Raw genomic sequence first — 55,921 nt, 5'->3', positions numbered from 1 at the left:
GTTTTTTCCATTGGCGTTATGCCTGCGAATATTCGTATCAGTAAATAGGGTATTACGTCCGCAATTTTTACAATATTTTTCGATTGTGTTTTGCTGATTTTCATATAAACTCCAAGAAAGTTGTACTTTCTGCATTTTCCTTCACCTCTTATAGTAGTGGTAAAGGAACGTAATACAGCTATTTGGATGTCTTGTAGTATGAAGACATGAGAAGTAGACAAAAATAAAAGGAGGTTCCCCAAAGAGGAACCTCCGTAAACATCATACTACAGATGCGTTACGTTCCTTTGTAATGGGAATGGGCAGACTACTCCCTTGAAAAAGCACGGTGCTTTTTTGAGAGTAATGCTATCCAATTGCTGGTCCATTACAAAGTAAATGTTGGCATACGTAGATAACGTCCTTTCTATCCAAATAGATTTGTACATAAGTATACCACGAGAGATTGAAAATTCAAAATAATTACAGTGAAAAAACACCAGCTAAAATAGCTGGTGTTTGAGATAAGTTATATAAGTTCAAATAAAAATGAGCGTAATTCTTCTGCAATTTCTTCAGTCATAGAAAATGCGTGCTCTAAGTAGCCTGGTTCGTTTAAATCGTCAGGACCGATGATTGCAAATTTATTGCTCTGCATATCAAGGACAATTGTTTTACCGTAATGACGATCGGAGTATAAAAGCGCTAAATCATGACGCTCATTTTCTCCCATAAAGCTAACGAAACGAGTTTTTGTAGCGACAGTATCGTCGTACAGAAAGAAACGTTCTTCCATACACATGGCTCCTTTATTAAATATCTAAGTTTAAGTGTGGTTTATGATCTAAATGGTGATGCGTTTTAATGAAACGTACTGTTCTTGTTTTGTAACGCATAACGATAGAATATGTTTCAGCTAAATCTCCGCCTAGGAATTTCACGCCGTCTAATAACTCACCAGCAGAAACACCTGTTGCTGAGAAGATTGCATCATCACCAGATACTAAGTCATCTAACATAAGAAGTTGACGAGGATCTTCTAATCCCATTTCACGACAACGAGCTTCTTCTTCTTCGTTCATTGGAACTAAGCGAGCTTGCATTTCACCTTCAAGGCATTTTAATGCTGCTGCAGAAATAACGCCTTCTGGAGCTCCGCCAACACCTACGAATAAGTCGATACCTGTTCCAGGTAGTGCTGTTGCGATTGATGCACCAACATCGCCATCACCAAATAATTTCACGCGAGCCCCTTTTGCACGAACACGGTCAATAATATCTTGATGACGTTCACGTTCTTGAATGATAACTGTTAGATCACGAATCTTTTTATTGTTAGCTTCTGCTACAATTTCAATTGTTTTTTCAATTGGATCATCTAAGCTAATTTTACCAGCTGCTTTTGGACCAACCGCGATTTTTTCCATGTACATATCAGGAGCGTGAAGAAGGTTTCCTTTATCTGCGATTGCGATAACTGCCATTGCATTTGCAAGACCTTTTGCAACGATGTTTGTACCTTCTAATGGATCAACGGCTATATCTACTTCTGGACCGTTACCTGTTCCTAGTTCTTCACCAATATATAACATCGGTGCTTCATCAAGTTCTCCTTCACCAATTACAACTGTACCTGCCATGTTTACTGAATCGAACATATCACGCATAGCTGTAGTTGCTGCATCATCTGCTTCATTTTTCTTTCCGCGGCCCATCCACTGTGCGGATGCTAATGCTGCTGCTTCTGTTACACGGACAATTTCTAGTGCGAGTTCACGTTCCAAGATTTCATTCCTCCAATTTCAAAAATCATACAAATATAACTATAACAAATAACGGAGAAAAGGTGAATTCGAAAAATTGTCGATTTTTTCAGAAGAAAGCGTTACAATTAAAATGTAAATGCTTTAATTTCCAGGTAGGTGACATGAATGTACTTCGTAGACAGAAAAAAAATAGAACAAATGCTAGTATGTTTAGAACGAGCAACAAATACATTTCAAGAGAAGAAGATATATGAAACCGAGTTTGAATTTTATGCATTAGAGCGCATAGCCCATCTTATGATTGATACTGTATTAGATGTAGGGAATGCGATGATTGATGGATTTATTATGCGCGATCCAGGAAGCTATGAAGATATTATCGATATTTTAATGGATGAGCGAGTGATAAGTGCAGAAGAAGGACAAGGAATGAAAGAAGTTATCCTTCTTCGAAAAATGCTTACGCAAGATTATATTCAAATGAATCATGATGAATTATATAAGACGATTCAAAAACATATTGCAGTGGTAGAGAACTACCCAGCAAATATTCGCAGTTATTTAGAGAAGGAATTAGGGCCTGTATCTGCATTTGTACCAGAATAATTATGCTTATGAGATCCCCGGGAATACCTTTTGGGGATCTTATATTGTATGTGAGAAAGAAAAGGGAAAAGGGAGAAGGGTAAAGCATGGGGGAAGCACGCACTACGAAAGACGAGATTGTCCAATTGTTGAAAGTAAAGGGAGAGCATACGGTAGCAGAATTAGCTGACGTTTTAGAGATTACAGAAATGGCGATCCGAAGACATTTAAGTAATCTTGAGAAAGATGGGTTCATTTATTCTAAGATGGTCAGGCAACATGTCGGAAGACCAACTTATTTGTACGGGTTAAGTGAAAAGGGAGAAGATACATTCCCGAAAGAATATAAGCAATTTGCGATTGATATGCTAGAAGATTTAGCTCGAATGGGCGATGAAAAAATACTTCGTTACGTTTTGAAAGAAAGAACGAAGCGAATGGAAGAAAAATTGCAAAAGAGAATCAGTAATCAAAAGAACTTAGCATATAAAGTGCAAGAGGTAGCAGCAATGCAAGAGAAAAATGGTTATATGGTTCAAATAAAGAGAGATGGAGAGAACTCTTTCGTAATTGAAAAGCAAAACTGTCCGTTAAAGGAAATTGCAGAGAGATTCCCGCAAGTATGTGCAGATGAAAAAGAGATGTATAAGCGTTTATTTGCGAATGCAGATGTAAATACGCTAGCAAACATGTGCGAGGGTGATTGTAGTTGTTCTTACCAAGTAAAAGAGAAAAAATGAACGTTCTGGGGCGCTTTAAGGTAAAGCGTTTTTTTCTTTTGGAAAAGGGGGTAATATAAGAGTGGTATGATAGATGAGAACTCTAGCATAGAAGGAGAGACATAATAGATGTATAAAGGTTATCTAATTGACTTAGACGGTACGATGTATCGTGGTGAAGAACAAATTGAAGAAGCAAGCGACTTCGTGAAAGCATTAGGAGAGCGTGGCATTCCGTATTTATTCGTTACGAATAACTCAACTCGTAAACCAGAACAAGTTGCAGAAAAACTTGTTCGTTTCGATATTCCAGCGAAAGCAGAGCAAGTATTCACAACGAGTATGGCGACAGCGAATTTCATTTATGAACGTAAACAAGATGCAACTGTATACATGATTGGTGAAGAAGGCTTACATGATGCTCTTGTGGAAAAAGGATTTGAACTTGTGGATGAAAACCCTGATTTCGTTGTTGTTGGTTTAGATCGCGACATCACATATGAAAAATTAGCAAAAGCATGTCTTGCTGTACGTAATGGTGCAACGTTTATTTCTACAAATGGAGATATTGCTATTCCAACTGAGCGTGGATTATTACCAGGTAACGGTTCATTAACATCAGTTGTTACAGTATCAACAGGTGTGGAGCCAATCTTTATCGGAAAACCAGAATCAATCATTATGGAACAAGCGTTAAAAGTGCTTGGCATAGGAAAAGATGAGGCATTAATGGTTGGGGATAACTACGATACGGACATTTTAGCGGGAGTAAATGCTGGTATGCATACCCTTCTTGTCCACACTGGAGTCACAACTGTGGAGAAGTTAACAGAATACGAAGTTCAACCGACGCAAGTTGTGCATAACTTGACGGAGTGGATTGAGAAGATGTAATGAAATGCAGGTAACCGGAAGAGGTTACCTGTTTTTTTATGCATAATTGCATATGTACTATAAGTATATAAAATGTAAAATTTAAATGTAATGATGTAAGGGGGAGAGAATAAGAATGTACTGGATGTCATGTATTATGTTTGTTTTTACATTATGTGTTTTGTTTTTTATTCTATGGAAGATATATAAAATAAATGAAATGAAAAAAAGCGCGGGAAAGCTTATTGCAGCATATCCTCGGGTGAAACGACGTTGGATTGCCTTACTTGGACCAGCGTACTTTATCGGACAATGTATGTATATATATGCTCAATACGTAAGTGGTGATATTGGCACACTTGAACAGTTTCTCATTCAGTCAGGTAGTTATGCTGTAGCAAGTTGTTTTATGACTTTAATAGCGACCCATCTTATTAAAAGTGTAAAAATATATGAAAAAGGTGTAGTAGACGGATTAAACTTTTATTCATACGAAGAATTGAAAGGCTATAAAACATCAACATGGGAAAATCCAAAAGAAAATATATTTTTATATCGCGGGCGAGAAAAAATGAATGACAATGTGAATTTACTTATTAGACAGGAAGATATGAATGAATTAGAAAGCATTCTTCAAAGGTATATTCCGAAATTAATGATGAAATGAAAAACTCCGGTTGTTAAAGCCGGAGTTTTTTTTATTAAAATGCACGATTCACAACATCTTTAACCTCTTCAAGATATTGTTTACGCACACTGTCATCCACAGAAGGAACACTTGTATAGAATGTATGCTCAAGTGTTTCAATGCCTGTAAATTCAAAAATACCAACATCTGCTGTTTTTTTCATTGCATCAAACATACCGCCTGCTGTGTATACTTCTTCCGAATTTCCCATCGTAGATAATAACAATCCTTTTTTACTGCTTAATAACTTTTCAATACCATTTTCACCGTAAGCATAAGCGAAGCCGTGGCTAAATACACGGTCAACGTATCCTTTTAAAATAGCAGGAAGACCTGCCCACCAAACTGGGTAAATGAATGTAATACTATCAGCCCAAGTGATATGCTTTTGTTCTTCTTTAATATCTTCTGGTGTGTTTCCTTGGGAAAATGAGATGAAATCGGAAGCACCTAATACTGGATTGAAGTTTAATTCGTATAAATCACGAACGTGTACTTCATGGCCTTTTCCTTCTAATTCACCTTTTACAGTTTCTAAAATTGCATGGTTAAAGCTTTCTGTATTCGGGTGTGCATAAACGATTACATGTTTCATTGTTCTTCCTCCTACTTGTGGATATGTGAATAGTTTTTATATATTCGTGTAACTATTATGGTTACTTTCGTTGCGAGAATCAACTTTTCTGACGTGAGAAATAGAGTGAAATTTTAATCGGTGGGGGCTATCCATCCCGCACTGATTATTTGCTTACACTAATCGGGCACTTAATGCCGGTTAATATAAATGTTAGTATGTGACAAAAAAATACAAAATAGTAGGGATTTTGCATTTTTGAATAGAATATATAGATTGGTAAATAGAGAGAGAAGGGGATATCGGGATGAATATTATTGAAATTGAAGGGTTAGAAAAATCGTTTGATATTGGAGATAGTAAAGTAAAGATCTTAAAAGATATTAATCTTCAAATTCAAAAAGGAGATTTTGTTTGTATTATGGGGGCAAGTGGATCGGGGAAAACGACCTTACTTCAGCTGTTAGGTGGATTAGATATTCCGTCAGTAGGTAGTATTCGAGTTGATGGTACGGAGATTTCAACATTAAAAGAAAAAGAGCTCGCTTTATTTAGAAGGCATAAAATCGGTTTTATTTTTCAACAGTTTAATTTAATTCCAGTGTTTAATGCGGAGGAAAATGTAGGGTTGCCTTTATTATTAGATAATGTTTCGCAAAAGAAGGCAACGGTGACAGCAAATCGTTTATTAGAGCTCGTTGGATTGAAAGGAAAAGAAAAGCATTTACCAGCACAGTTATCAGGTGGGCAACAGCAAAGGGTTGCGATAGCAAGAGCCTTTGCAAATGAGCCGGCTATTATATTAGCAGATGAACCAACAGGGGCATTAGATTCAGAAAACAGCAAAAATATTATTGCGGCACTTCGCAATGCATGTGATGAATTAGGGCAAACAGCTGTCATTGTAACGCACGATCCGTTCGTAGCGGCCCATGCTGATAAAGTCGTTTTCTTATTAGATGGTGAGGTGATTCATGAGCATGCTGAAAGTAAAGGATGGAAATTTCGAAATATCCCGCAACAAGTTATCCACATTCAAGAGATTATGAATCGTCACTTTAAAGTAGGAGGTAAAGGTGATGCGATGGGTAATTAAGTATGCGGTAAAATCGATGAAACAAAATTGGTTGCGAAATATATTGATTGCCCTCGGTGCAGCTTTAGGTGTTATGTTAGCGACGATGTTATTGCTAGGCAATCAATCAGTAGAGCAAAGTGTGAAGGAACAAGTAGTAAGTCGGTATGGAGATTATAATTTACAATTTGGCTATATAAAAAATGATATGTATTTAAATAATGAAAGTTTAAAAGGAATAGATGGCTTAGAAAATGCTGAAAAAATATCAAAAGTACTTATACCATATCCTTTCCCACACTATAAAGAGTTATCGGGGAAACCGTCCTATTGGGGTGTTGAGCAAGATTCTCCAGAAATACATTCTTATAAAATATTTGAAGGTCGATATCCGAAAGAAGGGGCTGAAGTAGCACTAACAAAAGGGTATACAGACCGTGAAAATATACGGGTGGGAGATACAATTAAACTGCCATTCCCACAGCATGGAGAAAAGACTGTGAAAGTCGTCGGTATTTTAAATCCACCGTTAATGGCGGCAATGGGGCATGGGGCTTATTTTCCCATCCATTGGCTTCAAAAAGAATTAAATCTACTAAATCAGTTCAATCTCGTTCAAGTGAAAACAGCCGATGTAAATGTGAAGAGAGCGATTGCTCTTGATGTAAATAAGAAGATAGAAAATATAAAGGTGGACCAACGTACTTATGTAGATAAGGCATTTGAACGACTAAATGTAATGAAGCCATTAATTTTTAGTTTAGGTGGTATTGCCTTATTTGTTGTAGCTCTTTTAATAATGGGAAGTTTCTTCTTATCTGTCAGAAGTCGATTTAAGCAATGGGCATTATTACGTGCACTCGGTAGTAATCCAAATCAAATTATATTAGTCGTCTTATTAGAGGCTTTATGTATTGGGGCAATCGGATCGCTAGCAGGAGTTATTCTTGGAGCAGGTACGCAAACAATCGCTGCATCATTTATTAATAAATGGGTGAATATTGAGGGGGCAGGGAAAGAATCATTCTCGATTTCAGGCGAGATTTTACTCATTACGTTTTTACTAGGAATTGTTATGTCTATTATAGGGGCTATTATACCAGCCTTTATGGTTAGAAAGATTCCACCAGTTCAAGCGCTTAGGCCAGGTCTTCCTAGTAATGAGAAAAAAGAAAAAAGGTGGAGTGCTTTTAGTGGTAGCATTTTAATTATTGGTACTGTTATTGGACTAACGGGTAACGTATTAGAGCGGTATATCGGTTTTAATCCAAGTGCGATAGGTGCGCTGTTATTTGCGGTCGGTTTGTTATTTGCGATTCCGTTATTTATTCGGATGATAGCACCAGTGATTGCAAAACCACTTCAAATGATATTACGAATTGAAACGACGATTAGTAGCCGAAATGTCATTCGTTATCGAAATAAGGCGGCTGTGTCCGTTGCTATATTAGCATTTGGTTTTATGTTAGCACTTGTTGGAACGATGTATGTAAATTCTATGTATGAAGGTATGAAAAAAGGATTACAAAAACATTTACCAGCGGACTTAGTAGTAAGAATTCCGGTAGAGTCGCAAGGAATAGAAACATTACCGTTTAGTTGGATGGAGAAGGTTAGAAAAATTGACGGTGTAGAGGCGAGTGTTGGGAATGCTACAGACTTTACAGCAAAGCTTGTGAATTATGACTTTAAAAAAGCGAATCAAGAGTGGTATGAACATGCGAGGAAAAATGATTTTGAACCTGACTTGATGGAAGTTGTGGGAAATGATATTGTCGCGTATCAAAAAGTAACGAGAGCGAAGGTGATTGAAGGAAAAGATTTAAATAAGCCATTACAAGATGGTGAGGGAGTCATTACGAAGGAAACGGCTAAAAAATTAGGGCTTCAGTTGCATGATACGTTTGAAGTACAAGGAAAGGGAAAAGAAAAACAAACGATTAAAGTCGTTTCGATTATTGAGCAAGGATTAAGGTTAAGAGGATCAGATGTTTTCGTAAATGAACAATGGGCTCGCGATAAGTTTCACGTACAAGGATATGAAGCAATTCAAATTATGACTAATTCTAATCAATCATTTGAAGCGATTAAGAAGCAAGTAAAAGAAATTACAAAGAATAAAGAGAATGTAGAAGTTATAAACAGTTATGATTTATTGAAAGAACAAGAGCAGTTATTATCGCAAATGATGATGTTAATTCGCTTGTTAGTTGTAATTGTTTTCATTATTTCTGGTATAGGGTTAATGAATGCGATTGTCTCAAGTTTACATGAAAGACGTGCTGAAATTAGTATGATTCGTGCGGTAGGAGCTATTCCGAAGCAAATGAGACGGATCGTTTTATTAGAGGGAACTTTACTTGGAGCGATAGCTGGTTGTATCGGCATTTTTGGTGGGATTTTGTTTAGCTATATCGTGTTATCAAGCTTAGAGTTAACGGTTATTATTATTCCGTATAATCAAGTTTGCATATTAGCTTTTGCTAGTGTGGTGCTTGGAGCAGGGGCAGCGATGATTGCTTCATTACAATTAAGAAAGTTCAAATTAAGTGATACTTTAAAGGAATTATCGGCATAAAAGATTGCTATACCCCGCTCATACAAAGAACAAAGAAGACAAATAAAATGATGACAATACCAATACCGAAGTTAAATACGAGAGTACTATCCATATATGTAACCTCCTTGTTTTAAAGTGAAAAGCACTCTAGTCAGAGTGCTTTTTATTTTGAATCTCCCGTAACGTACTTCACAACTTTTAGAAAGGGATTCATGCGTGTAAAGAGTTACATTATTTTATGCGTTTATTTTGGGGAATGAGTAAGTCCTTATGAAATATAGAAAAAAGACACTCTTTCGAGTGTCTTTTATGATGACAAAATGTGTCAATTGCTTGAGTTCGATAAGACGCTAATTTCCGTTTTAACGCCTTTTCTTTAATCAAGAAGTGTAGCAACAGCGATTCAAATAAATTGTACCATTTGTGTAATGTTTGTGTGCATGCAATTCTGCATATTTCAATTAGAGGGAAATAAGGTGCGGAGAATGAATGAGTATATAGAACAATTGATAAGGAGAGAGAAGGATGGATATACATAAGTTAACGGTAGAAGAAGCAAATGAGATAAATACGTGGACGTACGAGGAACCATATAATTTATATAGTTTTTCAGGCGAGAAAGAAGTGATAGAAGAGCTATTAGATGGAACGTATTATGGCTGTTGTGACGATCAAGGAGAGTTCATCGGCTATTTTTGTTTTGGGGAAAATGCACAAGTACCAGGGGGAAGAGATGCTAATTTATATGGTGGAGAAAATCTGATTGATATCGGACTTGGTATGAAGCCGGCGTTAACAGGGAAAGGAATGGGGAAAGAATTTTTCAAAGCTGGAATAGCGTTTGCCACGAAAGAGTTTAATGCAAAAATGTTTCGATTAAGTGTAGCAACATTTAATACAAGAGCAATTACGCTATATAAAAATATAGGTTTTCAGCAAGGACCTATCTTTTTGAGCCGCGGAAGAGAATTTATGCTCATGGAATATGAAAGACCGTCAGCATAAAACTGACGGTCTAGAAAGCATTATTATTATTCCGAGTGATCAGCTCGGTGCGCTAAACGGCTTGAAGCAGCGGCAGCGATTCCGCCAACGATATCATCAAGGAATGTATGCACTTTGCCAGTTGATTTATCATTTAAGTATTCTAAAATACCAGGTTTTAATTTATCGATATATCCAAAGTTCGTGAAACCGATAGAGCCGTACACGTTAACGATAGAAAGTGCGATAACTTCATCAATTCCGTATAAGCCTTCATCACGTTTTACGATATCTTGTAACGGCGCACTTAACATTCCTTTTTCAGCAAGGACATCGAGTTCGATACCAGTAATTAGTGCGTTTTGTACTTCACGTTTTGATAATACACGCTCAACGTTATAACGGCATTCTGACATCTCTAAATTTGGATGATATTTTTTTTGAAGAAAATGAACAAGTTCAGCAATATCGTCAATTGTTACACCGCGTTCTTGTAATAGTTGTAATGCTCTTTCTTGTAGTTGATTTGATTCTTTCATGTTTATCACCTTTTTTTCTTTTTAGTATTTGTATACGTTTCGTTGCTTTATCATGTGCATAGGAATGAAAGGCGAGCACAAGCTCATATATATAAAGAAAAACCATAGGTGGCGACTGCGATGATTCAGCATATTTATGAGCATTATCACATGCATGTTAAAGAATTAATCCCCCTTGGCCCCTATAAAAGCTTTTGGATTCGCAACAAAATTTATGTACTTGTTCCAATTGGAGAAATGGAGGAAGAAGTACTTGTAGAGATGAAAAAGCTCAGTGACTATATGAACCAGCAAGGGGATATGACTGTAGCGACTTTCGTTCCGACTATACACGGCTACTATGTAAGTGAGATAGAAGAACAAAATTACTGCTTATTAAAAGGTATGCGCACGTTAGAACGACATGCTATGTCATTAGGAAGTGAGCTTTCTATATTCCATAAACGAGGTGCATTCTTTCCAGAAGAAATTGAGCAATTAAGCCGCATTGGTGAATGGAAAGCGTTATGGGAAAAAAGGCTCGATCAATTAGAGAAATTTTGGCAATCACAAGTGATGAACCACCCTACAGACGTATTCGATCAATTGTTTATCGAATCCTTCCCGTATTATTTAGGAGTTGCGGAAAATGCAATTCAGTATGTTGTCGATACAGAGATGGATGATACGCCACAAATGACCGATGCGGCAACAATTTGCCAGGAGCGATTTACACCTTTATTATGGCATCAAACGAAGCGTCTAAAACTTCCTTTTGAGTGGGTGTATGATCATCCCACTCGAGATATAGCAGAATTGATTCGCTATATGATGATTGAAAAGAAGAAAGACTGGGAGCAAACAATCGTTCAATTTGTTACAGATTATGAACGCAATTATTCGCTATCCTCATTTGGTTGGCGCTTATTATTTGCAAGGCTCCTGTTCCCGCTCCACTATTTTGAAACGGTCGAACGATATTATCAAACTGGGAACGAAGAACAAAAAAGTATATATAGAGATCGCTTAGAAGCTATTTTACATGATGTGAACCGCTCTGAGCAATTTATGAGGAATTTTTATGGATCACTTCGTTTGCCAATTGATAAGTTAGGGATTAGAAAATTAGATTGGCTATCTTAAAAGTATAAAAAAGAGACCGATTGAGGTCTCTTTTTTATACCGCAATTGTATGTAATACATTATGCTCCTACTTGTTGATCTGCACATATATTTAAAATGAATTGATTTCTTTCGATTTTTTCATTTACTTTACTCAATAATTCTTGCTGGATTTCTTTAAATAAAAATTGATAGCTTGTATTCCATGTTGGTATAACGGACGAAAGGCCTAATAAATATTCTTTTTTCTCTTCTAGTTCTTGAATTGTTAAAAAAGTGTTCCCCATTTTTGGCATGTGTCGTCCCCCTATGTTTTTTACTTCATCCCACTATTTGTGGGAATCGGGCTGCCCGTAAACACCCACTGATTATAGTTTCACTTTATATGTGTGAACGATTCACTATATAGTATTAATTATCTCATTTTTTGAGAAGGATTTCCAATTTTGTTTTATGATGTTAAAGGAGAAGTGTTATTTGAATAAAAAAAGAGACCCATTGGGGTCTCTTTCTAGGAAGCGATTCTGAACGAGCCACTTCCGTTTTTAATTAATATCTAGCTCCAGCGGCTAAAATGTTCGGTGGCTTCGCTTCTTCCGCCGAGGCAAAAAGCGCCTCTATGTCAGAAGCTCCATCCTCCTCACATTCTGAACGAGCCGCTTCCGCTTTTAATTAAAATACTTGCTCTACTTCAATAACGCCTGGTACTTCTTCAAGTAACGCGCGCTCGATACCAGCTTTTAGTGTGATTGTAGAACTTGGGCAGCTTCCGCATGCACCCATAAGGCGTAATTTTACGATACCTTCTTCAATGTCTACTAATTCAACGTCTCCGCCATCGCGAAGTAAGAACGGACGTAATTTATCTAGTACTTCTAGTACTTGTTCTTGCATATGTGGGTTTTCCATTTTTATCGACTCCTTTCATCAGTTTTATTATAATCAAGATAGAGGGGAAAATCTATTTTTTCTGTTCTTGTTTTATTGTCGAAATATTTTATCATGTGTACAACGTGTTTTTTCAGTATAGGGGTATGGAATAAGTTTGTAAAATGATGTGCTTATGTACTAAGACATCTGAATATACTGTTAGAACAAGAAGTGGGGGAGAAGAAATGGTTAATGTGCAAGTGTATGGGACGAAAGTAATTTGTGCGAGCTGCGTCGGAATGCCATCTTCAACAGAAACGTTTGAGTGGTTACAAGCGGCGATTGGTCGTAAATATGAAGGACAAGAAAATAAATTTAATTTCGAGTATATTGATTTTCAACAAGAACAAGAAGATGAAGATAAAAAAGCATTCGCAGAGCGCGTAGTAGAAGAAGATTTATTTTATCCAGTCGTTCTTGTGAATGGAGAGATTGTTGGAGAAGGAAATCCTCGTTTGAAGGATGTTTACGAGGAAATCGAGAAATATTTATAAAGCAGGAAGCCTTTGCGAATTTGCGAAGGCTTTTTTTAATGGAGGGATAGATGTGGAGAATGGAATAAAACAAGCTTTACCAGCAGAAGTAAAGCAGTTAATGGAGCAGTACATAGTAGGGTTAAAAGAAATTTTTTTAGATGGAAAAATAGTCGGGGTATATGTTTACGGCTCTATCGCGCTAGGTGCATTTCATATAGAAACGAGCGATGTTGATTTTGTTGCAGTACTAAATGATTCCGTGAATGAAGCTGAAAAACAACAACTTGTAGAGCTGCATAAGAAAATGAGTGAAAGTACGCTAGGTAAAAGAATGGACGGTATGTATATTCCGCTTGCTGACTTAGGGAAATACAATCATGAAATAAATGAGTACGTGTATTGTGCAGATGGTAAGGCTGATATAGGTCATTGGGATATTAATGCGGTCACATGGTGGACATTAAAAAATCAAGGCATTACAGTTATCGGGAAAGAAGTAGAAGACCTTCCATTTCAAATAAAGTGGGATGATGTAGTAAATACAATGAAATATAACGTAGAACATTACTGGAGTGAAAAAGCGAAGCGTCCTTATTTGTTTTTCATAGAAGAATGGGTAGAATCAGCTGTCGTTACGATGGGGCGTATTTTATATACGTTAGATCATAAAACAATTGTTTCAAAAGATAGAGGATTGCAATACTTGTTAGAACGCTCAGCGAAAGAATGGGAGCCTTTATTAAAAGAAGTAGAGCGAATGAGGTATGATCCAAAGGAGAAGAAGAAACTTTCTATTTGGAGAAGGGCTGATATGATGAAGAGATATTTGCTTAGTTTAATTGAGGAGTGTAGGGGGAAATGGTAGAGAAAATAGTAAAAGCATCCTTTGTATGAAGGATGCCTTTACTATTGTTATATAATGAAAAAATACTTTACACGGAATGAGAATTCGAAAGATAATATAAAAAAATATGTAGGCGAGGAAAGCAGATGAGTAAATATAAATTACATATAAATAAAGAACAACTATGGAAAGGTTGTATCTTAAAGTCGATTGCAGATGCAATTTTTGTAGCACATGCTCCTGATTTCTCGCATGAAAGTTCATGGGATGGGTTTAACTATAATATGCAAGATAGTCAAGGCGGAAGAGGGACAATTACGTTTCATCCGGATTATGCGATCGTATGTCTGCAAGATGTGAATAGCGAGAGAATTGAAGAGTGGATTGATGCGGCAAATTATTTTGAAGGGGCACCTTTGGAAGTAATAGACATTGCGAAAGAGGAAGCACTTCAATACGTATTAGAAGAAGTAGAAGGCGAAACAGTTCCTTTTATTACAACTGCATTTTGGATTGAGGATAGCGGTGCGTATTCAATTGATCCATTTGAAGAGATGGAAGAGCACGGTGGATTTTTATTAGAAATTCCATTACTTGATACGGAATTAGCAATTGAAAGACTGGAAGAAGAGTATGAACTGACAGCGGAACAAATAGAACTTTTACAATTCGTGTATGAGAGAAAAATCCAAAATCCAAACGAGAAAATTAAGTTGTCTAAAGAGGAAGTAGCAATGATTGGGACGGATGATAGTGAAAGGTTAGAAGTGAGTAAAGCGTCATTTGAAGAAATGAATATTACTTGGTAGTTGTAGGAGGAAATATAAAAAGTTTGATAAAGGACTAGTAGAAAGCACAATGTACATTTACATTGTGCTTTCTACTAGTTTTTTCATATACATATCAACTTCATGAAAGAGTACTTTTTCTTTTTCCTCGTTATTAAGATGCACAGAGCAATGTAAATATTGCTGTAAGTAGCGATTAGCTTGTTTGTACTGTTTTAGTTTGTAGAAAGAAGAACAGGTAAGAAGCAGAAACGCTTTTTCTTATAATATTGGAACGACGGCTAGTAACGGAGTAATGGAATGTATATTTATTTTTGTTAAATTTTCATAAGAAGCCCACGTTTGAAACCAGTCGAAAATGGTAGAAAGGTAATCCGGAATGTCGATAGTTTCATGTGAAACATTATGCAATATGGAACGTAGTGAAGTTTTGTGAAAAAACATCTTCTGTCCAAACTATGCACTTCATATTTAATCACCTGAAATAGTAGTTTTATGAACTTTATTTTATATATTATAGTATGACTAAAGCTAGATTATTTTAAGAGAGAATGGAGAAGATATCATGATTAACCATAATAAAATTAAACAACTTTTAGAATATGTAGATCGTGCTGAGGATAATGAAATTGAGCTAGAGTATGAATCTGAACCTATGACGATAGAATTGTTTAATAGTGAAGAAATAGAAGAAGGACAACTTAGTTATAGCTTTGATGAAGAAGGGCAAAGCTTAACCGGGAATGAAGAAGGAGATTGGAAAGAGGGATGGATTGTAATTGGAATAGATTCGTATCTCGGTGATCCAATCTTTGTAGATAGTAATGATGAAAAATGTCCGGTTTATACAGCTTTGCACGGTGAGGGTGATTGGGAGATAGAATGTATAGCGGAACGTATAGAAGATGTTATTGAGAAAGTGAAGGGTAGTGTAGAATAAATAAAAATAGTATTTCAATATAATCAAGAAGGGGAGGAGTATGAAAAATTTTTAAATTGAACTACATAAACTGCCGACAGAAAATACTGGAGAAATAATACTTAGTATAGATGAGAGTATTGTATTTCAAGAAAAAACAGACATAATAGACCCGATTTGTCAGTTTTTTGACGCTTGGGTCGAGTTTTTTAAATATGATGATGCTACAATTTTCTTAGATGAATATGAAAAAAAGGTGGAATTTAAGAATAATGAAACTGCCTAAAAATATAGTTGAAGTAGATTTTATTGTATCAATTGAGGAAATTAATGATAGATTATTTATTAGTTGTGTAAGTGGAAATATGTTTTAAATAGTAGAAAGTTAATTTGTGAAGTCTTTTAAGTCGAGATTTTAGGTTAGACCATACCATAATAGTAATTTATATAATAGGAGTAGGATGTGTCCAAATGATTTTGGGGCATCTTTTTTTGTGAACATACAAAACATTTAACTTGGTGTATTAAACGTATAATTCATAAGTATTTTAATATATTTTAAAGTAAAATGAAATAATAAACGGATAATTGTCGGAATATATTCGATTTCCGTTCATTTTTATGAAATATATGTACTTTTTGTTAGATTCCTTCTTTTTGTACATATACAATACCTGTATATAGAAATAAGAAAAGGATGATGTACGTGAAAGACACTGTTTTACAAGAAACAATTTCTCCACAAGAGTTACATAAGATTGTTCAAAAGAATACGGCGTATTATGACTTTAAATGGGGAAAAGTAGAAAATCCAGCACAAGGGAATACGTGGAATTGGGTAGCCTTTTTCTTCCCAACTTTTTGGTTAGCTTATCGTAAAATGTATAAGTTGTTTATTATACTTACGTTATTGGCGGTACCTAGTATCGTTGTAACTCCTTTTATAGATATTCCAGATGGGATTTATTTAACAGTTAGTTTAGTTCTTCAATTAGGAATGATGATATTTACTGGATGGCAAGGAAACCGTTTATATTATAAGCATGCTATTCGAGTTTTACATAAGGAAGAAGATATGTCGGATCACAAGAAGGCGTATTACTTACAATCAAAGGGCGGCGCTAGTGCTGCTGGTATGATTGGTTTACAAGTTATAGTGGGGATAATGTTTGGTGGAGCTATGTTCGGACTTTCTCTTTTACCAACTGAGCCGAATATTAAAAATGTTGTTCGTTCAAGTGATGAAGGATTTACTTTAGAGGTTATGACTGATAATCCAACTTGGAAGTTCGTGAAGAAAGAAAAAGAGTATGACGTAGTAGAGTTTACTGGTTATGACTATACAGAGAAGAAAAACGTAAAAATTAAATTCGCTGTTTATTTCAGTGAAGGTTACTTTGAATGGCAAGAAGTATATGAGAATAATAAGAAGTTAAGTGAAGAAGAGTTAGAAGAGTATCAATTTTATATTGAAGAGAATGGTTGGGGGTTCTAGTGAGAACTCATTCATTTTGAAAAGAAGAATCTTGTGAAGGTTCTTCTTTTTTATTGTAAACACCATACGAATTGAAATTTTGTAAAATACAATAAAAAATGAGAATTTGAGGTAGGCTTGTCAATAACGTAAGACTATGGCACTATAAAGAAATGCTATACAAATTTTATTTATCGACATGTAAACATCAAATTTGATTTTTACGTATAAATAATGAACGGAGGAAATGAATTTATGGCTACTTTACCAAATTGTCCAAAATGTAATTCAGAATATACGTATGAGGATGGCGTTCTTTTCGTATGTCCAGAATGTGCTCATGAGTGGGGCAAAGAAGCAGAAGCTGAAAATAATGATGGTGCAAAAGTTGTAAAAGATGCAAACGGAAACGTTCTTCAAGATGGTGATGCTGTTACTGTAATTAAAGATTTAAAAGTAAAGGGTACTTCTTCAGTTGTGAAGATTGGTACGAAAGTAAAGAGTATTCGTCTAGTTGATGGAGATCATGATATTGATTGTAAAATCGACGGTTTCGGAGCTATGAAGTTAAAATCACAGTTCGTTAAGAAGGCGTAAGACAAATAAAAAGAGGAGGCTATTCGCCTCCTCTTTTTATTATGTCACTTTTTGTCGGTAAATCGATATTTCGTACAAAATCGTTGATATATTGTGAGTTATGATAGATATATTTGAAAAATCGTTGATATATTGTAAGTTATGATAGATATATTGAAAAAATCGTTAATATAATTTCATTCGCCGTGAACTACGCACGATTCACCTCGCATCATAGTCAATTTCTTTCAACTGACAGCGCTTATTAAAGAATGTTTTATATCCAAGCTGTAAGAAGATAATGACAGCGAAAGCAGTACTCCCTGAAATACCGAGTATGATAGCAATTTGATATTGAATTGCTGTAAACGGTGATACACCGGATAATATTTGACCGGTCATCATACCGGGTAAGCTTATAATTCCCATACCGACCATGGAATTGATTGTTGGTAAAATAGCAGAATCAAAAGCGTCTCTTATGAGGGGAGCAGTTGCTTCTTTCGGTGTTGCGCCGAGCATAAGGGCACCTTCAATATGATCTCTTTGAGATTTCATATTGTTTAAAAAGGTGTTTGCCCCGAGGCAAATACCGGTCATAGCATTACCGATTAACATGCCGGCAATAGGAACGATATATTGCGGTGCATACCACGGATTATGCCCGATAATAACAAAGATAAATAGTAGTAATGGTCCGATTGATCCCGCAACCATGGAAAGAGCGGCTACACGTTTTAATTCTTTGGACATCGGAATATTAACTCGTTTATAAATATTAAAAATAGCAAATGTAGTAATAGAAGTAATGAGAGCAATTGTATAAAATGGATTACTGTTTTCAAATATGTATGTAAGGACATATGCAACAAGTACGAGCTGAATGGTCATACGGAATGTTGCGATCGCAATTTGTTTCTCGCGAGGTATCCCTTTTAATCTTACAAGTCCGATTAAAATAAGAATGAAAATATAGGCAGCAGCAAGTTGCCAAATTTGGAGTTCAATAACGCCCTTCAACTGAGAGCACTCCCTTTCTAGTTGCACCGTTTGTTTTACTAATTTCAATAATATCGTCTGCAATTTCTTCTGGAAGTTGTTGCGAGTGCGTGATGAAGATAACGGTTTTTTTCTTTTCTCTTGCGAGTATAGTGAATTGCTTCATAACGCGGCGTTCTGTATCACTATCTAATGCCGAAGTTGGTTCATCTAATAAATAGACAGGCGGATCCATAAGTATGATGCGAGCAAAAGCAAGCCGTTGTTTTTCCCCGCCTGATAATGAAGCGGCGTTGTCTTCTAAATTTTTATTTAAGCTAACAGTCGTTAATGCATTCTGCAAAGTATCATCACTTGGAGATGGTTTTTCAGAAAGACGAAGTCCCATTAATAGATTGTCTTTAACTGTTCCGTCAAAAATAGGTGGGGTTTGTCCGAGCATAACTACGTCACGGCGTAATTGAATAGGGGGATAATCAGAAATTGGTTTTCCGTTATATTCGATTGTACCGGATGTTGGAGATTGTAAATCATTTAACATGCGAAGTAATGTACTCTTTCCGCTCCCACTTTCACCGATAATACAAGTGATTGTCTCTTTTTGAATCTGTAAATAAGGAATGTGTAGTATATCTTTATATGTAACGTCTTTTAATATAAACATAAATTGCTCCTTTCTGATTCTAGTTATATCGTATCAAAAAAGAGAGAGAAATAGAAAAATAAGGTTATAAAGAGCAACGTTTTTTCTTCGTCTTGAGTTTTATTAATAAGTTAAGTAAACAATCTAATTCTTGACTGAAAGAAATTACTTTATCATGAGTGAATCCGTACATTTCAACGAGATAGATCAATTCTTTCTTCTTCGCTTCTATTCGATCGTATAGTTTCGTCAAGTTCATAAGTGAAATGTAATGCCTCCTATAAAAGTATTTATCACATAAAAAATAAGACCGAATGAATTCGGTCTTAAAGGAAATAATAAAAACAACTTACAAATAGCATACACTTTTCATCAATAGTTTTTAATATAAAAATAGAAAATTTTGTGAATAAATATTGAGAAAAATATTTCTGATAATTTCTGTTTATGAAAAAAATTTTTTCAACTGATGAAAAGAGGCTGCCTACATAGTAGACAGCTCGTAAAGTATTAACCGTTATGATATTTATACATCCAAAGAAGACCGGATTTTAATAATCTCGGTACACGTCCCATTAATGGTTGGTTTGCTAGTAAACCAAATCCGTGTTTTTTGCCGAGGGAACCGAGAACACCTTTTAATTTAATAACAGGTAGTTCATCAGGAAGTGGTTCATTATTCCAACGTTTTAATAATATTTGGACAATTTGTTCTCCTTGACCTTCAGCAAGTTGAGCAGATGGTGCGTGTGGAAGTGCTGCACAATCTCCTACAACGTAAACGTGCTCGTCATTTGGAATATTGTGATATTTTGTTAAAACAACCCGTCCGCTACCATCTTGTTCAACCGGAAGGTTTCGAACAACTTCATTTGCTTGAATACCAGCTGTCCAGACGATTGCATCACATGCAAGAGGTTCATCGTGGTTGTACACAATATTTGGTTCGACTTTGGTAATGTTAGAGTTTCGTATAATGGTAACGTTATGTTTTATAAACCATTCTTCTACATATCTACTTAATTTCTCTGGATATGGGAATAAAATTCTATCTTTTCTATCAAATAAATAGATTTTTAAATCAGAACGGCTCTCACGAAGTTCACTTGCTACTTCAACGCCACTTAAGCCAGCACCAACGACAGCAACTGTAGCATTCGGTTCTAGGCCATTTAATTGTTCATATGTCTTACGTGTTTGTTCAATTGATTGTAGGCTGTGTGTATATTCCTTTGCCCCAGGAACGTTATGATATTTATCTTCACAGCCAAGTCCGATAATTAAATCATCATATTGGATTGCTTCACCGCCATCAAGATGAACAGCTTTTTCTTCGAGATCAATATTTGTTATTGTGCCGTATTGAATATTGAGGCGTGGGTGCTCAGGAAACGGTATGCGAATATGCGTTTCTGAAATTGTACCCGCTACTAATGCATAATATTCAGTTTTGAAACAATGGTATGGTACTTTGTCGATTAATGTCACCTGTACATCATCTGGAAGTTGGTTGCTTGGAAGTAGCCGTTGCAGAATTCTCATTCCACCGTAGCCACCACCTAGTATTACGAGGTGTTTCATGATGGATTACCCCTTTTCTGTTGAAATGTCCCCTAATCCTAAAATTTTATATTAATAAAATATTTCGACTTTACTCAATCAAATTATATCGAATTTGTGAACAAATAACAATGCATGAATGAATACTCTGTTGTACAATAAGAAGAAAAGTAAAGTAAACTGTTTTCCTTTTCTAGTTACTATTTCATTATGAAGGCCGAAAAGCAGTGTTGTGAATATATTTATATAGAAAAGAATATTTGCTTTGAAGTGAAACAGTGAAGGAATTGAATAGTTTAGTAAGTGTAATGAAAACAACAAGAAACAGCTTAGTTTTCTTCTTATAGATGAAGTCAGAAGGTAATTTGTTTTGTAGTACAGGGGGGAGAATTTTGATTAAACCGTTAATTGAATTTTGTGTAGGTAACCTCGCGAGTGGTTCACAAGCAGCTTTAGAGAAATTAGAAAAAGATCCGAATTTAGATGTAATGGAGTATGGATGTTTAGGATATTGTGGTATTTGTTTTGAAGGCCCATTTGCCCTTGTGAATGGTGAAGTAGTACAAGGATCGACAGTAGAAGAGCTTGTTAATAATGTATATGAGTATTTGGATGAAAATCCAATGTTTTAAGGTGTTGCGAATGGGCAGCACCTTTTTCCATTAGATAAAATATTATTTCGCAGGGTAGGATAATACGGAATATAAATAAAAAAAGGCCCTTTTAGAAGGGCTTTTTTCCTACACAATTTGTGCAAGAATGGCTCATCGCCAAATGTTGTCAAATATGAGAAACGGGGGACATTCATATTGTGTTCTAAAAGCATGCATTCTATACTTAAAATAACAAATTATTTTTGGAGTGAATACAAATGAGCCAATTTTCTTTTACAAAAATGCATGGTCTTGGCAATAGTTATATATATGTAAATATGTTTGAGGAACAAATTCTTGAAGAAGATTTAGCTCTTGTGGCGGAAAAAGTTTCAAATATTAATACTGGTATTGGGGCAGATGGAATGATTTTAATTTGTCCTTCTGACGTAGCCCCGGTGAAAATGCGCATGTTTAATAACGATGGTTCAGAAGGGAAGAGCTGCGGCAACGGTTTACGCTGCGTAGCGAAATATGCGTATGAGCATAAACTAGTAGAAGAAACAGTTTTCACAATTGAAACGTTAGCCGGAATTGTAACGGCTGAAGTAACGGTAGAAGATGGTGTAGTTACATTAGCAAAAATCGATATGGGAGCACCACGTTTAACACGTGCAGAAATCCCGATGCTTGGTGAAGGTGAAACACCGTTTATTCGTGAAAACTTCTTATACAATAATCATCGTTATGCATTTACAGCTGTTTCAATGGGGAATCCGCATGCGGTTATTTTTGTTGATGATGTAGAAAAAGCGCCACTTACAACACTTGGACCAGTCCTTGAGACACATGAAATGTTCCCAGAGCGAGTAAATGTTGAATTTATCGAAATTTTGAATGATGACGAGATGAACTTCCGTGTTTGGGAACGTGGATCTGGTGTAACACAAGCTTGCGGGACAGGAGCATGTGCTGCAGTTGTAGCTGCTATTTTAAATGGAAAGCTGGAACATGGTAAAGAGATTACAGTTCATTTAGCTGGCGGCGATTTAATGATTGCATGGACAGAAGAAGGAAATGTGTTAATGAAAGGACCTGCGGAAGTAATTTGCCGCGGAGTGTATGAGTACAAGATAGAAGCGTAAAGATGTATAATAGAATGAGAACAGAAAGGATGGTGTATTTCATGATTGAAGTAACAGAACAAGCAGCTTTTCAAATTAAAGATATGTTAAAAGATGCTGAAGATGGAGAGAAGTACGTGCGCCTTGCTGTACACGGCGGCGGATGTAGTGGTCTTTCTTACGGCTTAGGATTTGAAGTAGAACCAAAAGAAGACGACACAGTTCTTGAATTTTTTGGTGTTGAATTTGTTATCGATAAAGAAAGTGCTCCAATTGTTAAAGGAGTAAAAGTTGATTATAAACAATCGATGCTTGGCGGCGGATTCACAATTGATAATCCAAACGCAATCGCATCATGCGGATGTGGATCATCTTTCCGTACAGCATCGAATGCTGGTAAGCCGGAAGAGTGCTAAGTTTTTGGCAGAAATAGAGAAAGACCTTTTTAGCGATGGAATACAATCGTTAAGGAGGTCTTTTCTTTTGCCGTGAAAAATCAAAAAGCCACCTTCTAAATTTAGAAATCAGCCTCAAGATATGTTGTGCAACGAGTTTTAAAGTCTTAATCTAATTTATCTTTGCATAGATGCAGGTATCAGTTAGTTGTTTGCCGTCAGCTGAAACATCTTCATTGCGTAATATCCCTTCAAGCTCAAAGCCTAGTTTTTCAGGAATCGCACGACTTTTCGTGTTATTAGATTCACATCGGATTTCAATTCTTCTAAATTTGAATAACTGAAATCCAAGGTTTGTTAACGCGCTTACTGTTTCTGTCATATATCCACTGCCACTAAATTGCGTGTTAATCCAGTATCCAATTTCACATTTAGAAATCTTCCAATTAATTGCGTGAAGGCTAGCAGTTCCAATAAAATCATTCGTCTCCTTATGGTAGATAAGATAGCGAAAGCTTTCTCTTTTCAAAAAATCTATATGCGCATTTCTCAAGAGAATTTCCGTTTCTTCAACAGTAGGAATTGACTGGAATAAAAACAACCACTGCTTTAATTCACTAATTGAATCTTTAATAGCTTCGTGTACTACATTCCCTTCACCTGCTTGCAGTGGTGCTCGAAGAATGAGTCTGTCTGTTTCTATTTGTAACGGAACATCTAATAAAATAGGATTCATATTATTTCTCCTCTCGAAAATTTAAAATTAGGAAATAATGAAATTTATGTAATAGAAAAACTTTCAGCTAAAAGTTAGAAAATAATAAATATATATTCAATTCATCGTTTACAAATCCCTTTTCACATATTGAAAACGAAATCGCTAGTTGGTTGAGTAAGGAATTATTATTTTTTACCTATTTTCTTACGATTTTTGTCTTTTGCATAATTAGAAGTTGGCTGATGTGTATGAAGAAGTTTAATGAAGTAGTAGCAACTGATCCGAAGGTAGAATCTGTCCTCGTTCCAATTGGTGTTGGAATGACTATTTCTAAAGTGAAGAAATAATTATTATCTTACAAAAGTGTAATGTTCATGTCATGTTTTTGAATTTCTTCTTTAAAGCCTGAGCTTTAAGATAAGAATATAAGAAAAAACATTTGAGGTGAAGGAAAATGAAAAGATACATTGCACTGTTTAGTATTTTAGTTGTATTTGCAAGTTTATTAGTTGGTTGTGATTTAAACCGTATGGGTAAAGATGAGTATTACGTTCAAGTTACGACTGATGGAATTGAGAAGAAGGAAAAAGCTGATAACGGTGAGATACACAAATCATTCGAGTATAAGCTACCTGCATTTGATAAAGAAGGTAAAGAAAAAGAATTGGAATTCACAGCTCCAAAAAATCTTCGCAAAGAAGCATTCTTACGCGTATACAATTCAGATAAAAAAGGTGTAACAGCTTGGGAAGAAGTGAAAAAAGACGAGCTTCCAGCGAAAGTTAAAGAAAAATTAGGTGCAAAATAAGAAAGAAAAAAGGAATTGACGAACAGGCTCAATTCCTTTTTATATTCTCAAAATCCTCTTCTGAAATGACTGTAAATCCATGTCTTTTGAATAAAGCAGTTGTTACCCCGTAACCGGTTTGTTTATTCCCGTTAAATTCTCCAGTGTAAATTGTAGAACTACCACAAGATGGACTACGTTCTTTTAAAATAATATATTCTGGGTGTAAGTCTTTAAGTTGTTCTAATGCTTTATAAGCACCATTTACGAAAGCTTCTGTGACATCTTCTCCATCTTTTGTCATCACTTTCGCTTTTCCGTCCAAAACGTCATCGCCATTCCCACCAATAATTTCAGCGGAAGGACGAGGCGTCGGTAGTCCTCCTAATACTTCAGGACAAATGAGGACTGTATCTTCTTTTTGCAGAAGTTCCTCTATTTTTGAAATGAGATTGTCATTCCCATCATAACGACAAGCGATACCACCTAAACAAGCGCTAATTACAATCATATTTTCATCTCCAATAAAGAAATATTAACTATCACGCCAATTTCTCTTCCTGCTTCTTACTTATAAATGAGGTGATAAGAATGGGAAGCTTATATAATTTAATGAAACCATATAGTGAATTTCAAAGTAAAGAGGAGTTTAATATATATCAAAAACAAGTTTTGAAATATTATCGATTTCAATTAAATAAAACGGATGCTACCATTATTCATTTTTTAGGAAAGTATGCGGTGAATGAGAAACAGAAAACAGTAGGAGTTGCTTGTCCGTTAATGGAGACGATTGCGACGAATGTTGGAAAGAGTATTCGTACAGTACGCCGCTCCATTGCAAAGTTAGAGGAACTAGGAATTATAAAGCGTGTTGCGACAAAAGAAAGACATAAGCGCGGCGGGTATAGTGCGAACTTATATATTTTTCTTATATCTGCAATTGACCGCATGGATGACCGTATGAAAATGTCCGCATGTGAAAGTGAGGATTATGCAGCTGGCTGTAGTAAAAATGAGCAAAAATATGAGGGGGAAACAATTCTTTTTAAAAACATTCCACAAATAAAAGAGAAAAGAAAAATAACGTATGAGCTTGATGAAACGTATTGCCGTCACGATATACCGAAGTCTTTTATATACGCACTGGTGCCGATGACAAGTAATCCGAAGAAGATTAATATATTTTGGAGTAAGGTGGAACTTGCGTATAAAAAGAGTGGCTTACTAGAGCAAGGTGTTTTATTAGAGCAAATATTAGCTGATGAAGAAGTGAACGGAAATTTCATTTGGCGCGTGAAAAGTGTTGTGAGGGCACATAAATATGGGGAAATTCGTAAAGATATTGGGGCACTTTTTTACAGTACAGTGCGAGATTTATTTTTTGAGGTTGGATTAGAGTGGGGAGCAGCATTAAGGAGGAGAAAGGGACTACATCTATTTGATCCGTTTAAAAAAGAGCCATGCTTATAATACATGACTCTTGCTTGTTAATCGAATTTCCTTACAACTGGAACACGAATCGCTACAAATAGTACGAAGACGATAACGGCGATTGCACCGCTTTTCATAACGGTTACGATTGGAATTCCTATTGCAAGTGCAATGGATGTGAATGCATAAGAGAGCGGGATAAAGCCCATTGATGATAGCATAAGTAAACTCATTACACGCCCCATCATCTCTTCTTTTACAGTTGCTTGAATCATTGCCATAAGTGGAACGATCGCCATTGCGATTGTAATACCGTAAAACATGCCAGCTAATAATGCCTGCCAAAGTACCGTACTAAAGTTAATGGATAAGAAGAATATACCAGACAGTAGCATCATGATAATGCAAAATAGGCCGCGTCTACGATTAATATTCTTTAAACCGACAATGACAGCGCCTATCGCCATTCCACCACCAACAGCAGCTTCTAAGTAACTGAACTGAAGTGAATCACCGTGCAGGACATTTTTAACGAAGAGCGGGAAACCGACTTGCATCGGACCGATTAAAAATAAGTTTAGAAAGGCGCTACAAATAAGGAAAGTTGAAAGGAATGGTGATTCCTTTACATATAAGATTCCTTCTTTAATAGAAGTAAACATGCCTTTGTCGGTATCTTTTTGCTCTGACATCGTAAATTGTATTTTTTGGACGAGTATGGCCGCAACGATCAGTAGTAAAATCGTAATCGAAAAGATTGTTTCATAGTTCGTAAATTTGATGAGAATTCCACCAAGTACAGGGCCCAAGATGACCGACGCTTGATTCGTCATTTGTGTAAGTGAATTTGCCTGCGTTAAGCGGCTTTTTTCTACAAGTTCGGGCAGAATAGATCCATCTGCGGACCAGAAAAAAGCATCAGCAAGTCCAAAGAATAAAGCGAATAAAGCAAATGTATATAGTGTTACATCACCGACGATGAACCATGTGAGAATGGTTGCGACAAGAATCGCTCGAATAATATTGGAGTAAAACATAATATTTTTTTTCGGGAATTTATCAGCTACAGCGCCGCCGATAATCATAAAAATAAGCCTTGGAACACTAAGAGCTACGAAAACAACACCGAGTGAAGCCTCAAGGTTTAATGTTTTTGCTATGTACCACGTTTGTGAAAAAGTAAAAAAGGCTAAAGCAAAGCTTGAAAAAAGAGTAGCTGCCCAAAGAAAAAGGAAATTCGTATTTTTTAATAACGGTTTTCCGCTTCCTTCTAAAGCAGTTTTATTTTGTTGTAGTTCCTCCATATTGCTTCCTTTCTATGTGACAAATTTAAACTAAAAAACCTATTAACAATCGTTTTATCCTGCGTTAACGGGCAGTAAAAATCCCACCTCAAAATTCGGTTCGAGCAAAGAAGTTAGGTGGGAGACCAACTGCCCGTAAACGTCCGATTGGTGAAGGCTAATACTCAGTGGGGGATGAACAAAACCCCCACTGAGTATAGTTTCACTTTATACAGTTTCTAATATTTCTATACTGCACTTTCTCATTGTAGACAATAATAATGAATTTGCCCAGTAGCTATTTAACGACAAAAAAAGAAGATACCAAAGAGTATCTTCTTTAAGCTAATGCGATATAAATATCTACTTGCACATTATTTGGGTCTACCGCTTTTTCATCATACAGTTCGAAATCTGTTGTAAAAGCACGTTTGTTTTCTTTCGACCATTGCCAAATGTATTCCCAAGCTTCGCACACGACTTCAGAAACTGGGCCTTTTCTCGATGTAAATACCGCATATGTAGCGGCAGGTATTGTTAAAGTTGTCATATTTTCAGGAACGTCTTTTAATGAAGAAACGGGCATAGCGATTGTAAATTTATATGTACCAGTTTCATCTGATTCGTAGTTTGAATAGAAAGCGAACGTTTCCTTTGTTTGTTGATTTGGGATGTGATGCATCATTTGTTCTTGGAAGTATTTGTTCCAAAGCCCTGGGATTTTTCCTTCAGTAGACGCCTCTTTTTCATTTGTCGTTGTAAGAGAAACACCGATTGCTTGGAAAGCTTCTTTTTTTACGATAATGGGTTCGTTAATCATGAAAATTCCTCCTTTTAAATAAGAACGTTTGTTCTGTTCTATTGTAACATGTTTTTGGGGAAAAGTAGAGCTTTTTAGAAAGTGTTACTTTTTTGAGGAGATATAAAAGAAACCCTTTCATATGTGAAAAGGGTTCTTCGTAGTTCTATATTAAAACATACTGGAGCTATGCATTGGTTGAAGTTTTGCGTTTGGATCGAAGTAAGCTTTTGCATTGTTTACTGCTGTCGGTGCTTCACCAAATCCACAAGCGATAAGTTTTACTTTTCCTTCATATGTACAAATGTCACCAGCAGCGTAAATGCCAGGAATATTTGTTTCCATTTTTGAATTCACAAGAATGCTATTTTTTTGTATATCTAAGCCCCAGTTTTTAATTGGGCCAAGAGAAGAAACGAAGCCGTAGTTTACAATTACGTCATCAACATCGATGATAAGTTTTTCTTCTGTTTTTACGTGTTGAAGAACGACTTGTTCAATTTTATCATCACCAATAAGTTCAACTGGAACGTACGGTGTGCTTACTTCTGCACGAGAATTCATTAAGCTTTCGACGCTATGCTCATGTGCACGGAATTTATCACGGCGATGAACGATTGTAACTTTGTCAGCAATCGGTTCTAACATCATCGTCCAGTCTACGGCTGAGTCGCCGCCGCCAAATACAACAACACGCTTGCCAGCAAATTTATTCATATCATCAACGAAATAATGTAAGTTTTTCTTTTCGTATTTTGCGGTCCCCTCTAATTCTAAGCGGCGTGGCTGGAAAGCACCATTACCAGCAGTAATAATGACTGATTTAGAATAGTGAGTTTGTTTATTCGTAACAAGTTTAAATATACCGTCAGCTTGTTTCTCAAGCGTATCAACAGCTTCTTCTAAGCAAACTGTTGGATCAAATTTCTTCATTTGCTCTTTTAAGTTATCAACTAACTCTTGTGCACGCACTTTTGGGAATCCAGCTACATCATAAATGTATTTTTCAGGGTAGAGTGCGGATAATTGTCCTCCAAGTTGAGGTAAGCTTTCAATGATTTTTACACTTGCTTGTCTCATACCGCCATAAAATGCTGTGAAAAGTCCAGTTGGACCACCACCAATAATTGTTATGTCGTAAACTTTTTGATTTTCTGCCACTTTCATTCCCCCTATAGATGGAATTTTGATATTGATTTCATATATTGTTCATATGTACATGAAAATCCTGCAAATGATGATACTTTCAAATAAATGATAGCATATTTCAGTTCATAATACTTCTGAAAACGACTGAATTATAAGTAAGTTTCCGCATAGATGTTTTTTACATTGTATAAAATATACAGAAAGGAAAATACATGAAAAAAAGGCTGAAAAACCCTTGTAAACGCTATGTTATTTTAAAATATTGATAATTCGCTAGGTGCTTGAATTATGGAATAAAACCGACTAATATAGGGAAGTATTATGTTAAATTTCTATGACAAAATTCGTACGATTTTTTGACTGCGTTTTGTTACGATATAGAATGTGATAAATTCCACATTCTTGACAAATAGAGTTTTTAGTACTTGGTATTATTTTTCATTACTATTATATAAAGAAAAGGGTTGTGATTTGGTGAAGACTCCAAAAATCGTAGTTTTAGGTGCAGGTTATGGCGGGATGATTACGACTGTTCGTCTGCAAAAAGCATTATCTGTAAATGAAGCTGAAATTACGTTAGTAAACAACAACAGCTATCACTACCAAGCGACTTGGTTACATGAGAGTGCAGCTGGTACATTACAAGATGAAAAAATCTGTCTAGATATTCAAGACGTTATCGATACAAATAAAGTGAACTTTGTACAAGATACAGTAGTAGAAATTAAAGCTGCTGAAAAACGCATTATCTTAAAAGACGGCGAGTTAGAGTATGACTACTTAGTAATTGGTCTTGGTTTCGAATCAGAAACATTCGGAATTACAGGATTAAAAGAGCATGCATTCTCAATCGCTAACATTAATGCAACTCGTGAAATTCGTGAGCATATGGAAGCTAGTTTCGCTAAATATGCAACTGAACAACGCGATGAGTTAGTAACAATCGTTGTTGGTGGTGCTGGATTTACTGGTATCGAGTACGTAGGTGAGCTTGCAAACCGTGTTCCTGAACTTTGCAAAGAGTACAATGTACCACGTGAAAAAGCACGTATCATCTGTGTAGAAGCTGCTCCAACAGCACTTCCAGGTTTCGATCCAGCGTTAGTAGAATACGCTGTAAAACAACTTGAGAAAAAAGGTGTAGAATTCCGCATCGGTACAGCAATTAAAGAAGCAACTGAAGAAGGTATTATCGTTGCGAATGGCGATGACACTGAATTAATTAAGTCTGAAACAGTAGTTTGGGCTGCAGGTGTTCGTGGTAACGGTATTGTGGAAGAGTCTGGCTTTGAAGCAATGCGCGGACGTGTAAAAGTCGATGAGTACATGCACGCTCCAGGATACGAAGATGTATTCATGGTTGGTGATGCAGCGTTAATCATTAACGAAGAAATTAACCGTCCATACCCACCAACAGCACAAATTGCAATACAACAAGGTTACAACATTGCACATAACTTAACTGTGTTAGTTCGTGGTAAGGGCGAAATGAAAAAATTCGCATTCGACAATAAAGGATCTGTATGTTCTTTAGGTCATGACGATGCAATGGGCGTTGTTATGGGTAAAAAGTTAACAGGTTGGAAAGCTTCCTTCATGAAGAAAGTAATTGATAACCGTTACCTATTCTTATTAGGTGGACCTTTATTAGTTCTTAAAAAAGGTAAATTAAAGTTCTTTTAATATATAATAGAAAAAGCAGAAACGGCTAAGAGCTGTTTCTGCTTTTTTCATATTAAAAATATAGTATAATATATAAAAAAGAAAGAATATTCTGTCCGTTCCGGTGGAGGAGGTTATTACATCATGGAGAAACGAGGGAAAGTGTGGTTAGCTGTTAGTGGTTTAGTAGCTACAAAAGATGGCAGGTGGCTATTTGTTAAGAAAAAATACAGTGGATTAAAGGGGAAATGGTCTTTGCCAGCTGGTTTTGTAAATGAAGGTGAGACGGTTGATGAAGCTGTGAAACGTGAAGTATTAGAAGAGACAGGTATTGTCGCTCATGTGAAGGGGATTATAGGTATTCGGTCGGGCGTTATTCGTAATGAAATTAGTGATAATATGATTATTTTCCTTTTGGAGCCTGAAGGGGAAAATATTATTGTACAGGAGAAGGAATTGTCTGAAGTAGCATTTTTACATCCAGAGACGATTGCTGACGATCCCAATACGTCTGTACTTATTAAATATTTGCTAGAAAGAAGATCAGAACTACATCTTGAAATGGACAAAACATTAAATCCAGGAGAGCAATTTGGTTATACAGCCTATCACGTATTTACGGCGCATGCGAAGGAGAGGGAGAAAGAGTGAGTATACCGGTACTACTTATTTCAATGATGTTATTCTTTATTTTGTTTTTTGGAATTGGATTTTTACTCAACATGATTTTGCGAGCTACATGGGTAATGGTTATTGTATATCCGATTGTTTGTATGCTTATTATTAATAAAGCGAGTGTGTGGGATTATTTTTCAAAGCCGAAAGAAACATTTTCTTCATTTGGGACAAGTGTATCGCATTTAGGACAAGCCGATATGTTTATTTTATCTACTGGATTAGTAGGTGCTGCTTTGGCAGGAATCGTAATTAAGAAACTTCGAAAGAGTGGGTATCAAATGTTTTAATCTCCAATCAATTTGGAGATTATTTTTTTGCATATTCCTTCATCGTATAGGGAATGATTAACGATGAAGGAGTGTGGAATATAAAAATGTTAAAACGATATTGTATTCGCATTATGATGACTTGTTTACTTGTATCCGCATTATGCGTAACATGGAAGGCTTTCACAGGAGTTTCTTTATTAGAGATTGTAAAGAAATATGAGGGAACGAGTGCAAAAGAAGTACATGCAGCAGAAGTTAAGAGAAATGTTGCTCCGAGTAAAGAAGTGATAAATGCTTTAGAGCAGGCAAACGACTGGTCTAAATATCGTTCAATTGAAATGACTGCAACTGGTTATACGTCAGGAGTGGAGTCAACTGGTAAGAGTCCAGGACATCCAGAGTATGGTATTACATATTCAGGTGTTAAAGCGAAAAGGGATTTATATTCTACAATCGCTGCGGATTTACGTGTATTCCCGATTGGAACGATTTTATTCGTGCCAGATTACGGATATGGGGTTGTCGCTGATAAGGGCGGTGCTATAAAAGGAAACCGTCTCGATTTATATTATGATACGGTGAAAGATGTTTATAGCCAATGGGGTAAGAAAAAAGTAAATGTATATGTAGTTAAGGTAGGAAATGGTAAGTTTACAGAAGAAGAGTTAACGATGTTAAATGAAGACGAAACGATGCAAGTGTTTCGTGGCCAATATTTAAAACAAAGATAGTCTAGTGGTAATTACGCTAGACTTTTTTATTTGATAATAGAAGAAAGATGGATCACCCCGCTATTTGTGGGCAGTAAAACCCCCACCTCAAAATTCAGCGAAAGCAAAGAAATTAGGCGGGGGGCGGGCTGCCCATAAAAGCCCGATTGGTGAAGGCTAATGATCAGTGGGGGATGAAGAAAAACACCACTGATTAAAGGTTCACTTTATATAGGATGTAACAGAAGTTAGAATTGTCGCATTTTATCGAAAATAAAGTTATAATAAAGGCAGAGTAGAGAAATTTAGGGGGTCTGAACATGTTTCAAGTACAAAAAGAATTAGCAGGTCATGAAGCGGTAATTGTTGCCTTATTTGAAGAAGAGAAAACGAGTAGTTTTGTACAAGAACTGGACAAAGCGTTTGAAGGGCAATTACAAGTTTTATTAGAAGAGAAAGAACTTTCTACTAAGAAGAAAGCTATTTCAAAAGTACATAGTTTAGGAAAAACAAATGTAAAACGCTATTACTTCGTCGGTTTAGGAAAGAAAGAATCTTATACGACAGAAACGTTACGTGCGGCTCTTGGTAAGGCGTTTAAAACGTTACAGGCAGCAAAAGTACAAGATGCAGCAATCTTACTTGATTCTTTCGTAACAGAGAAATTAGATGTGATTGATGTAGCTCATATAGCGGCAGAAGTACAAGGTCTTGGTACATATGAATTACAAACGTATAAATCAGATAAAAAGGATCGTGTAGAGTTAGAGAAGTTCACTGCTATTACAGCGGAAGATGCACAGGAAATTGAAGCTGCATTAACAGTTGGCTATGTGCATGGACGCGCAACAAATTCGGCTCGTACACTTGTAAATATGCCACCAAACGTATTAACAGCGACGAAGCTTGCTGAGTATGCTGTTGAGTTAGCGGAAAAGTATGATATGGATTATAAAGTTCTTGAGAAAGAAGAGATGGAAGATCTTGGTATGGGTGCGTTGCTTGCAGTAAACCAAGGTAGTACAGAGCCGCCAAAAATGATTGCTCTTATTTATAAAGGAAAAGAAGAGTGGACAGATGTCATTGGATTTGTTGGAAAAGGAATCACATACGATACAGGTGGTTATTCTTTAAAACCACGTGAAGGCATGGTCGGTATGAAAGGTGATATGGGCGGTGCTGCTGCTGTATTAGGTGCGATGGAAATTATCGGTGAACTTCGCCCAGAGCAAAATGTGATCGCTGTTATTCCATCAACTGATAACGTTGTAAGTGGTACAGCATTTAAGCCAGACGATGTAATTACATCTATGAGCGGAAAAACAATTGAAGTATTAAATACAGATGCAGAAGGTCGCCTTGCGTTAGCGGACGGTATTACGTATGCGAAAAAACTAGGTGCAAACTACCTTATTGATGTTGCGACATTAACAGGCGGTGTAATTGTTGCACTTGGAAATCATACGACAGGCGCAATGACAAACAATGAAGAGTTGTTTGAGCAAGTACTAGAAGCTTCAATGGAAACGGATGAATCAATTTGGCAATTACCAATTTTTGATCGTGATAAAGAACGCGTTCGAAATAGTAAGTTTGCTGATTTAAATAACTCACCAGGCCGTGAAGGACATGCGGTTATGGCAGGTACATTCCTAGGTGAATTTGCTGAAGATACACCGTGGGTACACTTAGATATCGCTGGAACATCTGAAACATCAGGAGCACATGATTTAGGCCCGGCCGGGGCAACAGGTGCAATGGTACGTACACTTGCAACACTTGTTGAGCGTTTCGGGGAAGAATAATTTTTGAAGAAAAGACTGTCTCAAACATTTGAGGCAGTCTTTTCTTATTGATATGGTACGAGTGTGATCAGTTTTTGTCGGTAAGTCGATACAACTTCATTTACTATTATGCTGTTTAAAAACGTGTGGCATAGTGAAAGGCTCGTCTTATAAAGAAATCGTATATAACGTCCCGCTTAAAGCAAAGGAAGTACGTCCTGTTTCTTCAGAGACAACTAAAATAAGTGCGTCACTTTTTTCTGATAAGCCAATTGCAGCTCTGTGACGTGTTCCTAGTTCAGGATCAACTTCCATACTTTTCGTTAACGGAAGAATATTAGCTGCTGAAACAATATGATTATTTTTAACGAGAACGGCTCCGTCATGAAGAGGATTACCTGGATAAAAAATTGATTCGAGTAACGGTGCAGTTAAATGAGCGTTTAATGTTGTGCCAGTTTGAATACAAGATTCAAGCGTCTCGTTTCGTTCCACAACGATAAGAGCACCGTGTTTGCGGGCACTTAAATGTTGGACAGCAGTTGTGATAAAATGTGAGCTTTCTGTATAAGGTGATAAATACGCCTGAATATAGTATGTAGCTGCCAATGTTTGTACATTTGCCAACATATGATGAATCTCTTCCATTTTACATAAAATACATTCATCTTCTTTATCAATCGCTTGCCTCATAATAGATAATTCTTTTTCAGCGCTTTCAATCATTTGCTTTGTTTGTATTTTGAGCTCTTCGGACAAGCCCCATTCTTGCATAATCCTCATTCCCTTTGGTGGAGTATTTAACCATAGTGTATACAAATATTCCTAGTAAAATCCTGCTATATTTTATAAAATATTGAGATACAGGTTGTTTTTTTCATATAATAAAGGTATGACAAGCGGGAGGAGATAGAGATATGAATTGGAAACAAGAATTTAGTCGCTGGCTTTCATATGCAGAATTAGACGTAGAATTAAAAGAACAGCTAGAAAACATGAAGCAAGATGAGAAGAAAATTGAGGATAGCTTTTATAAAAATTTAGAGTTCGGTACAGGTGGTATGCGTGGTGAACTTGGTGCTGGTACGAACCGATTAAATGTATATACAGTTCGTAAAGCGACACAAGGATTAGCGAAATTTATTGAAAAATTAGGTGAAGAAGCAAAGGAACGTGGTGTTGTTGTAGCATATGATTCTCGTCATAAATCACCTGAATTTGCAATGGAAGTAGCTGCAACACTTGGTGCACATGGTATTAAAACATATGTATTTGAAAGCTTACGCCCAACGCCGGTGCTTTCTTTCGCAGTTCGTCATTTACATACAGTAAGTGGAATCGTTCTTACGGCAAGCCATAATCCGCCTGAATATAATGGTTATAAAGTATATGGTGACGATGGTGGACAGTTGCCTCCAAAAGAAGCTGATGAGTTAATTAGTTACGTAAATGCAGTAGAAGATGAATTAACAGTTGAAGTAGCTGATGTAGAGCAATTAAAAGCTGACGGTTTATTACATATTATTGGACAAGAAGTAGATGATGCATATGCTGCAGAATTGAACGATGTCATTATTAATAAAGAAATGGTACAAAAGGTAGGGAAAGACTTAAAAATCGTCTTTACACCATTACACGGAACATCAAATCTTTCTGTACGCCGTGGTTTAGAGGAAGTTGGATTTACAGATGTAACGGTTGTAAAAGAGCAAGAGTTACCAGATCCAAACTTCTCTACAGTAAAATCACCGAACCCAGAAGAGCATGCAGCGTTTGAATATGCAATTCGTGACGGTGAAAAAATTGGTGCAGATGTGCTAATCGCAACAGACCCTGATGCAGACCGTCTAGGTGTAGCAGTTCGTAATCATGATGGTGAGTTCCAAGTATTAACTGGTAACCAAACAGGTGCATTAATGCTTGATTACTTACTATCTCAAAAGAAAGAAAACGGAACGCTTCCAGAGAACGGTGTTGTATTAAAAACAATCGTAACGTCTGAAATTGGTCGTACAATTGCAAAAGCATACGGTTTAGATACAGTTGATACGTTAACTGGATTTAAATTTATTGGTGAGAAAATTAAACAGTATGAAGAAAGCGGACAATATGAATTCCAATTCGGTTATGAGGAAAGCTATGGTTATTTAATCCGTCCATTCTGCCGTGATAAAGATGCGGTACAGTCTGTTTTATTTGCATGTGAAGTAGCTGCATACTACAAATCACAAGGTAAAACGTTATATGATGGTTTATTAGAAGTATTTGAGAAGTACGGTTTCTTCCGTGAAGATCTTGTGTCATTAACGTTAAAAGGGAAAGATGGAGCGGAACAAATTCAAGAGATGATGGCGACATTCCGTGAAAATCCTCCGAAAGAAGTAGCGGGCTTAACAGTCGTAGCGGTTGAAGACTATAAAGCAAGCATCGTTACATCTTTACAAGATGGACATAAAGAAGAGATTCACTTACCGAAATCAAATGTGTTAAAATATCAATTAGAAGATGGTTCTTGGTTCTGCTTACGTCCATCTGGAACAGAGCCGAAAATCAAGTTTTACTTTGGTGTAAAAGATAATTCTTTACAAAATAGTGAACAAAAGTTACTTACTATTAAAGAAGATATTATGAATCGTTTATAATATAAATTAATTTTAGGTAGTCAGAACAAAAGGGAAGCAAAACTTCCCTTTTGTTCTATGTAAGGAAATAATCGTTATTGATCCTGACAGAAGAGAGGGTATTTTGTTATGAAAAAAGTAAGAAAAGCGATAATCCCAGCAGCTGGATTAGGAACACGTTTTTTACCAGCTACAAAAGCAATGCCAAAAGAAATGTTACCGATAGTAGATAAACCAACTATTCAATATATTGTCGAAGAAGCAATACAATCAGGAATCGAAGATATTATTATCGTTACTGGTAAAACAAAGCGATCTATTGAAGATCATTTTGATAATGCATTTGAATTAGAGCAAAATTTATTAGAAAAGAAAAAGTATGAGTTACTTGAAAAAGTACAGGCTTCTTCAAAAATGGTAGACATTCATTATATCCGTCAAAAAGAACCAAGAGGATTAGGACACGCAGTTTGGTGTGCACGTAAATTCATCGGTGATGAGCCATTTGCTGTTTTATTAGGTGATGATATCGTTCAAGCTGAAAAACCATGTTTACGTCAGTTAATGGACGAATATGATAAAACACTTTCTTCTGTTATTGGTGTACAAACGGTTCCAGAAGATGAAACACATCGCTATGGAATTATCGACCCATTAGAGCAGGAAGGACGTCGTTACCAAGTTCGTAATTTCGTTGAGAAACCAGCAGCAGGTACAGCACCATCAAACTTAGCAATTATGGGACGTTACGTCTTAACGCCTGAAATTTTCATGTTCTTAGAACAGCAAAATGTCGGTGCTGGCGGTGAAATTCAGTTAACAGATGCAATTCAAAACTTAAATGAAATTCAACGAGTATTTGCTTACGACTTCGAAGGAAAACGCTACGATGTTGGTGAAAAGTTAGGATTCGTTCAAACGACAATTGAAATGGCCCTGCAACACCCAGAATTACGTGGTGACATGGTTACAATGATGAAGAGAATTTTAGAAGAACAAACGAAACAAGAGTCTTAATATAAAAAAAGAGTTATTTCAGTGTACTGAAATAACTCTTTTTTATTAAGAAATCGTCGAATGAGAACGTTGATAAGCAGAACGGCGTACAGCATAGTATATGCGAGGTGCGATAATAGCACCGATAATTGTAAATGCAATATCTTTTACTGCAAACCACATCATAATCATCCAGGCAGCTTTATAACTCATATTACCGCCCATGAAGAGATTGACCGCCCCGTACATGTAAGTAGTACCGATAATATAAGTTAAAATGATTCCTGTGAAAGAAGCGATAGCAAATGTACTGAATGTTGGTCTTTCTTTTTGTTCTACTATTTTTCCTGATACGTAAGCAACGATAATAAATGCGATAATAAAACCACCAGTAGGATCTAAAAGTGCTCCGAATCCAGCTTTGAAGTTAGCGAAGATTGGTGCGCCGGCTACGCCAACTAGCATATACACAGTCATTGATAATGCACCAAGTCTACTTCCAAGAAGAAGGCCTGCTAAAATTGCGAAAAATGGTTGCATAGATAACGGAACGCCCGCTATTTGCAGGAATGGCGCCCAAGATACAATATTTGCACCAATGGCCATAAGAGCAACAAACATGGCAGCTAATGCTAAATCTAAAACATGAAATCTTCTCATAATGTTAACCTCCTGTTGTTTTTAGGTTAACATTATCGTAGCGAAAATATTTACTTGTTGTCAATCAAATTATTTTGATAAGAAGGCTTCAAATAGTCTCTTAGCAACGTATACGGAATACGAAATTGTGGAATGCCGCTTGAATAAGGAGCGATCTCATATAAAGGGAAATAAATAACGAGATTGTTTGGTTCTAAAAAGAAGTGAAACTTTTTAGCACTCATTACTTTTTCCGTTGCATCAGGAAAATAAATACTTTCATTTTGTTTAATTTGCCTTACAATTTCTGCACGGATTACTTCTTTATATTTATCTTCTTGTTGAAATAAATCGTCTAAGCGTAGTAATTTTTTTTCATTTAAATCAAATGTGTTTGCTTTCCACGTATAAAGGCCGTGTGCCCCGCCCGTATATTGATAGTAATTCACATATAGGCTGAGAAAAGGTGGTTTATTTAAGGAGATTTTATAATCAACATTCGCCACGTACGGATGGAAGGGTGTACTAGACCCTTCTGTTTCTTTATAATATTTTTTTGCTTCTTTTTCTAATTTGTTTTTAAATTTGTCAGTAGATTTTTTGTAATAGAAATTGAGCTTATTTTGAAATTTAGAATCGGAAAAATTGTGAAAAGAAGGCCTACTAATTTGATATTCTATATAAGGTTTCTTACCTTTTTGCGTTATAGTCTGAACATCGATTGTCAGGTTAGATGCTTTGGCTGCCATTGCACAATTTGGTACAATAGTCAGCAAGGAGAACATGAGCAATAGTATACAAAGTTTCTGTTTCATTGTGGTGAAACCTCCTTATATAAGTGTTATAGGTAGTTTGAAAATAAATAGGTAAAATTATACATTTAATTAAAGAGAGAAGGCGAAAACGATATGGCAAAAACTTTAATGGACTCACTTGGAATTGAGTTGTTAGAAATGACAGAAGATAAAGTAGTTGCTACGATGCCTGTTGACGAGCGTACGCATCAGCCGTTTGGATTTTTACATGGTGGTGCTTCTATAGCGTTAGCGGAAACAGTAGCAAGTGTTGGATCATATAATTTAATTGATCAAGAGAAATGTATTTGTTTCGGTCTAGAAATTAATGCAAATCATATTCGCTCAAAGAAAGATGGAATCGTAACAGCAATCGGGACACCGATACATAGAGGACATTCAACGATGGTTTGGGATATTCGTATCATTGATGAAAATGATGATTTAATATGTATTTCAAGATGTACAGTAGCAATTAAAGAAAAACGTGAAAAATAAAAAAGAGGCAGCTCTCATGAGCAGCCTCTTTTTTTATAATTAGAACTGGATTTTCTTTTCTAAGAAACCTTTTAGTTCGCTAATTGGCATACGAACTTGTTCCATTGTGTCACGGTCACGTACTGTAACAGCTTTGTCTTCAACAGAGTCGAAGTCGTATGTGATACAGAATGGTGTACCGATTTCGTCTTGACGACGGTAACGTTTACCGATAGAACCAGTTTCATCAAAGTCTACCATGAAGTCTTTAGCTAGTTCTGCGAATACTTCAGTAGCACCTTCAGATAGCTTTTTAGATAATGGTAAGATTGCTGCTTTGTATGGTGCTAAAGCAGGGTGGAAACGAAGAACTGTACGAGAATCGTTTTCTAATTGCTCTTCTTCATATGCATCACATAAGAACGCTAATGTTACACGGTCTGCGCCTAAAGATGGCTCGATGCAGTATGGTACGTAACGCTCGTTCGTTTGTGGATCGATATAGTTAAAGTCTTCGTTAGAGTGTTCCATGTGACGTTTTAAATCGAAGTCTGTACGAGATGCAACGCCCCATAGTTCGCCCCAACCGAATGGGAATTTGAATTCAATGTCAGTTGTTGCGTTACTGTAGTGAGATAGCTCTTCCTCACCGTGGTCACGAAGACGCATGCTCTCTTCATGCATACCAAGTGAAAGTAACCAGTTTTTACAAGTTTCACGCCAGAATGCGAACCACTCTAAATCTTCACCAGGCTTACAGAAGAATTCAAGTTCCATTTGTTCGAATTCACGTGTACGGAATGTGAAGTTACCAGGCGTAATTTCGTTACGGAAACTCTTACCAATTTGGCCAATACCAAATGGAAGTTTTTTACGCATAGAGCGTTGTACGTTTTTGAAGTTTACGAAAATACCTTGTGCTGTTTCAGGACGAAGGAAGATTTCGTTTGTGCTAGACTCTGTAACACCTTGGAATGTTTTGAACATTAAGTTGAACTGACGAATTTCAGTGAACTCTTCACTACCACAATCAGGACATTTTACTTCATGTTCTTTCATTAAGTCAGCCATTTGGTCGAAAGTAAGACCGTCAACAACCATTTCAATGCCTTTTGCATCTAATGCATCTTCAATTAATTTGTCAGCACGGTGACGCGCTTTACATTTTTTACAGTCGATCATTGGATCGTTGAAGTTACCAACGTGACCAGAAGCGATCCAAGTTTTTGGGTTCATTAAAATAGCTGCATCTAAACCAACGTTGTGTGGAGATTCTTGAATGAATTTTTTCCACCAAGCTTTTTTAACGTTATTTTTTAATTCGATTCCAAGTGGACCGTAATCCCAAGTGTTTGCAAGACCACCGTAAATTTCAGAACCAGGGAAAACAAAACCGCGATGTTTCGCTAAGTTTACAACTTGTTCCATTGAATACATAATAAAATCCTCCTTTTGAAAGTTAACGTATTGGCGATGACGTGCTCTGGTACTTGTGAAATGAGCAGTATATGCTTTGAAAAACATAAAAAAACGCTCATCCCAAGGCATATTTGCCTAGGGACGAGCGTTTGCCCGCGGTTCCACCCTAGTTGATACACAAAAGGTGCATCCACTTTATCATGTAATGCTCGAGACTGCCGTTTCCTTGCGTCTTCAGGCTTTCACTATCCCTGAATCGCTTTTTGTGCAAGTACTTATAAGTCCGTCATCGCTACTTATATTAATAATAATGAACATATTCTAACACGTTCTTTTTTAAATCTCAATAGAGGAACGCGTCTATCTATGATAGAGTCTCGCCTATTTTTTCGTTATTTATTCCGTAATTTTGTTTAATATGCTTAATTGCTTCACGTTTACTGAGCGGGGCAAGCTCGTTATTTTGCACGTATTCCCAAACGATATCAGGCTTTGTTTTTGCATACTCGCGAAGAACCCAGCCGATCGCTTTTTGAATGAAAAATTCTTTTGAAGAATGTAGTTGTCCAATAATCCAGAAAAGAAGTTCTTCATCCATCTTTTGTTTATATTTTAGTTGGAATAAAATAGCGGCACGTTGTAACCATATGTTATCTGATGCAATCCATTTTGGAATATATGCAGAAATTAATTCGGGATGTTGTAAAAAGATAGTACCTAAAAATGTAGGAACGATGCTATCAACAGAATCCCACCAAGATTTCGTAACAATAAGTTCTTCTAAAAATGGGATATGAGTTTCGTTTATATGCTTTTTATATTTTTGCATAATATCAAGTGCGGCAGCTTGATATTCACGTTCTGGTAAGTTCCAAAGTTCACGTACGATAACTTGGAAGTCTTTTTTATCTGGGAGAGTATGTATTTGAATGACGTCTTTTAATAATTGGCGTCTTTCCGGTGTTTGAATACCTAGAAATGGGAAGTGATTTTTCATATAACGAGCCATTGGTTCTGCTTTTTCAGGATTTTGATGAGCTGTAAAATGCTCTTGTAATGCTTGTACAAATGGATGCATAAGTGTTTCTCCTCTCTTATTACCTTTCTTCTCTTATTATACAAAGAGTTTGGTTAAATTTTAAAACATAACTTGCAATGTAATGAAATATGTTGAAAAGAGAGGGGAGAGGATAAGATGGAAGATCAGAGCGTACTAGCAGGTTTCTTTGCTCTTAGTTTTGCGTTTATTCTTGTTATAATAATTTGGGCAATTATTTCGTATTTGTTAACGGCTTTTGCACTTTATACAATGGCAAAAAATGATGGTGCAACTGATGGGGTTCTTGCGTTTATTCCATTTTTGAATAGTAAGACGTGGGGTGACTTGGCGAAGGATAAATTACCAGATTTCTTGAAAGAAGAGGCAGGGTGGAAAGTATTCGGTATATATGTCGCATGTTTCATCTTTAACTTCGTACCAATTATAAGTTTACTAGCAACAGCCGTATCGATTGTGCTGTCCATTTATCTCATCTATGCTATTTTAGACAGATATGGAACGAACTCTATACTATTTACGATTATTCATGTAATCACATTTTCGGTTTTCTTGCCGATTCATTTATTCATTATCCGAAATGAGCCGGTAAGATATAACGAGTAGATATATGCGGGGAGCTGTTTCGAAGCTATTTTGGAACAGCTCTTTGTTGGTTAATTGATATTTCGTTGACCAAGAAAAAAGGGCTGCCACATAGGACAGCCCTTTTTCTACTACATAAGATAGCGTAAATAAATGTAAATATGAGAAATGATTAATGAAACAATCATAATTGGGAAGCCGACTTTAAGGAATTCCATGTAGCTAAATTTATGTCCTTCACGACTTGCGATTCCGGCTACGATTACGTTAGCAGAAGCCCCGATTAAAGTTCCGTTTCCACCTAGGCAAGCACCTAATGCTAATGCCCACCATAATACGTCGATTTGTGCGTCAGAAGGTGATAAACCTAGCCCAACTGCCATATCGTTAATAAGTGGAATCATTGTTGCAACGAATGGAATGTTATCGATTGTTGCAGAGGCGATACCAGATACCCATAGAATAAGGATAGATGCATGAGAAATATCTCCGCCTGTTATTCCGACTACCTTTTGAGCTAACATTTTGATAAGACCGATATCGATAAGTCCTCCAACGAGTACGAATAGTCCCGCGAAGAAGAAAATCGTCACCCATTCTACGCTTGCGAATACTTCTTCAATTTCATGTTCTTTCACACCGATTAGCATAAGTACAGTAGCACCAGTCAAGGCGATAATAGCTGCATCAACATGGAAAATGGAATGAGTCATGAAACCTACAATTGTAAGTCCAAGTACTGTTAAAGATTTTTTCATTAATACTGGATCTTTAATGTATTGTTTTTCATCTAAGCTCATTAATTTTTTAACTTGTACAGGATCAGCAATTAATTGTTTACGGTACATGAAGTAAAGTATTGTTGCTGTAACTGCAATAATAATAATTACGATTGGTGCTAGATTCAGTAAGAAAGCATTGAAGTCTAGGTGCTTATTTGCAGAACCAATCATAATATTTGGCGGATCACCAATTAATGTTGCTGTTCCCCCAATGTTTGAAAAAATAATTTCAGAAAGTAAATAAGGAACAGGATTTACTTGCAAGATGCGCGTAATAGATAAAGTAACTGGAACAACAAGAAGTACAGTTGTAACGTTATCTAAAAATGCGGAGCCAAGCGCGGTAAGTAGGGAAAGGGAAATTAAAATTTTAATTGGATTTCCTTGTGCCCCTTTTGCTGCTTTAATGGCAACGTATTGGAAAACACCGGATTTACTCGTAATGTTCACCAAAATCATCATACCGATGAGTAGCGTAATCGTTCCCCATTCAATATGTTTCGTAAAGGCGTTATGTAAATCGACGACCCCCACAATTACCATGAGTGCTGCACCAAGAAGTGCGATGACAGCGCGATTAATTTTTTCAGAAATAATAATGGCATATGTAATTAAAAAGACTGCGATAGCAAAATAATACTGCCAGTTAGCGAGTTCTTGCGTTGTTTCGTGCAAAAATCTCATCTCCTTTCATTCATTTTTCTTAGTGTGTCAAATATTAACTAGATGAAACACACATAACGTCATTATAAAGTAGAAAAACTGCGGATGTAAATGAAAGGAGGGATTTTGTCATATTTTCTGCATAGGTCATTTTTTCTCATTTTTAAAAATATTTGTGGGCATTTGACATATATATAAGATACATCCAATCTGAATATTTAAAATGGAATTAGCATTCGAGCTTGTTCGTGTAGGAGTGTCAAATAGAAAGGAATGACAAAGATGATAAGGAAGGGATCGTATGGATGAACAACGATTTTTATTTTTAGATTTTGAGTTTACGATGCCCCAGCATCGAAAGAAACCAAAAGGGTTTTTCCCGGAAATTATTGAGGTAGGACTCGTCTCGGTTGTAGGTTGTAAGGTAGAAGATACGTATTCATCACATGTCAGGCCGAAAACATTTCCTTCTTTAACGGATCGATGCAAGAAATTTTTAGGAATTAAACAAGAAATCGTGGATAAAGGAATTTCATTTCCTGAACTCATTGATAAACTTGCAGAATACGAAAAAAGATGTAAACCGACCATTGTAACGTGGGGAAATATGGATATGAAAGTGCTGAAGCATAATTGTGAAATGTCGGGAGTAGCTTTTCCGTTTTTCGGACAGTGTCGTGATTTATCGCTTGAGTATAAGAAGTTTTTTGGAGAAAGAAATCAAACAGGATTATGGAAAGCGATTGAGGCGTATGGAAAAGTAGGAACGGGTAAGCATCATTGTGCGCTAGATGATGCGATGACGACGTACAATATTTTTAAATTAGTAGAAAAAGATAAAGAGTATTTAGTGAAACCAGCACCTCCAACATTAGGGGAACTCGTGGACTTTTCAAAAGTGTTAAAGAAAGTGAGTACACAGTAACGACCAAATTGCACAGTATGTAATTTGGTCGTTTTGTTTTTTTAAAGTTTGTAGTCTTTTTTTAACTGCTCTAATGTTTCTAGACTACGAACCGCAAAAGGTGAATCATCTTCAGAAAATGAATTCATTTGAGTTTCTAATGCTAATTTGAGTGAATCTGTATAATCTAGAATCTCTCCTTCATATTTCTTCACCATTTGTTGTGGAATGTTCGTCTGTTCACGGAAAGCTAAAGCACGTCTTTCATGGAAAAATGGTACGTCAGCTTGTTTTACGTTATGTAAGTCACCTTGCACCGGATGTTTTAAAACAGCTAATACTTTTACGACGTAACTGCCCGGGCGGCTATTTGTAACTTCGCCGATGTATTTTCCCGTTTTATAAATACCAGTAACGATTTCACCAATTTCAAATGTTTCTCTCATATTTTTCACCTCAAGTTTATAGTAAGGAAAGTAGGAGAAGGAGTCAAAGAAATCATTCGCTTTCGGAACGCCCCCTTGAGAATATGAATTGGTTCAACTATAATTTAAAATAATATAACAGAAAATTCTGATGGTTTTTGAATCCTACAATAAGGAGTGTTTCATATGATGCCTTTATATTTTCCGGAAGATAAAACAGAATATATTATTCCAGGGATTGTTTGCGTTCTATTTATCATTGGTGCCGTTGCTACGTGGCGTATGTTCATTCGTGTGTCCAAACGAGAAGCAGAGCGATTACAGAAAGTAGAAGAAAAGCTTTTAGCTGAAAAGAAACGGTAATTCATTTTTGTATGTTTCCCTCTATGCTCGGACAATCTAAGGGCAGAATGTATTTTGGAGGGAATAGAATGAAAAGACGGCTTTTTTTCAGTTGTTGTTTATTATTTCTGATGGCAGGTTGTGACCAAGGAAAGCCGAAAGAAATTGAAGTGAAATTACATAATGCTTCAGGAGATGAAGTAGGGACTGCGAAAGTAGTTCAGCAAACAAGTGGAGTGAAAATTACGATTAAAGGGGAAGGTTTCGCACCTGGTCCGCACGGCATACATGTACATGAAATTGGAGAGTGTAAAGCGCCTCGTTTTGAATCGTCTGGTAATCATTTTAATCCAGATAATAAAAAGCATGGCTTACTCAATCCGAAGGGTGCGGAAAATGGTGATTTACCGAATGTAATTGCAGATGGTTCTGGAAAGATTAAAGCGGATATCGATGCACCGCACATAACGCTTGAAGAAGGGAAAACGACGATTCATAGAAAAGATGGAGCGTCTATTATTATTACTGAAAACCCTGATGATGGCATGACACAACCAACGGGTAAATCTGGTGATCGAATTGCTTGCGGTGTGATTGTAAAAAAAGCGTCGGATATGAAGAAAAAGTAAAAGCTACCGTGGATGGTAGCTTTCTTTGTGAAATATAAGTAAAAATATATTGATCTACTAATGAAAATTTAGAAAGGAGGTTGTTCCAAAACGATTTTGGGACAACCTCCTTTCTTATTATGAAAACGTATGGCGCAGTCTGTTTAAAATTTCTTCTAAAACAGATCGTGGGCAGCCAATGTTAATTCGAATATGTTCTTCGCCGCCTAATCCGTACTTTTCACCAGGTTCGACGATAAGTTTTCCTTTTTCCTCAAGTAACGTGGTGCGCTCGTTTTGAGAAAGTTTTAGGTGAGAACAATCAATCCATAATAAAAAGCTACCTTCTGGCTTCGTTACGGAAAGAGTAGGTATGTGATTTTTGATATATTCACAAGCGAATTGAGCGTTATCTTCTATATATAGTCGGATTTCATTTAGCCAATCATTACATTCTGTATAGGCGCTTTGCATCGCTGTATAAGCAAATATATTTAGCCCATGGAACCCTTGTCTATATTGAATAGACGTAAAGGTATTACGTAGTTTTTCATTTGGAATAATAATGATAGATGCTTGTAATCCAGCTATATTAAATGTTTTACTTGGAGCCATACAAGTAATGGTACGTGCTGCTAATTCTTCAGATAAAGAGGCGAATGGTGTATGAGTACGATCTCCGTAAATAATATCGGCATGAATTTCATCTGAGACAACAATTACATTATATTTTGTACATAACGCTCCGAGCTTCATTAGCTCGTCTTTCGTCCAAACGCGTCCAATAGGATTGTGAGGACTACAAAGAAGCATTAGTTTAATCCCTTGTTGAAATTGTTTTTCTAAATGATCGAAGTCTATCATATATGCGCCATTTTGTTTATATAATGGGCTCACGCATAATTGTCTGTTGTTTGTTGTAACCATTTCGAAAAATGGAGGATAAATAGGTGGTTGTACAAGAACGGGTTCGTTTTCTTTTGTGAAAGCTTGTATGCTCGTACTAAGAGCTGGAACGATCCCCGCACTAAATACGATCCATTCTTTTTGAATATCCCAGTTGTACTGTTTTTTTGTCCAGTTACAAATAATGTCTCCAATATGTTCAGGTGGAAGTGTATAGCCAAAAATAGGGTGTTCGATACGTTTTTGTAATGCAGTTTGAATTGGTTTTGGTACTTCAAAATCCATATCGGCAATCCAGGCATGAATGAGTTCTTCGTTTTTATAAGTATCCCATTTTGTACTATGTGTTCCGCGCCGATTTACCGTTTTATGAAATAGCTGCATATGTTTGCCCCTTTCTTCTGTGAAACTGCTAAGTTATGAAAGTTCTCTCTCTTCTTATAGAATAGCTGATGTGATAGGATAAAGAAAAGTATTAAAAAGTGAAAAGGCGGGAAGTAGATGGGTACATATGAAAAGATGATAGAGGTTGTGAAGAATTGGGATCCGTTTCGAATGGGACCGGAGTTTTATGAAACAGAAGCGAGCGATGTAGTGAACGTCGTAACTGTGTTTGACGATTCGAAATATATTGCAAAGAAGATTCAACATATATACTTTATGTCTTTTGAGGAAGTACCTGCGCTTGAAAAATGTGAGAAATTAGCTGAAGAGTTACTTGTATTAAAAGAAGGCGGAAGTTGCTCATTATAGACTGTCGGAATTTCCGACAGTCTTTTTTATATTATCCCGCTATTTGCAGGGCAGTAAGACCCCCACCTAAAAAGACGGTTGAGGCAAAGAAGTGAGGTGGGAGACCCACTGCTCGTAAAAGCCCGATTGGTGCGGGCTAATAATCAGCGGGGTGAAACATTACGCTGATTAAAGTTTCACTTTATTGCGCGGAAAAAGCGATAATTTCTTCATAAACATGTTCAGGCTTTTCCTCAGGTAGTAAATGCCCTGTATTTTCGTAAGAGATAAATGTTGAATTCGGTAAATCTTTATGGAGACGGTGTCCTACATGTACAGGGACGACGCGATCTTTTTCACCCCAAATGAGTAGTATAGGCGTTTCAATTTTTTGTAATTCAGTTGAAGATAAGTCACCTTCACGGTCTCGTATCATGCGAGTTAGGGCGGGGAATATACGGTTGTCATAAAAAGGAGCGGAGTAGCCTTCCTTCATTTCATCATCAATTAATGAGTGATCATGAACGACATTCATTAAGTTATGAACAATTCCGCGCCTTATAATCCAGTTCTTTACGTATAAATGAAAGAACGGTAAATAAGAAGAATACAGTAAAGGTAAGGTTGCGCGTGCTAAATAGCTAGAGCTACATAGTAAAATCGTCTTTGAGATTAGTTCAGGACGTATACGGTTTACATAGAGAGAAATTTGCCCGCCCATAGAATGCCCAATTAACACAATATTTGAGAGAGATAAATGTTCGATTAAATCGATAATAATGGTTGCTAAATTGTGATAAGAATACTTAAAGAGATGAGACTTATCACTTTTTCCGAATGGAGGCAAATCAAGAGCCAGTACTGTTCCTGCTTTCGATAGTAAAGGAATGAGACGGCGGTAACTGAATGAGGAAGATAAAAAGCCGTGAACGAGTACGAAAGTAGGACGTTTTGTTTTATTTTTATGTTCATACAATTCGTAATGAATAGTAGTGCCGCGAGTGGAAAAAGTGAAATAAGGACAAGTATATTCATGATTCATTTTTTGTCACTCCATTGATTTTTGTTCATATCATCTCCAAGGTAGAAAAAAATATGTTAACAAAAAAAGGCAAGATGACATTGTCATCTTGCCTTTCGCTTATTCATCATTACCCGCGAACAATATTAGGCGGTGTTTTTCCTTGTAACCCTGCAACTAAATTTTCAGCGGCTGTCATGGCCATTTGCTGCCGAGTTTTTAATGTCGCAGATCCGATGTGCGGTAAAGTCACAACCTTTTGTAATGATAAGAGCGGATTATCTTTTTGAATCGGCTCTTGTGTAAAAGTATCAATGCCTGCTGCAAAGATTTTCTTTTCTGTTAAGGCATGGATTAAAGCTTCTTCATCTACTGTTTTCCCGCGAGAAGCATTAATGAAGATTGCTGTTTCTTTCATTAATGAAAATTCCTTTTCTCCGATAAGATGATACGTTTCATCTGTTAATGGAGTAAGAAGAACAATAAAGTCAGACTGTTTTAGTAGCGTCTGTAAATCACAATATGTAGCATCGAATTTTTGCTCTGCTTCTTTTTTACGGCGACGGTTATAATAAAGAACATCCATATCAAATCCGAATTTTGCTCGTTTTGCAACGGCCTCACCAATTCGTCCCATTCCGATAATACCGATTGTACTATGGTGCACATCTAGTCCGAAATGTTCTTTTCCGATTTCAGCGTTCCACTCACCATTTTTCACATAGGAATCGAGTTCGCAAACACGACGACCAGCAGATAACATAAGAGCGAAAACGAGGTCAGCTACTGTATCATCCAATACGTATGGTGTATTCGTTCCGATGACATTTCGCTTTTCCATCGCTAGTAAATCAAAATTATCATAGCCAACAGAAATGTTACTCACTACTTTTAATTTCGGTGCAACATTTAACAATTCTTCATTTATGGCAGATCCGAAATTTAATAACCCATCTTTATCTTGTATTTTCTCTAATAGAACATCACGAGGTACTTTCTCATTTTGATTCCATGTTTCATAATCACAGTGTTCTGATAAATAGTTTTCTACAAATGTTGGAACTGGTTCAGCGATATATACTTTTGGTTTCACGGTTCCATCCCCTCTCACTTTTATCCCTTGTTAACGGACAATAAGCCTCCCGCCCCTAAAAATGCCTGAAGCAAAGAAGATAGGGGGAGACTAACTGCCCGTAAAAGCCCGATTGGTGTGGGCTAATAATCAGCGGGATGAACCTTTCCGCTGATTAAAGTTTCACTTTATTTTGACATAATTCTCTAAAAAAATCTTCTTTTCAAACTGGAAAGGGTATTTGTATAATTTAGACAGAAACGAAAAGGAAGGATGATTTATATGGTGACTGAAAAGGAATTAGAATTATTGGCTTGTCTTGAAAAAAGTAGTCGTTTGTCTGTAGATACATTGGCAAAGCTGTTAAATATAGAAGCAGAAGAAGTGAAGAAGATGGTTGCGAAATTAGAAAGTGAAAAGATTATTGTGGATTATGTAACACATATTGATTGGACAAAAGTAAAAGAACATACGGGTTTAACAGCGATGATTGATGTGAAAGTTACGCCGAAGCACGGTGTTGGGTTTGATGCAGTTGCTGAACAAATTTATCGCTATTCAGAAGTGAAATCCGTGTATTTAATGTCAGGGACATATGATCTTTCTATTACATTAGAAGGAAAGACGATGGGAGAAGTAGCGATGTTTGTTTCTGAGAAATTAGCAACGATTGAATCTGTCGTTTCTACAACAACTCATTTCATTTTGAAGAAGTATAAACATGAGGGAATTATTTATGAAAAAAACGATGATGATAAGCGGATTGTGGTGACACCATGAAGCAGTTTGAACTATCTAGAGTAGCAGAATCTTTACAACCGTCTGGTATTCGAAAGTTTTTCGATTTAGCCGCAAGTATGAAAGGTGTTATTTCACTTGGAGTGGGAGAGCCTGACTTTGTTACACCTTGGAATGTAAGGCAAGCATGTATCCGTTCTTTAGAGCAAGGATATACAGCGTATACAGCAAATGCAGGATTATTGGAGCTCCGTCAAGAAATAGCAAAGTATCTAAAAAAACAATTTGCAGTATCTTATGATCCAAACGATGAAATCATTGTTACAGTTGGAGCGAGCCAAGCGTTAGATGTAGCGATGCGTGCCATTATAAATCCTGATGATGAAGTACTCATTATTGAACCGAGCTTCGTTTCTTATGCACCGCTTGTAACATTAGCTGGAGGAGTTCCAGTTCCTATAGCGACTACTTTAGAAAAAGAGTTTAAAGTACAACCCGAACAAATTGAAGCAGCTATTACAGCGAAAACAAAGGCAATTTTACTTTGTTCCCCTAATAATCCAACAGGTGCAATGTTAAACAAATCCGAACTAGAAAAGTTAGCAGTAATGGTTGAGAAGTACAATTTAATCGTATTATCTGATGAAATTTATGCAGAGCTTGTATATGACGAAGTGTATACGAGTTTCGCGAGCATTCAAAACATGCGCGAACATACGATTTTAATTTCGGGATTTTCAAAAGGATTTGCGATGACAGGATGGCGTCTCGGTATGATCGCAGCTCCCGTTCAATTTTCAGAGTTGATGCTTAAAATTCATCAATATTCCATGATGTGTGCACCAACGATGTCCCAGTTCGCAGCTCTTGAAGCATTACGCGGAGGGAATGATGAAGTCATTCGAATGAGAGATAGCTATAAGAAACGCCGTAATTTTATGGCGACATCTTTCAATGAGATGGGATTAACGTGTCATGTGCCGGGCGGAGCGTTTTATGTCTTTCCTTCTGTTGCTTCAACTGGACTAACTTCAGTGGAATTTGCAGAACAGTTATTACTAGAAGAAAAAGTGGCTGTTGTACCTGGAAGTGTATTTGGAGAAAGTGGTGAAGGATTTATTCGTTGTTCGTATGCAACATCGCTTGAACAACTTATGGAAGCAATGAAGAGAATGGAACGGTTCGTTGAGAATAAAAAAAGGACAAAACATAATACGTTTTGTCCATAAAAGGGGGGGAATACTAGAAAGCCATGTGTTAGTATTCTATCCCAATATTGGAGAATTATACGTGCTACAGGAAATTTTTTCGTGAATTTTGAATGAGTTCTATCATAGTGGTATAATTTACTAATATAAGGTATGCGCCTGTTAGGCAGCGATACGTAACAGGCGTACTAATTAATCGGATATTTAAAATAAGTACATCTGTTTTGCAATCTACATTTGTAGAGAAAATGGTAAACGTATGGGAGTGTTTCATATGTCAGAACAATATACAACAGGAGTGGTTGTAACAGGGAAAGTGACTGGAATTCAAGATTACGGTGCATTTGTAGCGTTAGATGCAGAAACACAAGGACTTGTGCATATATCTGAAATTACAAATGGATATGTAAAGGATATTCATGACTTTTTGAAAGTCGGCGATACAGTAGAAGTAAAAGTACTTTCAATTGATGAAGAGCACAGAAAAATGAGTTTATCGTTAAAAGCGGCGAAAAGAAAACAAGGAAGGATTCTTATACCGAATCCATCTAAGGACGGATTTAATACGTTGCGAGAAAAGCTGACAGAATGGATTGAAGAGTCCGAGTTAACAAAGTAAAAGAGGAGCGCATATGAGCGTTCCTCTTTTACTTTATCTTATGATATATATTTGCAAATATGATTGCATGCAATCATATTCGTATGTCGGAGGTGAAGAGGACATACTGGTTATCGAATTTCGTTTGTTTCTGGGTGTGTACCAAGATTTTCAGATGGTTTAAAGAGTAAACCAAGATTGATAAGCCCAGATATACCAACGATGCCGTAAATAATACGTGCAAGAGCTGAGTTTTGTCCGCCGAAAATGGCTGCTACTAAGTCAAACTGGAAGAACCCGATTAGTCCCCAGTTTACTGCACCAATTACAGTAAAGACTAATGCGATACGTTGCAATGTACTCATGAAAAAGCCCCCCTTAATTGTGAAGCATGAGCAAGCGCTGAGTTAATCAACTCTTTTATAGAATGGTGCAGTTATGTTGTTTTTATACATAAAAAATGTGTGAAAAAAGGATGTATATACATCTATACCGAAAAATGCGAATTTTTATGCAAAAAATGAACTTTTTCTAAAAAATATATATTGGTTACGTTTACACTGGTTGAATCGCTTGATTTACAACTTCAGTTTCGCTAAAGTGAATACAGAAATACATATCCATAATTGGAGGGAAAAAGATGAGTACACACGTAACGTTCGACTATTCTAAAGCGTTATCCTTCATCGGTGAACATGAAATCACTTATTTACGTGATGCAGTGAAAGTAACACATCATGCAATCCACGAAAAAACTGGAGCTGGGAACGATTTCCTTGGGTGGGTAGAGCTTCCGCTTCAATATGACAAAGAAGAATTTGCTCGCATTCAAAAATGCGCAGAAAAAATTAAAAATGACTCTGACATTTTACTTGTTGTAGGTATCGGTGGTTCTTACCTAGGAGCACGTGCAGCAATCGAAATGTTAAACCATTCATTCTACAATACGCTTTCTAAAGAACAACGTAAAACTCCACAAGTGCTATTTGTTGGACAAAACATTAGCTCCACTTACATGAAAGATTTAATGGATGTATTAGAAGGTAAAGACTTCTCTATTAACGTTATTTCCAAATCAGGTACAACAACAGAGCCTGCACTTGCATTCCGTATTTTCCGTAAGTTATTAGAAGAGAAGTATGGAAAAGAAGAAGCTCGCAAACGTATTTATGCAACTACAGATAAAGCGCGTGGTGCATTAAAAACATTAGCTGATAACGAAGGCTACGAAACATTCGTAATTCCAGATGATGTTGGAGGACGTTTCTCTGTATTAACGCCAGTTGGTTTATTACCAATCGCAGTAAGTGGCTTAAATATTGAAGAGATGATGAAAGGTGCAGCTGCTGGCCATGACGACTTCGGGGCATCAGAACTAGAAGAAAACCCAGCTTATCAATACGCAGTAGTTCGTAACGCTTTATACAATAAAGGAAAAACAATTGAAATGCTTGTTAACTATGAGCCAGCACTTCAATACTTCGCTGAGTGGTGGAAACAGTTATTTGGTGAAAGTGAAGGAAAAGATCAAAAAGGTATTTTCCCATCTTCAGCAAATTTCTCAACTGACTTACACTCATTAGGTCAATACGTTCAAGAAGGTCGTCGTGACTTATTTGAAACAGTTCTTAAAGTGGGTAAATCTACACATGAACTGACAATCGAATCAGAAGAAAACGATTTAGATGGATTAAACTACCTTGCAGGTGAAACTGTAGACTTCGTAAACACAAAAGCATATGAAGGCACATTACTTGCACATAGCGATGGCGGAGTACCAAACTTAATCGTAAATATTCCTGAATTAAATGAGTACACATTCGGTTACCTTGTATACTTCTTCGAAAAAGCATGTGCGATGAGCGGCTACTTATTAGGCGTAAATCCATTTGACCAACCAGGAGTAGAAGCATACAAGAAAAACATGTTTGCTTTACTTGGTAAACCAGGATTTGAAGAATTAAAAGCAGAATTAGAAGAGCGTTTAAAATAATAAAAAGCGACCGGATCTCCGGTCGCTTTTTATTATTTTACTGAAATGTCCATCGGTATATTCAAACTAGAATGGGTATGCTAAAGGAAAAGTCTTGGAGGGATGGGCTTGATTCCGATTCAATCAAAGTTAAAAGGACATACATATGCGTTATATAAGTTAGAAGAGGTTATGAAACCACTTGGATATAGTATTGGTGGCAATTGGGATTACGATAAAGGGTGCTTTGATTACAAAATCGACGAAGAAGATGGCTATCAATTTTTACGAGTGCCATTTACAGCTGTGGATGGGGAATTAGATGTGCCTGGTGTAATAGTCCGTCTTGAAACGCCGTATATTCTTTCGCATGTGTATCAAGACGAACTAGATGATAATGTGAATGCGTTAACAGCTGGAACGAGCGGATTTGATCAATTTGCTGAGCCGAAAGATCCAGATGGAGATGTGAAAAGTAAGTATATTAATATTGGGAAAGTATTAGTACAGGAACTAGAGCGTCACTTTTTTAATGGTGAATAACAATGAGTATGTCGCTTTCGATAAGAATGAAGGTATGGACTGGGTTAATCATATATTGATCGTCACGCTTTATACCTAGTAAGAGAATGTTTTGTTTTAAAAGAGTATAGCTACAATTTGCAAAAGTTTGTCCGGTGCAAGGCGGAGAAAGCTCCATCAGTTGTAATTTGTTATCAGAGATTTCATCGTAAAGTGAGAATAGTACACCTGAAATAGAAGGAAATAAAAGAGAAGCGGTAAATACATAGCTCGTTAATTTATTTCCTTCTATAATTTCTGATACACCAGCTCTCGTTGCATTTTGAATTTGATCCGAAGTAAGAAGTTCAGCGATGCAATGAATGTTTGGATTAAGTCCTTTTGCAGTTAAAATATTTAAGATGGACTGTGTATCAGCTAAGCTTTCATTTTTTTCTTTATCAGCCGTTATTAATATGGTGTGTGCCGTTGTAATGTTAGCTTTTAATAACGTTTGATCGTGATGTGGACAACCTTTTATAAACTCTAAATGATGAAATGGTTTTGGAAGTAAAGAAAGTGTTTCATCAATTAAAACGATATCAAGGTTTGGTTGTAAGATGTGCATTTGTTTTACAACATGTTTTGCCCGTTCGTTCCAGCCGACAATAATCATATGACCGCTAGCAGTCGCAGCTTCTTCTCCTTTAACTTTCATATATTGTTTATTAATCATATCAGTGGCGAATAGAACCATATAATAAGAACAAAAACCGGTTCCAAATAAAATAATACTCATACCGATGAGTTTGCCTATTAGTGTA

General features: G+C 36.5%; 66 protein-coding genes and 2 pseudogenes (2 of these 68 only partly in view). 39 read left to right on the top strand and 29 right to left on the bottom strand.

Annotation, left to right across the window (positions count from 1 at the left end):
- From F0362_RS24540 to glpX, 3 genes are all read right to left on the bottom strand, one after another.
- Positions 1 to 135 carry the beginning of a hypothetical protein gene (locus F0362_RS24540; RefSeq protein ID WP_001174592.1) on the bottom strand. 363 nt of this gene lie to the left of the window's left edge, so the window shows 135 of its 498 coding nt (coding positions 1-135); its start codon is at positions 133 to 135; its stop codon lies beyond the left edge, outside the window.
- Positions 136 to 508: 373 nt separating this feature from the next.
- The gene (locus F0362_RS24535; protein WP_000392613.1) at positions 509 to 775 is read right to left on the bottom strand and encodes a DUF3055 domain-containing protein; all 267 of its coding nucleotides are present in this window, start codon (positions 773 to 775) and stop codon (positions 509 to 511) included.
- A 16-nt stretch (positions 776 to 791) separates the two neighbouring features.
- A complete protein-coding gene (gene glpX, locus F0362_RS24530; RefSeq protein ID WP_000439085.1) occupies positions 792 to 1,763 on the bottom strand; it encodes a class II fructose-bisphosphatase in 972 nt (323 codons plus the stop codon).
- 147 nt (positions 1,764 to 1,910) lie between these two features.
- On the opposite strand from glpX, the gene F0362_RS24525 reads away from it, so the two are divergent.
- The 4 genes from F0362_RS24525 to F0362_RS24510 all read left to right on the top strand — a co-directional run bounded on the left by F0362_RS24525 (position 1,911) and on the right by F0362_RS24510 (position 4,589).
- Positions 1,911 to 2,351, top strand: coding sequence for a DUF86 domain-containing protein (locus F0362_RS24525; RefSeq protein ID WP_000273998.1), 441 nt, complete (start codon positions 1,911 to 1,913; stop codon positions 2,349 to 2,351).
- 86 nt (positions 2,352 to 2,437) lie between these two features.
- Entirely contained in the window at positions 2,438 to 3,070 is a 633-nt protein-coding gene (locus F0362_RS24520; protein WP_000503334.1) for a helix-turn-helix transcriptional regulator, read from the top strand.
- 108 nt (positions 3,071 to 3,178) lie between these two features.
- Positions 3,179 to 3,943: a TIGR01457 family HAD-type hydrolase gene (locus F0362_RS24515; RefSeq protein ID WP_000276473.1), complete on the top strand. Its 765-nt coding sequence runs from the start codon at positions 3,179 to 3,181 to the stop codon at positions 3,941 to 3,943.
- A gap of 115 nt (positions 3,944 to 4,058) precedes the next feature.
- Complete coding sequence (locus F0362_RS24510; RefSeq protein ID WP_000289891.1) at positions 4,059 to 4,589, top strand: hypothetical protein; 531 nt, start codon at positions 4,059 to 4,061, stop codon at positions 4,587 to 4,589.
- 34 nt (positions 4,590 to 4,623) lie between these two features.
- Here the strand turns inward: F0362_RS24510 and F0362_RS24505 are convergent, their stop codons facing one another.
- Positions 4,624 to 5,205, bottom strand: a complete 582-nt coding sequence (locus F0362_RS24505; RefSeq protein WP_000683404.1) for an NAD(P)H-dependent oxidoreductase — start codon at positions 5,203 to 5,205, stop codon at positions 4,624 to 4,626.
- Between the two features lie 286 nt (positions 5,206 to 5,491).
- Here F0362_RS24505 and F0362_RS24500 point away from each other — a divergent pair, with 286 nt between their 5' ends.
- The 3 genes from F0362_RS24500 (at position 5,492) to F0362_RS24485 (ending at position 9,824) form a co-directional block, all read left to right on the top strand.
- Complete coding sequence (locus tag F0362_RS24500) at positions 5,492 to 6,280, top strand: ABC transporter ATP-binding protein (protein ID WP_001021168.1); 789 nt, start codon at positions 5,492 to 5,494, stop codon at positions 6,278 to 6,280.
- On the top strand, positions 6,264 to 8,837 hold the full coding sequence (locus tag F0362_RS24495) for an FtsX-like permease family protein (protein WP_001267743.1): 2,574 nt from the start codon (positions 6,264 to 6,266) through the stop codon (positions 8,835 to 8,837). The genes F0362_RS24500 and F0362_RS24495 overlap by 17 nt, the downstream gene beginning before the upstream one ends.
- Before the next feature lie 507 nt (positions 8,838 to 9,344).
- Positions 9,345 to 9,824 carry a GNAT family N-acetyltransferase gene (locus F0362_RS24485; protein WP_000351182.1) on the top strand — a complete coding sequence of 160 codons (480 nt, stop codon included), beginning with the start codon at positions 9,345 to 9,347 and terminating at the stop codon, positions 9,822 to 9,824.
- 26 nt (positions 9,825 to 9,850) lie between these two features.
- On the opposite strand, the gene F0362_RS24480 is transcribed toward F0362_RS24485, so the two are convergent.
- Entirely contained in the window at positions 9,851 to 10,342 is a 492-nt protein-coding gene (locus F0362_RS24480; protein WP_000665097.1) for a phosphatidylglycerophosphatase A family protein, read from the bottom strand.
- A gap of 120 nt (positions 10,343 to 10,462) precedes the next feature.
- On the opposite strand from F0362_RS24480, the gene yutH reads away from it, so the two are divergent.
- Complete coding sequence (gene yutH, locus F0362_RS24475; protein WP_000614220.1) at positions 10,463 to 11,464, top strand: spore coat putative kinase YutH; 1,002 nt, start codon at positions 10,463 to 10,465, stop codon at positions 11,462 to 11,464.
- Positions 11,465 to 11,523: 59 nt separating this feature from the next.
- Here yutH and F0362_RS24470 read toward each other — a convergent pair whose 3' ends face one another.
- Positions 11,524 to 11,739: a hypothetical protein gene (locus tag F0362_RS24470; RefSeq protein WP_001125484.1), complete on the bottom strand. Its 216-nt coding sequence runs from the start codon at positions 11,737 to 11,739 to the stop codon at positions 11,524 to 11,526.
- A gap of 376 nt (positions 11,740 to 12,115) precedes the next feature.
- Positions 12,116 to 12,352, bottom strand: coding sequence for a NifU family protein (locus tag F0362_RS24465; RefSeq protein WP_000431159.1), 237 nt, complete (start codon positions 12,350 to 12,352; stop codon positions 12,116 to 12,118).
- A gap of 206 nt (positions 12,353 to 12,558) precedes the next feature.
- Here F0362_RS24465 and F0362_RS24460 point away from each other — a divergent pair, with 206 nt between their 5' ends.
- From F0362_RS24460 to F0362_RS24450, 3 genes are all read left to right on the top strand, one after another.
- Complete coding sequence (locus tag F0362_RS24460; protein WP_000248598.1) at positions 12,559 to 12,867, top strand: YuzD family protein; 309 nt, start codon at positions 12,559 to 12,561, stop codon at positions 12,865 to 12,867.
- A 52-nt stretch (positions 12,868 to 12,919) separates the two neighbouring features.
- Positions 12,920 to 13,714 (top strand): nucleotidyltransferase domain-containing protein, encoded by a 795-nt coding sequence (locus tag F0362_RS24455; RefSeq protein WP_002106624.1) that lies wholly within the window; start codon positions 12,920 to 12,922, stop codon positions 13,712 to 13,714.
- Between the two features lie 125 nt (positions 13,715 to 13,839).
- The gene (locus tag F0362_RS24450; RefSeq protein WP_000049709.1) at positions 13,840 to 14,502 is read left to right on the top strand and encodes a hypothetical protein; all 663 of its coding nucleotides are present in this window, start codon (positions 13,840 to 13,842) and stop codon (positions 14,500 to 14,502) included.
- Between the two features lie 57 nt (positions 14,503 to 14,559).
- Here the strand turns inward: F0362_RS24450 and F0362_RS31010 are convergent.
- Positions 14,560 to 14,895: pseudogene (locus F0362_RS31010) on the bottom strand (hypothetical protein); the annotation flags it as partial.
- A gap of 151 nt (positions 14,896 to 15,046) precedes the next feature.
- Between F0362_RS31010 and F0362_RS24440 the strand changes: the two are divergent.
- The 4 genes and pseudogenes from F0362_RS24440 to phnA all read left to right on the top strand — a co-directional run bounded on the left by F0362_RS24440 (position 15,047) and on the right by phnA (position 17,471).
- The gene (locus tag F0362_RS24440; protein WP_000607088.1) at positions 15,047 to 15,421 is read left to right on the top strand and encodes a hypothetical protein; all 375 of its coding nucleotides are present in this window, start codon (positions 15,047 to 15,049) and stop codon (positions 15,419 to 15,421) included.
- A 55-nt stretch (positions 15,422 to 15,476) separates the two neighbouring features.
- A pseudogene (locus F0362_RS24435) lies at positions 15,477 to 15,668 on the top strand (hypothetical protein); the annotation flags it as partial.
- 432 nt (positions 15,669 to 16,100) lie between these two features.
- Positions 16,101 to 16,895, top strand: coding sequence for a DUF2628 domain-containing protein (locus F0362_RS24430; protein WP_033658393.1), 795 nt, complete (start codon positions 16,101 to 16,103; stop codon positions 16,893 to 16,895).
- Positions 16,896 to 17,129: 234 nt separating this feature from the next.
- Positions 17,130 to 17,471, top strand: a complete 342-nt coding sequence (gene phnA / locus F0362_RS24425; RefSeq protein WP_000212733.1) for an alkylphosphonate utilization operon protein PhnA — start codon at positions 17,130 to 17,132, stop codon at positions 17,469 to 17,471.
- A gap of 201 nt (positions 17,472 to 17,672) precedes the next feature.
- On the opposite strand, the gene fetB is transcribed toward phnA, so the two are convergent.
- The 4 genes from fetB to F0362_RS24405 form a co-directional block, all read right to left on the bottom strand.
- Complete coding sequence (gene fetB / locus F0362_RS24420) at positions 17,673 to 18,470, bottom strand: ABC transporter permease (protein WP_000679276.1); 798 nt, start codon at positions 18,468 to 18,470, stop codon at positions 17,673 to 17,675.
- On the bottom strand, positions 18,454 to 19,113 hold the full coding sequence (locus F0362_RS24415) for an ABC transporter ATP-binding protein (RefSeq protein WP_000470290.1): 660 nt from the start codon (positions 19,111 to 19,113) through the stop codon (positions 18,454 to 18,456). The genes fetB and F0362_RS24415 overlap by 17 nt, the downstream gene beginning before the upstream one ends.
- 64 nt (positions 19,114 to 19,177) lie before the next feature.
- Positions 19,178 to 19,351 carry an aspartyl-phosphate phosphatase Spo0E family protein gene (locus F0362_RS24410; RefSeq protein WP_001054622.1) on the bottom strand — a complete coding sequence of 58 codons (174 nt, stop codon included), beginning with the start codon at positions 19,349 to 19,351 and terminating at the stop codon, positions 19,178 to 19,180.
- A 251-nt stretch (positions 19,352 to 19,602) separates the two neighbouring features.
- Complete coding sequence (locus F0362_RS24405) at positions 19,603 to 20,673, bottom strand: NAD(P)/FAD-dependent oxidoreductase (RefSeq protein ID WP_000682063.1); 1,071 nt, start codon at positions 20,671 to 20,673, stop codon at positions 19,603 to 19,605.
- 371 nt (positions 20,674 to 21,044) lie between these two features.
- Between F0362_RS24405 and F0362_RS24400 the strand changes: the two genes are divergently transcribed.
- From F0362_RS24400 to F0362_RS24390, 3 genes are all read left to right on the top strand, one after another.
- On the top strand, positions 21,045 to 21,284 hold the full coding sequence (locus tag F0362_RS24400) for a YuzB family protein (protein ID WP_000595027.1): 240 nt from the start codon (positions 21,045 to 21,047) through the stop codon (positions 21,282 to 21,284).
- A gap of 239 nt (positions 21,285 to 21,523) precedes the next feature.
- A complete protein-coding gene (dapF, locus tag F0362_RS24395) occupies positions 21,524 to 22,390 on the top strand; it encodes a diaminopimelate epimerase (RefSeq protein WP_000077378.1) in 867 nt (288 codons plus the stop codon).
- A gap of 41 nt (positions 22,391 to 22,431) precedes the next feature.
- A complete protein-coding gene (locus F0362_RS24390) occupies positions 22,432 to 22,785 on the top strand; it encodes a HesB/IscA family protein (RefSeq protein ID WP_000573823.1) in 354 nt (117 codons plus the stop codon).
- 151 nt (positions 22,786 to 22,936) lie between these two features.
- Here F0362_RS24390 and F0362_RS24385 read toward each other — a convergent pair whose 3' ends face one another.
- Positions 22,937 to 23,500 carry a GNAT family N-acetyltransferase gene (locus F0362_RS24385; protein ID WP_001068203.1) on the bottom strand — a complete coding sequence of 188 codons (564 nt, stop codon included), beginning with the start codon at positions 23,498 to 23,500 and terminating at the stop codon, positions 22,937 to 22,939.
- A gap of 224 nt (positions 23,501 to 23,724) precedes the next feature.
- Here F0362_RS24385 and F0362_RS24375 point away from each other — a divergent pair, with 224 nt between their 5' ends.
- Both F0362_RS24375 and F0362_RS24370 read left to right on the top strand, forming a co-directional pair.
- Entirely contained in the window at positions 23,725 to 23,829 is a 105-nt protein-coding gene (locus tag F0362_RS24375; RefSeq protein ID WP_000335909.1) for a hypothetical protein, read from the top strand.
- A gap of 107 nt (positions 23,830 to 23,936) precedes the next feature.
- A complete protein-coding gene (locus F0362_RS24370) occupies positions 23,937 to 24,290 on the top strand; it encodes a YxeA family protein (RefSeq protein WP_000833163.1) in 354 nt (117 codons plus the stop codon).
- 28 nt (positions 24,291 to 24,318) lie between these two features.
- Here F0362_RS24370 and F0362_RS24365 read toward each other — a convergent pair whose 3' ends face one another.
- Positions 24,319 to 24,780, bottom strand: coding sequence for a 2-thiouracil desulfurase family protein (locus F0362_RS24365; RefSeq protein ID WP_000635467.1), 462 nt, complete (start codon positions 24,778 to 24,780; stop codon positions 24,319 to 24,321).
- Between the two features lie 80 nt (positions 24,781 to 24,860).
- Between F0362_RS24365 and F0362_RS24360 the strand changes: the two genes are divergently transcribed.
- Positions 24,861 to 25,742, top strand: a complete 882-nt coding sequence (locus tag F0362_RS24360; RefSeq protein ID WP_000535232.1) for a helix-turn-helix domain-containing protein — start codon at positions 24,861 to 24,863, stop codon at positions 25,740 to 25,742.
- 17 nt (positions 25,743 to 25,759) lie between these two features.
- Here the strand turns inward: F0362_RS24360 and F0362_RS24355 are convergent, their stop codons facing one another.
- The 3 genes from F0362_RS24355 to F0362_RS24340 form a co-directional block, all read right to left on the bottom strand.
- Entirely contained in the window at positions 25,760 to 27,007 is a 1,248-nt protein-coding gene (locus tag F0362_RS24355) for an MFS transporter (protein ID WP_000391933.1), read from the bottom strand.
- Between the two features lie 319 nt (positions 27,008 to 27,326).
- On the bottom strand, positions 27,327 to 27,806 hold the full coding sequence (locus tag F0362_RS24345) for a GyrI-like domain-containing protein (protein WP_000606662.1): 480 nt from the start codon (positions 27,804 to 27,806) through the stop codon (positions 27,327 to 27,329).
- A gap of 150 nt (positions 27,807 to 27,956) precedes the next feature.
- The gene (locus F0362_RS24340; RefSeq protein ID WP_000829781.1) at positions 27,957 to 28,946 is read right to left on the bottom strand and encodes an NAD(P)/FAD-dependent oxidoreductase; all 990 of its coding nucleotides are present in this window, start codon (positions 28,944 to 28,946) and stop codon (positions 27,957 to 27,959) included.
- A gap of 462 nt (positions 28,947 to 29,408) precedes the next feature.
- On the opposite strand from F0362_RS24340, the gene F0362_RS24335 reads away from it, so the two are divergent.
- The 5 genes from F0362_RS24335 (at position 29,409) to pepA (ending at position 34,058) form a co-directional block, all read left to right on the top strand.
- Positions 29,409 to 30,617: an NAD(P)/FAD-dependent oxidoreductase gene (locus tag F0362_RS24335; protein WP_000856608.1), complete on the top strand. Its 1,209-nt coding sequence runs from the start codon at positions 29,409 to 29,411 to the stop codon at positions 30,615 to 30,617.
- 123 nt (positions 30,618 to 30,740) lie between these two features.
- Positions 30,741 to 31,247, top strand: coding sequence for an NUDIX hydrolase (locus tag F0362_RS24330; protein ID WP_000415305.1), 507 nt, complete (start codon positions 30,741 to 30,743; stop codon positions 31,245 to 31,247).
- Positions 31,244 to 31,561, top strand: a complete 318-nt coding sequence (locus F0362_RS24325; protein ID WP_000027018.1) for a YuiB family protein — start codon at positions 31,244 to 31,246, stop codon at positions 31,559 to 31,561. The genes F0362_RS24330 and F0362_RS24325 overlap by 4 nt, the downstream gene beginning before the upstream one ends.
- 86 nt (positions 31,562 to 31,647) lie before the next feature.
- Complete coding sequence (locus F0362_RS24320) at positions 31,648 to 32,274, top strand: 3D domain-containing protein (protein WP_000920107.1); 627 nt, start codon at positions 31,648 to 31,650, stop codon at positions 32,272 to 32,274.
- A 299-nt stretch (positions 32,275 to 32,573) separates the two neighbouring features.
- Positions 32,574 to 34,058 (top strand): cytosol aminopeptidase, encoded by a 1,485-nt coding sequence (gene pepA, locus F0362_RS24315; RefSeq protein ID WP_000487961.1) that lies wholly within the window; start codon positions 32,574 to 32,576, stop codon positions 34,056 to 34,058.
- A 147-nt stretch (positions 34,059 to 34,205) separates the two neighbouring features.
- Here the strand turns inward: pepA and cdaS are convergent, their stop codons facing one another.
- Positions 34,206 to 34,811: a sporulation-specific diadenylate cyclase CdaS gene (gene cdaS, locus F0362_RS24310; protein WP_001158744.1), complete on the bottom strand. Its 606-nt coding sequence runs from the start codon at positions 34,809 to 34,811 to the stop codon at positions 34,206 to 34,208.
- A gap of 143 nt (positions 34,812 to 34,954) precedes the next feature.
- Here cdaS and F0362_RS24305 point away from each other — a divergent pair, with 143 nt between their 5' ends.
- Both F0362_RS24305 and galU read left to right on the top strand, forming a co-directional pair.
- Entirely contained in the window at positions 34,955 to 36,679 is a 1,725-nt protein-coding gene (locus F0362_RS24305; protein ID WP_001104199.1) for a phospho-sugar mutase, read from the top strand.
- A gap of 108 nt (positions 36,680 to 36,787) precedes the next feature.
- Entirely contained in the window at positions 36,788 to 37,675 is an 888-nt protein-coding gene (gene galU / locus F0362_RS24300; protein WP_000757817.1) for a UTP--glucose-1-phosphate uridylyltransferase GalU, read from the top strand.
- A 45-nt stretch (positions 37,676 to 37,720) separates the two neighbouring features.
- Here galU and F0362_RS24295 read toward each other — a convergent pair whose 3' ends face one another.
- Together F0362_RS24295 and F0362_RS24290 are read right to left on the bottom strand one after the other, a co-directional pair.
- Positions 37,721 to 38,314: a biotin transporter BioY gene (locus tag F0362_RS24295; RefSeq protein ID WP_001252145.1), complete on the bottom strand. Its 594-nt coding sequence runs from the start codon at positions 38,312 to 38,314 to the stop codon at positions 37,721 to 37,723.
- A 50-nt stretch (positions 38,315 to 38,364) separates the two neighbouring features.
- Positions 38,365 to 39,108 carry a DUF3298 and DUF4163 domain-containing protein gene (locus F0362_RS24290; protein ID WP_000810657.1) on the bottom strand — a complete coding sequence of 248 codons (744 nt, stop codon included), beginning with the start codon at positions 39,106 to 39,108 and terminating at the stop codon, positions 38,365 to 38,367.
- Between the two features lie 93 nt (positions 39,109 to 39,201).
- On the opposite strand from F0362_RS24290, the gene F0362_RS24285 reads away from it, so the two are divergent.
- The gene (locus tag F0362_RS24285; protein ID WP_001140604.1) at positions 39,202 to 39,585 is read left to right on the top strand and encodes a hotdog fold thioesterase; all 384 of its coding nucleotides are present in this window, start codon (positions 39,202 to 39,204) and stop codon (positions 39,583 to 39,585) included.
- Positions 39,586 to 39,624: 39 nt separating this feature from the next.
- Here the strand turns inward: F0362_RS24285 and F0362_RS24280 are convergent, their stop codons facing one another.
- Positions 39,625 to 41,001 carry a glycine--tRNA ligase gene (locus tag F0362_RS24280; protein ID WP_000287143.1) on the bottom strand — a complete coding sequence of 459 codons (1,377 nt, stop codon included), beginning with the start codon at positions 40,999 to 41,001 and terminating at the stop codon, positions 39,625 to 39,627.
- A 346-nt stretch (positions 41,002 to 41,347) separates the two neighbouring features.
- Complete coding sequence (locus F0362_RS24270) at positions 41,348 to 42,061, bottom strand: DNA alkylation repair protein (RefSeq protein ID WP_000553336.1); 714 nt, start codon at positions 42,059 to 42,061, stop codon at positions 41,348 to 41,350.
- 117 nt (positions 42,062 to 42,178) lie between these two features.
- Between F0362_RS24270 and F0362_RS24265 the strand changes: the two genes are divergently transcribed.
- Positions 42,179 to 42,646: a hypothetical protein gene (locus F0362_RS24265; RefSeq protein ID WP_000390112.1), complete on the top strand. Its 468-nt coding sequence runs from the start codon at positions 42,179 to 42,181 to the stop codon at positions 42,644 to 42,646.
- A gap of 110 nt (positions 42,647 to 42,756) precedes the next feature.
- On the opposite strand, the gene F0362_RS24260 is transcribed toward F0362_RS24265, so the two are convergent.
- Positions 42,757 to 44,082, bottom strand: a complete 1,326-nt coding sequence (locus F0362_RS24260) for an ArsB/NhaD family transporter (RefSeq protein WP_000545233.1) — start codon at positions 44,080 to 44,082, stop codon at positions 42,757 to 42,759.
- A 289-nt stretch (positions 44,083 to 44,371) separates the two neighbouring features.
- On the opposite strand from F0362_RS24260, the gene kapD reads away from it, so the two are divergent.
- Positions 44,372 to 44,995, top strand: coding sequence for a 3'-5' exonuclease KapD (kapD, locus tag F0362_RS24255; RefSeq protein ID WP_000344367.1), 624 nt, complete (start codon positions 44,372 to 44,374; stop codon positions 44,993 to 44,995).
- Positions 44,996 to 45,036: 41 nt separating this feature from the next.
- Here kapD and F0362_RS24250 read toward each other — a convergent pair whose 3' ends face one another.
- Complete coding sequence (locus tag F0362_RS24250) at positions 45,037 to 45,420, bottom strand: kinase-associated lipoprotein KapB (RefSeq protein WP_001209349.1); 384 nt, start codon at positions 45,418 to 45,420, stop codon at positions 45,037 to 45,039.
- Between the two features lie 165 nt (positions 45,421 to 45,585).
- On the opposite strand from F0362_RS24250, the gene F0362_RS30640 reads away from it, so the two are divergent.
- Both F0362_RS30640 and sodC read left to right on the top strand, forming a co-directional pair.
- Positions 45,586 to 45,762 (top strand): hypothetical protein, encoded by a 177-nt coding sequence (locus tag F0362_RS30640; protein WP_000982764.1) that lies wholly within the window; start codon positions 45,586 to 45,588, stop codon positions 45,760 to 45,762.
- A 68-nt stretch (positions 45,763 to 45,830) separates the two neighbouring features.
- Positions 45,831 to 46,370, top strand: a complete 540-nt coding sequence (gene sodC / locus F0362_RS24245) for a superoxide dismutase [Cu-Zn] (protein ID WP_000829097.1) — start codon at positions 45,831 to 45,833, stop codon at positions 46,368 to 46,370.
- Positions 46,371 to 46,487: 117 nt separating this feature from the next.
- On the opposite strand, the gene F0362_RS24240 is transcribed toward sodC, so the two are convergent.
- Entirely contained in the window at positions 46,488 to 47,639 is a 1,152-nt protein-coding gene (locus F0362_RS24240) for a MalY/PatB family protein (protein WP_098820182.1), read from the bottom strand.
- Between the two features lie 117 nt (positions 47,640 to 47,756).
- Between F0362_RS24240 and F0362_RS24235 the strand changes: the two genes are divergently transcribed.
- Positions 47,757 to 48,008 (top strand): YugE family protein, encoded by a 252-nt coding sequence (locus F0362_RS24235; protein ID WP_000537646.1) that lies wholly within the window; start codon positions 47,757 to 47,759, stop codon positions 48,006 to 48,008.
- Between the two features lie 181 nt (positions 48,009 to 48,189).
- Here the strand turns inward: F0362_RS24235 and F0362_RS24230 are convergent, their stop codons facing one another.
- Positions 48,190 to 49,029: an alpha/beta fold hydrolase gene (locus F0362_RS24230; protein WP_001015213.1), complete on the bottom strand. Its 840-nt coding sequence runs from the start codon at positions 49,027 to 49,029 to the stop codon at positions 48,190 to 48,192.
- Positions 49,030 to 49,138: 109 nt separating this feature from the next.
- Positions 49,139 to 50,119: a 2-hydroxyacid dehydrogenase gene (locus F0362_RS24225; RefSeq protein ID WP_149890002.1), complete on the bottom strand. Its 981-nt coding sequence runs from the start codon at positions 50,117 to 50,119 to the stop codon at positions 49,139 to 49,141.
- Positions 50,120 to 50,362: 243 nt separating this feature from the next.
- Between F0362_RS24225 and F0362_RS24220 the strand changes: the two genes are divergently transcribed.
- From F0362_RS24220 to yugI, 3 genes are all read left to right on the top strand, one after another.
- Positions 50,363 to 50,860: an Lrp/AsnC family transcriptional regulator gene (locus F0362_RS24220; protein WP_000255688.1), complete on the top strand. Its 498-nt coding sequence runs from the start codon at positions 50,363 to 50,365 to the stop codon at positions 50,858 to 50,860.
- Complete coding sequence (locus F0362_RS24215) at positions 50,857 to 52,047, top strand: aminotransferase (protein WP_000808548.1); 1,191 nt, start codon at positions 50,857 to 50,859, stop codon at positions 52,045 to 52,047. The genes F0362_RS24220 and F0362_RS24215 overlap by 4 nt, the downstream gene beginning before the upstream one ends.
- 253 nt (positions 52,048 to 52,300) lie before the next feature.
- Positions 52,301 to 52,645, top strand: coding sequence for a S1 domain-containing post-transcriptional regulator GSP13 (gene yugI, locus F0362_RS24210; RefSeq protein ID WP_000003767.1), 345 nt, complete (start codon positions 52,301 to 52,303; stop codon positions 52,643 to 52,645).
- 110 nt (positions 52,646 to 52,755) lie between these two features.
- Here the strand turns inward: yugI and F0362_RS24205 are convergent, their stop codons facing one another.
- Positions 52,756 to 52,989: a DUF378 domain-containing protein gene (locus F0362_RS24205; RefSeq protein ID WP_000105788.1), complete on the bottom strand. Its 234-nt coding sequence runs from the start codon at positions 52,987 to 52,989 to the stop codon at positions 52,756 to 52,758.
- Positions 52,990 to 53,264: 275 nt separating this feature from the next.
- Between F0362_RS24205 and F0362_RS24195 the strand changes: the two genes are divergently transcribed.
- On the top strand, positions 53,265 to 54,617 hold the full coding sequence (locus tag F0362_RS24195) for a glucose-6-phosphate isomerase (protein WP_000103665.1): 1,353 nt from the start codon (positions 53,265 to 53,267) through the stop codon (positions 54,615 to 54,617).
- Positions 54,618 to 54,725: 108 nt separating this feature from the next.
- Positions 54,726 to 55,139 (top strand): YugN-like family protein, encoded by a 414-nt coding sequence (locus F0362_RS24190; RefSeq protein WP_000612324.1) that lies wholly within the window; start codon positions 54,726 to 54,728, stop codon positions 55,137 to 55,139.
- On the opposite strand, the gene F0362_RS24185 is transcribed toward F0362_RS24190, so the two are convergent.
- Positions 55,126 to 55,921, bottom strand: the 3' portion of a protein-coding gene (locus F0362_RS24185) for a potassium channel family protein (RefSeq protein ID WP_000842336.1). 200 nt of this gene lie beyond the right edge of the window; the window shows 796 of its 996 coding nt (coding positions 201-996); the start codon falls outside the window, past its right edge; the stop codon is at positions 55,126 to 55,128. The genes F0362_RS24190 and F0362_RS24185 overlap by 14 nt on opposite strands.

The sequence above is a fragment of the Bacillus sp. BS98 genome (genome assembly GCF_008432245.1).
In the GTDB taxonomy this organism is placed as follows: Bacteria; Bacillota; Bacilli; order Bacillales; family Bacillaceae_G; genus Bacillus_A; species Bacillus_A toyonensis.
Note: the sequence above shows the minus strand (reverse complement) of the source record. Positions and strands in the feature narration are given on the sequence as shown.

Coding starts and splice junctions, on each gene's coding strand:
- F0362_RS24510 (WP_000289891.1), top strand. CDS start 4,059: ATGTACTGGATGTCATGTATTATGTTTGTTTTTACATTATGTGTTTTG.
- F0362_RS24330 (WP_000415305.1), top strand. CDS start 30,741: ATGGAGAAACGAGGGAAAGTGTGGTTAGCTGTTAGTGGTTTAGTAGCT.
- F0362_RS24405 (WP_000682063.1), bottom strand. CDS start 20,673: ATGAAACACCTCGTAATACTAGGTGGTGGCTACGGTGGAATGAGAATT.
- F0362_RS24375 (WP_000335909.1), top strand. CDS start 23,725: ATGTGTATGAAGAAGTTTAATGAAGTAGTAGCAACTGATCCGAAGGTA.
- F0362_RS24495 (WP_001267743.1), top strand. CDS start 6,264: ATGCGATGGGTAATTAAGTATGCGGTAAAATCGATGAAACAAAATTGG.
- F0362_RS24360 (WP_000535232.1), top strand. CDS start 24,861: ATGGGAAGCTTATATAATTTAATGAAACCATATAGTGAATTTCAAAGT.
- cdaS (WP_001158744.1), bottom strand. CDS start 34,811: ATGCAAGAATGGGGCTTGTCCGAAGAGCTCAAAATACAAACAAAGCAA.
- F0362_RS24480 (WP_000665097.1), bottom strand. CDS start 10,342: ATGAAAGAATCAAATCAACTACAAGAAAGAGCATTACAACTATTACAA.
- F0362_RS24430 (WP_033658393.1), top strand. CDS start 16,101: ATGTACGTGAAAGACACTGTTTTACAAGAAACAATTTCTCCACAAGAG.
- F0362_RS24280 (WP_000287143.1), bottom strand. CDS start 41,001: ATGTATTCAATGGAACAAGTTGTAAACTTAGCGAAACATCGCGGTTTT.
- F0362_RS24345 (WP_000606662.1), bottom strand. CDS start 27,806: ATGATTAACGAACCCATTATCGTAAAAAAAGAAGCTTTCCAAGCAATC.
- sodC (WP_000829097.1), top strand. CDS start 45,831: ATGAAAAGACGGCTTTTTTTCAGTTGTTGTTTATTATTTCTGATGGCA.
- F0362_RS24355 (WP_000391933.1), bottom strand. CDS start 27,007: ATGGAGGAACTACAACAAAATAAAACTGCTTTAGAAGGAAGCGGAAAA.
- galU (WP_000757817.1), top strand. CDS start 36,788: ATGAAAAAAGTAAGAAAAGCGATAATCCCAGCAGCTGGATTAGGAACA.
- yutH (WP_000614220.1), top strand. CDS start 10,463: ATGATTCAGCATATTTATGAGCATTATCACATGCATGTTAAAGAATTA.
- F0362_RS24520 (WP_000503334.1), top strand. CDS start 2,438: ATGGGGGAAGCACGCACTACGAAAGACGAGATTGTCCAATTGTTGAAA.
- F0362_RS24215 (WP_000808548.1), top strand. CDS start 50,857: ATGAAGCAGTTTGAACTATCTAGAGTAGCAGAATCTTTACAACCGTCT.
- F0362_RS24470 (WP_001125484.1), bottom strand. CDS start 11,739: ATGCCAAAAATGGGGAACACTTTTTTAACAATTCAAGAACTAGAAGAG.
- F0362_RS24460 (WP_000248598.1), top strand. CDS start 12,559: ATGGTTAATGTGCAAGTGTATGGGACGAAAGTAATTTGTGCGAGCTGC.
- dapF (WP_000077378.1), top strand. CDS start 21,524: ATGAGCCAATTTTCTTTTACAAAAATGCATGGTCTTGGCAATAGTTAT.
- F0362_RS24295 (WP_001252145.1), bottom strand. CDS start 38,314: ATGAGAAGATTTCATGTTTTAGATTTAGCATTAGCTGCCATGTTTGTT.
- F0362_RS24265 (WP_000390112.1), top strand. CDS start 42,179: ATGGAAGATCAGAGCGTACTAGCAGGTTTCTTTGCTCTTAGTTTTGCG.
- F0362_RS24235 (WP_000537646.1), top strand. CDS start 47,757: ATGGGTACATATGAAAAGATGATAGAGGTTGTGAAGAATTGGGATCCG.
- F0362_RS24290 (WP_000810657.1), bottom strand. CDS start 39,108: ATGAAACAGAAACTTTGTATACTATTGCTCATGTTCTCCTTGCTGACT.
- F0362_RS24250 (WP_001209349.1), bottom strand. CDS start 45,420: ATGAGAGAAACATTTGAAATTGGTGAAATCGTTACTGGTATTTATAAA.
- phnA (WP_000212733.1), top strand. CDS start 17,130: ATGGCTACTTTACCAAATTGTCCAAAATGTAATTCAGAATATACGTAT.
- F0362_RS24535 (WP_000392613.1), bottom strand. CDS start 775: ATGGAAGAACGTTTCTTTCTGTACGACGATACTGTCGCTACAAAAACT.
- F0362_RS24440 (WP_000607088.1), top strand. CDS start 15,047: ATGATTAACCATAATAAAATTAAACAACTTTTAGAATATGTAGATCGT.
- F0362_RS24220 (WP_000255688.1), top strand. CDS start 50,363: ATGGTGACTGAAAAGGAATTAGAATTATTGGCTTGTCTTGAAAAAAGT.
- F0362_RS24270 (WP_000553336.1), bottom strand. CDS start 42,061: ATGCATCCATTTGTACAAGCATTACAAGAGCATTTTACAGCTCATCAA.
- F0362_RS24205 (WP_000105788.1), bottom strand. CDS start 52,989: ATGAGTACATTGCAACGTATCGCATTAGTCTTTACTGTAATTGGTGCA.
- F0362_RS24415 (WP_000470290.1), bottom strand. CDS start 19,113: ATGTTTATATTAAAAGACGTTACATATAAAGATATACTACACATTCCT.
- F0362_RS24505 (WP_000683404.1), bottom strand. CDS start 5,205: ATGAAACATGTAATCGTTTATGCACACCCGAATACAGAAAGCTTTAAC.
- F0362_RS24195 (WP_000103665.1), top strand. CDS start 53,265: ATGAGTACACACGTAACGTTCGACTATTCTAAAGCGTTATCCTTCATC.
- F0362_RS24385 (WP_001068203.1), bottom strand. CDS start 23,500: ATGAATCCTATTTTATTAGATGTTCCGTTACAAATAGAAACAGACAGA.
- F0362_RS24230 (WP_001015213.1), bottom strand. CDS start 49,029: ATGAATCATGAATATACTTGTCCTTATTTCACTTTTTCCACTCGCGGC.
- F0362_RS24515 (WP_000276473.1), top strand. CDS start 3,179: ATGTATAAAGGTTATCTAATTGACTTAGACGGTACGATGTATCGTGGT.
- pepA (WP_000487961.1), top strand. CDS start 32,574: ATGTTTCAAGTACAAAAAGAATTAGCAGGTCATGAAGCGGTAATTGTT.
- F0362_RS24285 (WP_001140604.1), top strand. CDS start 39,202: ATGGCAAAAACTTTAATGGACTCACTTGGAATTGAGTTGTTAGAAATG.
- F0362_RS24410 (WP_001054622.1), bottom strand. CDS start 19,351: ATGAACTTGACGAAACTATACGATCGAATAGAAGCGAAGAAGAAAGAA.
- F0362_RS24500 (WP_001021168.1), top strand. CDS start 5,492: ATGAATATTATTGAAATTGAAGGGTTAGAAAAATCGTTTGATATTGGA.
- F0362_RS30640 (WP_000982764.1), top strand. CDS start 45,586: ATGATGCCTTTATATTTTCCGGAAGATAAAACAGAATATATTATTCCA.
- F0362_RS24465 (WP_000431159.1), bottom strand. CDS start 12,352: ATGGAAAACCCACATATGCAAGAACAAGTACTAGAAGTACTAGATAAA.
- F0362_RS24320 (WP_000920107.1), top strand. CDS start 31,648: ATGTTAAAACGATATTGTATTCGCATTATGATGACTTGTTTACTTGTA.
- F0362_RS24525 (WP_000273998.1), top strand. CDS start 1,911: ATGTACTTCGTAGACAGAAAAAAAATAGAACAAATGCTAGTATGTTTA.
- kapD (WP_000344367.1), top strand. CDS start 44,372: ATGGATGAACAACGATTTTTATTTTTAGATTTTGAGTTTACGATGCCC.
- F0362_RS24370 (WP_000833163.1), top strand. CDS start 23,937: ATGAAAAGATACATTGCACTGTTTAGTATTTTAGTTGTATTTGCAAGT.
- F0362_RS24240 (WP_098820182.1), bottom strand. CDS start 47,639: ATGCAGCTATTTCATAAAACGGTAAATCGGCGCGGAACACATAGTACA.
- F0362_RS24305 (WP_001104199.1), top strand. CDS start 34,955: ATGAATTGGAAACAAGAATTTAGTCGCTGGCTTTCATATGCAGAATTA.
- F0362_RS24390 (WP_000573823.1), top strand. CDS start 22,432: ATGATTGAAGTAACAGAACAAGCAGCTTTTCAAATTAAAGATATGTTA.
- yugI (WP_000003767.1), top strand. CDS start 52,301: ATGTCAGAACAATATACAACAGGAGTGGTTGTAACAGGGAAAGTGACT.
- F0362_RS24365 (WP_000635467.1), bottom strand. CDS start 24,780: ATGATTGTAATTAGCGCTTGTTTAGGTGGTATCGCTTGTCGTTATGAT.
- F0362_RS24450 (WP_000049709.1), top strand. CDS start 13,840: ATGAGTAAATATAAATTACATATAAATAAAGAACAACTATGGAAAGGT.
- F0362_RS24485 (WP_000351182.1), top strand. CDS start 9,345: ATGGATATACATAAGTTAACGGTAGAAGAAGCAAATGAGATAAATACG.